Source organism: Halorubellus litoreus (assembly GCF_037081675.1).
GTDB classification, from domain to species: Archaea; Halobacteriota; Halobacteria; order Halobacteriales; family Natrialbaceae; genus Halorubellus; species Halorubellus litoreus.
On record NZ_JAZAQL010000001.1, the window covers coordinates 258336 to 313085 of the forward strand.

A 54750-nucleotide genomic window follows, 5' to 3' on the forward strand; every position below is an offset into this window, starting at 1 on the left:
CGAGGAGTGGGTCGAGGAGCGCGAGGCGGCCGAGGGCGGCCTGGAGCGCGTCGTGGGCGCGCTCCGCGGGCTCGGCGGCGACGACGACCACGAGGGGCTCGACGAGTCCCTGGAGGCGACGGTCCGTGACGCGATCCACGACGGGATGCAGGACGTGCTCGCGGTGCTTCGCATCCTGAACCTCGACCTCCAGGTGGCGAGCGACACGTACGTCGACTCGTACAGTCGCCGCCTGGAGCGCGCCATCGACCGCCAGCAGGCGCTCGCCGCGGAGGTCGAGGAGGCGGTGCAGCCGCCCGTCGAGCAACTTGAGGCGTCGTCGGCGTCGGTCGCTGACAGCGCGACGACCATCCAGGAGCACACGGAGACGCAGGCTGACGGGGTGGCGGACGCGGCGGCGGACCTGGAGGAGGTGAGTGCGGCCGCGGAGGAGGTCGCGTCGGTCGCGGCGGACGTCCGGGAGACGAGCGAGCGCGCGTCCGGCGTCGCCGAGGACGGCGTGGACGCGGCGGCGAGCGCGATGACGGCGCTCGAGGCGGTCGCGGACGCGACGGACCGGCTCCACGACGCCGCGGAGACCGTCGAGTCGCGCGCGGCGGACATCGAGGAGGTCGTCGACCGCGTCGACGGCGTCGTGGACCGGACGGCGGTGCTCGCGACGAACGCGAAGGTGGAGGCCGAGCGCGAGCGCGGGAGCGGGCCGGTCGCGACCATCGCGTCCGAACTGGAGTCGTTCGTCTCGCAGACGCGCGGCGACCTGGCGGACGTCGACGAGGCGGCGACGGCGGTCCGCGAGGAGGCGGCGGCGACCCGTCGCGTGGTCGAGACGGCGAGCGACCAGGTCGACGAGAGCCACGACCAGGTCGCGGCGGCGCTGGATTCGCTCGAGGACGTGGAGGGCGCAGTCGCGGAGTCGGCGTCGGGCATGCAGGAGGTCGCGGCGGCGGCGGACCAGCAGGCGCGGTCGGTGACGGCGGTGTCGGAGACGGTCGAGGACCTCGCGGACGCTGCGGACGCGGTCGCCGCGGAGGCGGCGTCGGTGGCGGCGGCGAGCGAGCAGCAGGCCGAGAGCGCGCGCCACGTCGCGTCGGCTGTCGAGAAGCTGTCGACGGATGCGGTCGGCGAGGAGGAGCGCGTCTACGAGCGCGTCTGACTGGCTGCGTGAAACTGGGTTCGGTGGTGCGTGAAACTGGGTTCGGTGGTGCGTGAAACTGGGTTCGGTGGTGCGTGAAACTGGGTTCGGTGGTTCGTCTGTGGCGGTCAGCGGGCGTCGTCGACGGCGACGTCGACGTCCGCGCCGTCGTCGAGGTCGAGGTCGACGGCGTATCGGTCGAGCGCGAACAGGAGGACGGCGCCGATGGCGGCGACGACCGCGAACTGGACGAGGACGTCGTTCGTCCACGCGAGACCGTCGCGCGTCGACACCTCGTTGACGGGGGCGCGGAGCGCGCCGGCGACGAGCGCGACGAGGAAGGCCATCGTCGTCTGGCGGTCGGCTTCGAGCGCGCGGTCGACGAGGCGAGCGACGGTGAAGAGGCCGACGGCGGCGCCGACGAGGAACACGCCGACGACCGTCCCGAGGTCGACGACGCGCGCGAGCCCGCCGCCGGTGACGAGCGCGAGGAGGGCGTCGGTGAACGTCGACAGCGTCTCCGTGAGGTACGTGTACTGACCGAGGACGACGAGGATGAGTGCGCCCGAGATGCCGGGGAGGATCATCGCGCTGATGGCGACGGTCCCCGCTACGAAGGTGAGGAGGAGGCCCTGTCCGGCGAGCAGTTCGACGTTCCCGGAGAGCGCGAACGCGACGACGAACCCGGCTGCGGCGGCGGTGGCGTGCCGGGTGGTGTCGAGACTGATCTGGCGAGAGAGGACGATCGCGCTCGCGAGGATGAGCCCGAAGAAGAACCCGAAGAGTGCGACGGGGTAGTTGATCTCGGCGAAGTGGACGGCTCGGGAGACGAGGACGAGCGCGCCGGCGATGCCGACGCCGAGCGTCCCGAGGAACAGCGCGTCGGTCTCCTCGACGACCGCCCAGACGCCGCTCGCGTCGAGGGAGACGGTGGCGCGGAGCGCGCGAACGCCGGCGTCGGGCGTCACGTTCGTGATGCCGTCGATGAGTCGGTCGTAGATGCCGGCCAGCAGCGCGATGGTGCCGCCGGAGACGCCGGGAACGGCGTCGGCGGTTCCCATGCAGAGGCCGATGAGGAGCACGCGGATGGAGAGTCCGTCAGCGTCGTCGGTCATTCGAACGGTGGTTACGAGAGCGCGGAGAAACCTCTTGTGGAGTCACCGCACAGTCAACGGCATGGACGACGCGAACGGCGCTGGCAGTACGGCGGACGGCGAGTCGCTCCCCGAGGTCGTCGAGTTGACCAGGGAATTAGTCTCGGTGCCGGTCGCGGACGCGGAGTCGGTCGCGGGCGACCGCGTCGAGGCCTGGCTACGTGAGCACGCACCCGGAACGGTGCTGCGAGACGAGCACGGGAACGTGTTCGCGTGCCGGACGCCCGGTGACGCACCGCATCTCGACGACCTGGTCGACGCGGGCGACGTGACGGCTGGTGACCGGGAGACGCTCGCGTTCGTCGGCCACCACGACGTCGTCGACCCCGCGGACGCGCAGGTCGACGACGACGGGACGATGACGTGCGAGGTCGTGGACGGCGACCGTCGAGTTCGCGGTCGCGGGACGGCGGACATGAAGGGCGCGGTCGCGGCGGCGATGCTCGCGTTCCGCGACGCCGACCTCACGGGCGAGGACGCACCCGACCGCGACCTGGTGTTCGCGTCGTTCGTCGGCGAGGAGGTCGGCGGCGAGGGCTGTCGTGCGGCCATCGCGGACGGGTTCGCGCCGACGTGGTCGGTCGTCGGCGAGGGGTCGACGGGGTACTCCGCGCCGGGCGTGACGGACGTCGCGGTCGCGCACAAGGGCCGGCGGGCAGTGACCGTCGAGGCGACGGGTGCGGCGGCGCACGCGAGCGAGCCGGACGCGGGCGAGAACGCCATCTATCGGGCGACGGACGCGGTCGACGTCCTCCGGGACCTCGCGTGGCCGACCGTCGACGTCGCCGGTGAGACGCTCTCGGGGAGCGTCGTCGTCACGGAGATAGCGGGCGGGAGCGCGTGGAACGTCGTCCCCGATAGTTGCGAGGTGACGGTCGACGAACGCACGGTGCCGGGCGAGCGCGCCGACGTCGGGCGCGTCGAGGCCGTCGACGGCGTCTCCGTGCGCGTCGACCAGGACCTCCCGCCGATGCGGTGTGGCGACGACGCGTTCGCGGACGCCGTGCTCGCGGCCGCCGACGCCGTCCAGGACGACTCCCCCGAGCACGTCTCGAAGCCGCACGCGACCGACGCCGGCTGGCTCGACGACCGCGCCGGCACGGAGTGCGTGGTCTGTGGCGTCGCCGAACCCGGCGAAGCGCACACCGACGGCGAGAGCGCGAGCGTCGCTGTCCTCGAGCGCTGCCGGCGCATCTACGAGCGCGTCGCCGGAACGCGGTTCGCCTAGCGCGACGGTCGCGTCGCCGCGTCCTCGCCGGCCTGTCCCGCGTCCCCGTCCGCGCGGCCGTCCGGGTCGTCGACGATGGCAGGGACGACGTGGAGCGCGGCGGCGACGGCGAGCATCGCGAGACTCATCGCGAGCAGGAACGGCTGTCTCCCGTGGACGCCCAACCAGAGCAGTGCCGCGAGGAAGTAGCCGTGCGTCAGGAACACCGCGAACGACGGGAGCGCCGCTGGCTGGCGGAGCGACGCACCCGAGCGCACGACCGCGACCGCCGCCGCGACCATGCACGCGCCGAGAACGACCGCCTTCCGCACCGTCGATTCGACCGTCACGACGTCCCACGCGAGCATCGCCGCGTAGATGAGCGCGGACGCGGCGACGAGCGTCACCGCTGCCGCGACGGTGCGCGTCCGGACCGCGTCCACGCCCTCGGTCCAATCGGCGTCGCCGGCGCGAGCGAGCGCGACGTCGTACACCGCGACGAACAGGAACCCGACCGCGAACCACCCGAAGAAGTTCCCGAGCGGCACGCCGAAGTACTCGCCGGCGGGCGTCCACGTCCAGAAGCCGACGGGCTGGAAGCGGATGGCGACAGCGTCCAGCGCCAGGTCGACGTGGAGCACGAACAGCGCGACGAACGCCGCACGAGCCGGCGGCGATATCTCCCAGCGTCTCGCGGTCTCGTAGCCCGCGTACAGGACGACGCTCCACCCGAGCCCGATGGCGACTGGGATGCCGAGGACGTCGACGAACCGCGCGGCGGGGTACGTGTAGTCCTCGAACCCGACGACGACGAGTTTCTCCAGGACGAGCCCGTAGACGACCGACGTGGCGAAGAACGGGAGGTCGTTGGTCCGGTACGCGTGCACGCCACAGAGGCTGGCGGTGACGAGCGCGAGCACCTCGAAGCTCGCGTACGGCGAGAGCATACCGGCAACCACGACGGAGTGGTTCATAAGTCACCGGGTCGGCGGCCCCAGTGGCGTCGCCACCGCCGCGACTGGGATGGTCGCTCCGGAAACCATGGTTTCTTGACCTGACGACGGCAACTATTGCCCGATGGCTACAGACGCTTCTGCGGCGACGGAGACGCCGGCGGCGTACGACGAGTTCCGCTCGACGGTCGAACGATACAAGAACCTCGGGTACGCGCAAGGCGTGCTGTCCTGGGACCAGGAGGTCATGATGCCGGAGGCAGGGACGCCCGCTCGCTCCCGGCAGACCGCGGCGCTGTCGGCGGTGAGCCACGAGATACTGACGAGCGACGAGCTCGGCGAGCAGCTCGACGCTCTCGAGGACGTCGACCTGACCGCCGAACAGCAGGCGGTCGTCCGCGAGGTATCGCGGGAACGAGAGCGCGCGACGAGCGTCCCGACCGAGCTCGTCGAGGAGATATCCCAGAAGACGAGCGAAGCGCATCCGACGTGGAAGGAGGCCAAGGAAGCGGACGACTTCTCCACGTTCGCGCCCGCGCTCGAAGAGCTCGTCGAGCTGAAGCGCGAGTACGCCGAGCACATCGCGCCCGACCAGGACCCCTACGAGACGCTGTTCGAGGAGTACGAGCCCTACCTGGGCCTCGACACCGCAGAGCGCGTCCTGGAGCGCCTCAAGGAGGAGCTCCCGCCGCTCATCGAGCAGGTCCGAGAAAGCGACGCCGACCTCGCACTCGATTCGTTCGACGGGACCTTCGACGCCGACGACCAGATGGAGTGGGTGCGCGCGGTGCTCGACGAACTCGGGTACGACTGGGAGCGCGGTCGACTCGACGAGGCACCGCATCCGTTCTCGTCGGGCACGCAGTACGACGCGCGCGTCACCACGCGCTTCGACGAGGAGGACCCGCTCGGCGCGACGTACTCGACCGTCCACGAGTTCGGGCACGCGACGTACACGCTCGGCCTCCCCGACGAGCACTACGGGACGCCGCTCGGCGAGGCGCGTGACCTGACCGTCCACGAGTCCCAGAGTCGCCTCTGGGAGAACCACGTCGGGCGCTCGAAGGCGTTCTGGCAGTACTTCCTCCCCGAACTCAAGGCGCACTTCGACGGCCTGGAGGACGTCACGGTCGAGGACGCCTACGAGGCGGCGAACCAGGTGTACGAGGACAACCTCATCCGCGTCGAGGCGGACGAGCTCACGTACCACATGCACATCGTGGTGCGGTTCGAGATCGAGCGCGACCTCATCAGCGGCGACCTCGACGTCGCGGACGTCCCGGAGGCGTGGAACGACAAGTACGAGCAGTACCTCGGCATCCGCCCCGACACCGACGCCGAAGGGTGCCTGCAGGACATCCACTGGAGTCACGGCAGCTTCGGGTACTTTTCCACGTACTCCCTGGGGAGCGTCCTCGCCAGCCAGCTGTACGCCGCCGCCGAGGACGACGTCGACGACCTGGACGCGAAGCTCCGCGAGGGCGAGTTCGACCCGCTCATGGACTGGCTGAACGAGCACGTCCACGGGCACGGGAAGCGCTACGAGACCGACGACCTCGTCCGCGAGGCGACCGGCGAACCGTACACCGCGGACTACTTCCTCGACTACGTCACCGAGAAGTACGGCGCCCTCTACGACCTCGACTGACGACGCCGCCCGCGCCAGCGGCCTTGTAGGCGCTCACGATTCGTCGCTTCGAAGAAAAAACCGCGAGCGGCGCGCCGGGAACCGCAATCGGGAGTCGACTGCCGTTATTCGAGGTCGAAGCGGTCGTTCGTCATGACCTTGTGCCAGGCGTCGACGAAGTCCTGGACGAGCTTCTCCTCGCCGTCGTCGGCCGCGTAGACCTCTGCGACCGTGCGGAGCCGCGAGTTCGACCCGAAGACGAGGTCGAAGCGCGTCGCCTCGTACTCGAGGTCGCCGGTCTCGCGGTCGTAGCCCTCGAAGACCTCCTTCGCGTCCGAGGTCGGCTCCCACTCGAGGTCCATCCCGAGCAGGGTCTCGAAGAAGTCGTTCGTGAGCGCGCCCGGGTCGTCCGTGAACACGCCGCGGTCGGTGTCGTCGTAGGTCGCGCCGAGCGCGCGCAGGCCGCCGACGAGCACCGTCATCTCGGGCGCGGTGAGGTTCAGGAGCTCCGCCTTGTCCACGAGGACTTCCTCGTGGCGTCGGTCGAGGTCCTCGCCGAGGTAGTTCCGGAACCCGTCGGCCTTCGGTTCCAGCGCCTCGAAGGACTCGACGTCGGTCTGCTCCTGGGAGGCGTCGGTGCGACCCGGTTCGAACGGCACCTCGACGTCGTAGCCGGCGTCAGCGGCCGCCTGCTCGATGGCCGCGTTCCCGCCGAGCACGACGAGGTCGGCGAGCGACACGCGCACGCCGTCCGACCGCGATTCGTTGAACGCCGTCTGGATGCCTTCGAGGGTCTCGAGGGCGCGGTCGAGCGCCGCGGGCTCGTTGACGTCCCAGCTCCGCTGGGGTTCAAGTCGAACGCGAGCGCCGTTCGCGCCACCGCGCTTGTCGCTGTCGCGGTACGTGGACGCCGCCGCCCACGCCGTCTTCACGAGCTCGGTCCGCGTGAGGTCCGACTCGAGGAGGTCCGTCTTCAGTTCCGCGACCGCCTCGTCGTCGACGAGCTCGTAGTCGCGGTCCGGGAGCGGGTCCTGCCAGAGCATCTCCTCGTCCGGAACTTCCGGCCCGAGGAATCGCTCCGGCGGCCCCATGTCGCGGTGCGTGAGTTTGTACCACGCCTTCGCGAACGCCATCCCGAACGCCATCGGGTTGTCCTGGAACTCCTCGAGGATCTCGCGGTAGTCGGGGTCGCGCTTCAGCGCGATGTCCGTCGTCAGCATCATCGGCGACTCCGATTCGTCGCCGTGCGCGGGCTCCGCGGAGTCGCGGAGCTCCTCGTCCACCGGGAGCCACTGCCAGGCGCCGCCCGGGCCCTTCTGGGCCGCCCACTCGTGGTCGAGGAGGTTGTCGATGTACCCGAGGTCCCAGTCGATCGGCGACTGCGTCCACGGCCCCTCGATACCGCTCGTGATGGTGTCCTTGCCCTTCCCGGATTCGTAGTCGCTCTCCCAGCCGAGACCCTGCTGCTCGATGGGTGCGGCCTCGGGCTCCGGCCCGACGTGCTCGTCGGGGTCGGCCGCGCCGTGGACCTTCCCGAACGTGTGCCCGCCAGCGATGAGCGCCGCCGTCTCCTCGTCGTTCATCGCCATCCGACTGAACGACTCGCGGATGTTCTTCGCGGACAGTTCCGGGTCCGGGTTCCCGTCGGGGCCCTCGGGGTTCACGTAGATGAGGCCCATCACGGTCGCACCCAGGTCGCCCGTGATCTGGCCGGGTTCGGGGACGCGCTCGGACGCCTCCATCTCCGTCTCCGGCCCCCAGTCGACGGACTCGTCCGGCGCGAACGCGTCCTCGCGACCGCCAGCGAACCCGAACGTCTTCGCGCCCATCGACTCGATGGCGACGTTCCCCGCGAGGATCATGAGGTCCGCCCACGACAGACTCCGGCCGTACTTCTTCTTCACGGGCCAGAGCAGGCGTCGGGCCTTGTCGAGGTTCGCGTTGTCCGGCCACGAGTTCAGCGGCGGCAGTCGCTGCATGCCCTCGGCCGCGCCACCGCGACCGTCGCTCGTCCGGTATGTCCCGGCGCTATGCCACGCCATCCGGATGAACAGCGGCCCGTAATGACCGTAGTCCGCCGGCCACCAGTCCTGCGAGGTCGTCATGACGTCCTCGATGTCGTCCTTGACGGCGTCGAGGTCGAGCGACTGGAAGGCCTCGGCGTAGTCGAAGTCCTCGCCCATCGGGTCGACGTCGCGCGCGTTCTGGTCGAGGATGTCGACTTCCAACTGCTCGGGCCACCAATCGCGGTTTCTGAATCTCATCGTCTCGACGTTACCGCTTTACCGTATTAACAGTGTTCAACGCGGGCAGGAATCTTCGCGGCAACCGAATCGAGCGCGCGGATTCGGGAACTTTTGTTCCGGAAGCAGGTGTGCGTGGTCGAACCGACGACGTGGATGCGGCGGCGGTCCCGTCGCAACCGCGGGCGGATAAATCCGAGTTCGCGCGTTCGCGAGTTCACGTAGGCTTATCCGAGCGGAGTGCGCAGGGGCGTGACATGACGGAGAACGTCCTCATCTACGGGTCTTACGGGTATACTGGTGCGTTGATCGCGAAGCAGGCGGCGGCGTCGGCGGACCTCGACCCCGTGGTGGCGGGGCGGAACGGGGAGAAGGTCCGCGAGCAGGCCGCGGCGTTGGCGTTGGAGAGCGAGACCTTCAGCGTCGACGACGACGTGGCGAGCGTCGTCGAGGACTTCGACGTGGTATTGAACTGCGCAGGGCCGTTCTCGGCGACGGCGGACCCGATGGTGGACGCGTGCATCGAGACGGAGACGCACTATCTGGACATCACGGGCGAGTGGCAGGTGTTCGACGCGCTCGCGAAGCGAAGCGACGAAGCCGAGGATGCGGGCATCATGCTTCTCCCCGGGACGGGGTTCGACGTGGTGCCGTCGGACTGTCTCGCCGCACACCTCGACGACCGTCTGCCGGACGCGGAGTCGCTCACGCTCGCACTCGGCGGGATGGGGGGGCTCTCGCGCGGGACGGCGATGACGATGGTGGAGAACTTCGGCGACGACGGCGTCGTCCGCGAGAACGGCGAGTTGAAGCGCGTCCCGCAGGCGTTCGACGACCGCGAGTTCGAGTTCTCGCACGGCACCCGGAGCGGGATGACCATCCCGTGGGGGGACGTGGTGACGGCGTACCACTCGACGGGCATCGGGAACGTCCGCGTGTACTCGGAGACGCACCCGGACACCATCGAGCGCATCCGCCAGTTCCGGAAGCTCGCGCCCGTCATCCAGTCCGGGCCCGCGCAGTCGCTCCTGAAGTGGCTCGTCGACCGCCGCATCGACGGCCCGGACGACGAGGCGCTCCGAGAGGGCAGCGGCGAGATCTACGGGGAAGCCGAAAACGCAGACGGCGACACCGTCGTGTCGCGCCTCGAGACCCCGAACGGGTACGCGCTCACTCGCGACACCGCACTGCTGTGCACGCGGAAGGTCCTCGACGGCGACGCCCCCGTCGGCTACCAGACGCCCTCGTCCGCGTACGGGAAGGACCTCGTCCTCGAAGTGGACGGCGTCGAACGAATCGACGTGAACTGACTCGTCCAGCATACGGCGGCCCCCAGGCCGCCGTTTCCGGTATCAGTGGTTCGTCATACGATTTCATCATTCAGCATCGCTCGTGGAACGCAGGTCCAGTATAACGCTTACATGTCTCGCATTTGGATAATCAAAGGAAACAGATGACAGACTCAGCGAACGATTCAGACCCCAAAGCCATCAACGTCGGCCTCCTCTACGTGACTGGCTTCTTCCTCATCTGTACACTTTCCTTGTTCATCTATCACGTCACCACCACGTCCGTGTCAGCGCTCTCCAGTATCTCCCTTCTCTCTAGCTCGAACTGTTCACCCAGCACCGTCTACGCTGGACTCTCCTGTTGGTCGCGCTCAGCGCTCGTGATCGCTGCCGTGACGATCGGACTCCCACTCTTCGCTCTCTGGCATCGCCTCTTCTACGGCCCCATCTATACACTCCTCCAGACCTACGGCATCTTCCCCTGACAGACTCGAATTAACTGGGTCAGTTTCAGGCAGGATTCCGGATACCGAAATCGTGCGACTATCCACTGTTCCTGACTCAGCGAGCAGACGGCGGCCCCCAGGCCGCCGTTTCCGTTCCTGACTCAGCGAGTATACGGCGACCGCCGGGTCGGCGTTTCTTCGCGGTGTCGGGAGCCTGCGTGAACCAGTTGGCGTGTGGTGTATTGTCGTGGGTTCGGTGTGGTGAAGTGGGTGGGTGGTGTGGGGTGTGGGTATGGCGTTGCATCTCTTGCAGTACTCTGACGTTGAGAACGCGTTCGACGACCCGGTGCGGGTGGGGCGGTTGGCTGGTGGGTTGGTGTCGCGTCGGGCGGCGTTGTCGGACGACGGCGAGCCGGTGCTGGTGGTCGGGACGGGAGATTCGTTCGGGCCGGGGTTGTTGGCGTTGTCGACGAAGGGGGAGCACGCGCTGTCGTTCTTCGAGGCGGTGGCGCCGGTGGCGGAGACGCTCGGGAATCACGACTTCGACCACGGGCCGGCGCGCGCTCGCGAGCTGGTGGCGGCGGCGCCCCAGGAGTACGTGGTCGCGAACGCGTTCGACGGGGAGGGGTCGGACGCGCAGCGGTTCGCGGCCGCGGAGACGGTGCCGTGGACGACCGTGGAGGCGGGCGAGTGGACGGTCGGTGTCGTCGGTGTTGCGAGTCCGATGACGGGGACGATGGCGCCCGCAGCGTCTGGACTCGACTTCCGCGAGCCGCTGGCGGCGGCTCGTGCGGGGTTGGCGGCGGTCCGCGAGCGTGGCGTGGACGCGACGGTGGTGCTCGCGCACGTCGGCGAGCCGCTCGGCGCGGAGCTGGCGGCGGAACTGGACGTCGACGCCGTGCTCGACGGGCACACGCACGAGCCGTGCGTGGACGTCGTGGACGGAACCGCGTACGCGCGACCCGGGAACGCCGCTGGGCACTTCGTGCACGCGACCGTCCCGATAGGCGAGGCGGCTGCTGGGCAAGGAAGCGACGTGCCGGAGCCGGAGTTGGTCGCGACCGCGGACCAGCCGGTGCACGAGTCGCTCCGGGAGACGGTCGCGGACGCGTACGCCGACGCGGGCCTGGACGAGGTGGTCGCGACCGTCGACGACCCCATCGATTGCTCGAAACCGGCGACCGACCGGGCGGAGAGCCGCGTCGGGAACCTCGTCACGGACGCGTACCGGTGGGCGGCGGACGCGGACGTCGCCGTGATGACGCCCGGCGGCATCCGGACGCGGGACGCGCTCGCGGGCGAGGTCACGGTCGGCGACCTCGTCGGGCTCGTGCCGTTCGAGGGCGACCTCGTGACGTGCGAGGTCGACGGCGCGACGCTACGGGCGGTGCTCGAGCGGACGACGCTCCACGACGCGTTCGAGGAGCATCGGAAGTTCGGGCACGTCTCTGGTGCGCGCGTCGTCTGGGACGACGTCGAGCGCGAGTTCCGCGCGATACGCGTCGACGGCGAGCCCCTGGAGGACGCGGCGTCGTATCGCGTCGCGGCGACCGAGTACTTCGTCGTCACCGACCACCTCTACCCGGAGCTCGCCCGCGAGCAGGTCGTCGCCGAGCACGGCGTCCAGTACGACGCCATCGTCGCGTACGCTCGCGAGGTCGGCGTCGACCCGTCGCTCGACGGACGGGTCGAACGGCCGACGATGGGCGACGCGGCGCACGTCCCCGTGGAGTAGCGAGCGGCTTAGGGTCGTCCCGGCCCGAACGTGCGGTATGTGGGAACGAACGGCGTGGCGGCGGTGGCGCCGATGGCGGGGATTGCCGCGGTGGCGGCCCGCGCTCGCGGTCGCGCTCGTCGTCGCGGGCGCGTGGCTGGCGGTGGCGTTCGTTCCGCACGCGGTCGGTGGGTTCGGCGACGACCCGGTGGTGACGGACCCGGGGCCGCCGCCGTCCGTGGAGGCATTCCAGGAGGAGCCACGCAAGCGGTACCGGAACCGGGTCGCGAACCGCGTGGTGGCGTTCGCGCCGGTGGTGATTCCCGCCGTCGGGGCGTTCGCGGCGTTCGCGGCTGTCGGTCGGCGAGAGCGGTCGTCGTGGGTGGTGGCTCCCAGTGTGGCGGTCGGTGCGTTCGTCGGTTGCGTCGTCGGGTACGGTGCGTTCGTCGCCGTCGTCGCGCAGGCGTACGCCGCGATTCCGGGCGGGTATCTCGTGGCGTCGTATCCGCCGACGGTATCGGTCGCTGGCGTCCTCGCGAACGCGCTCGGCGTCGGGGTGGCGACGGCTGTCGGGGCGTTCATCGCGGGGGTCGCCGCGACGTCCGACCGCTGGTAGTGCGACGCGAGCGACGGCACGGAGAAAGCTTTTGCCGGGGGCACCGTAGCACTCGGACATGAGCGGACGCGACGACGAGGACCTGTTCGACGTCGACGACCTCCGAGCCGCCAGCGGCCGTGCCGCGCGCGGCCTCCGCGCCCAGCCCGTGGTCGTCGGTGTGGCGCTCGCGGTCGTGGCGGTCGCCGTGGCGCTCGCGCTCGTCCCGCACGCGCTCGGAACGGTCGGTGCGGACGCCGTCGACACCGGCAGTGGGCCGACGCCGGACCCCGAGTCGGCGGACGGAGCCCAACAGCGATACCAGAACTACCTGACGAACCTCACGTTCCTGTTCGCGCCGACGCTCCTGCCGGTGGTCGCCGTGGGCGTCGCGTTCGCGGGCGCGGTCCGCGCTCGCGGCACCCGACTGACCCGGGTCGGGTCGGTCGTCGTCGGGTCGGCGGTCGGTATCCTGGTGGGGTACGTCGCGTTCGTCGGCGTCGGGCACCTCGCGTACAGCGAGGCGGCGGAGGGCTACATCGTCGAGCAGTTCCCCGTGACGCTCCGGTTCGGTGCCATCGCGACGAACGCCCTCGCGCTCGCCGCGGTCACCGCGGTGGGGAGCGCGCTCGCGGGCGTCGCCGGGACGCTCGTCGAACCGGACCCCAGCGGCGGGGTCGCCGGGGACGACGGAATCGACGTCGCCGAGGACGCCGACGTCGCATCCGGTGGCGAGGACGACGGCGACGACGACGACGCGACCGGGGCCAGTCGCGACGACGACGGGAGCCGGGGGCGCGAGCGTCCCGAGCGCGTCCACGCCGACGACGCGACCGCGGACGGGAGCGGGCCGGCGAGCGACTACCGCGACACCGGATCGCAGCGCACCAGCGGGTCGCACACGCCGACGTACGACCCCGACGGACGGAACTGGGACGGGACCGGCGACGACGGCGACTGACCGACGGAGACCGGCGTGCGACGACGGCTATCGAGGGACGCGGAACGCTTTTACCGGTAGCTGTCGCGTTCACTGACATGTCCACAGGGCCGGACGACGAGACGCTGGTCGGCCGCCACGACCTCGTCGGCGACCCACCCGCGGTCGCCACCGCGACGGTTGCCGCCGGCGTCGCAGTCTTCCTCGTACCATTCACGTACGCCGTCGCGTACGCGCCGCCGGTCGAGAGCCCCGGAATCCTCGGTTCGACCGTGCCGAACAGCGACCCCTGGGCGCGCACCCGCTTCTTCATGCACGCGTTCGCCCACGACGGCGTCGAACTGGCAGCACTCTTCCTGCCGGCGTTCGCGCTGGTCGCCGCCGCCCGCGTCCGCGGCAGCGACGGTCGCCGCGAGGCCTTCGCGCTCGCGCTCGCCGCAGGCGGCGCCGTCGCGGTCGGGTACGCGCTCGTCAGCACGGCCGGCATCTCGGCGCTCCCGTCCCTGGACTCCGACGTCATCGCGCTCGGCGGACTTCAGAGCAACCTGCCCGCCGTGGCGACGAACGCGCTCGTGCTCGCGGTCGTCGCCGCCGCCGGCACCGGTCTCGCCCTGGTCGCCGTCGACGCGACGACCGGAGGTGCGTCCCGATGACGGACGACCCGCCGGGCCGATGGCTGGGTCGCGCCATCGAGACGGTCGACGACGTCGTCGCGTGGCGGCTCTCGGCCCGCCTGGTCGCGGCCCTCCTCGTCACGGCGCTCGTCGTCGCCGCACTCCCGCACACGCTCGGCGCGGTCGGCACCGACGCCGTCGGCACGGGCGACGAACCAGCCCAACAGGACGTCGAGGACCCGCGACAGCGCCATCAGAACGTGGTCGCGTCCGACGCCATCCACGTCGGTCCCTGGATGCTGTTGTTCGTCGCACTCGCCGCGAGCTTCGTCGCCGCGACCCGGTCGCGCGAGCCACGTCGGCGACTGGTCGCGTCCGCGTCGCTCGGCGTCGCCGTCGGCACCGTCGTCGGCTACGTCGCGCTCGTCGCCCTCGCGCACCTCGCGTACGCGCCGACGGCGAACGGCTACATCGTCCGGTCCGGCCCGGTCGTCTTCCGGACGTGGGCGACCGCGGGGAACGCGCTCGGCATCGCCGTCCCGGCGACGGTCGGAAGCGCGCTCGTCGCGGCCTCGGGGACCCTCGCCGGACCGACCACGGACGAGCGCGCGGGGACCGACGACCGCTCCGACGAGCACGACCCCGGAGCGGACGCGAGTGCGGCGGACGAGACCGAGGAGACCGACGGCGCGGACCCCTCGACGGACGCCGACCGCCCGGACACGGTCGCGATCGACGGAACCGGCCCGACCGGCGCGCCGGCGTACGACCCGAGCGAGCGCGACTGGGAGGGAACCGAGGACGAGCGCTGAGGGGTCGCGGAGCGGCCGCCGGAAGCCGAGCGAAAGCGACTCCGCGCCCGCAGTCGCGTTGACGCATCCGCCACGTTCAAGCGACCGCCCCGAGGAGAGTCGGACATGACACGCGAAGTCTGGCTGAAGGCCGACGACGAGGTCGGCGACTGGGACGCGCGACGGCGTCGCATCACCGCCGGCCTGGAAGCCGGCGTCGACTGGGTGGTCGTCGACGAAGCGGACGTCGAGCGCGTCCGCGAACTCGGCGAAGTGAACGTCGCGGCGTTCAGCGCCGCGGGCGACAGCACGCTCGTCGACGACGCGGAGGACAACGGCGTCGACCGCATCGAGGACGCGGAGGGAGACGACGACGAGGAGGGCACCGACGAGATCGGCGTCGAGCCAGCAGACGCGTACCTCGTCGGGAAAGGCGGTGAAGGGGACGGCACCGTGTCGCTCCCGCCGGACCTCTCCGGGTCCGCGGACCTGTCGACGGTGCGTCGCGGCGCGGCCGACGGCTCGTACGTCGAGATACGCGGGAAGGAGTACGAGGCGTTCGCCGAAGCCGCCGCCGACGCCGGCGAGTACACCATCGTCGTCGGCGAGGACTGGACGATCATTCCCCTCGAGAACCTCATCGCGCGCATCAGCGACGAGACCACGCTCATCGCAGGCGTCGAAACGGCCGAAGACGCCCGGACCGCGTTCGAGACGCTCGAACTCGGCGCGGACGCGGTCCTCCTGGATTCGGACGACCCGGACGTCATCCGCGAGACCGTCGAGGAGCGCGACGCGACCGAACGCGAGAGCCTCGACCTCTCGTGGGCGGAAGTGACGAGCATCGAGCAGACGGGGAGCGCGGACCGCGTGTGCGTCGACACCGCGTCGCTGATGGACGACGACGAGGGGATGCTCGTCGGGTCGATGAGCCGTGGGCTCGTGTTCGTGCACGCCGAGACCGCGGAGTCGCCGTACGTCGCGAGCCGACCGTTCCGCGTGAACGCCGGCGCGGTGCACGCGTACGTTCGGACGCCCGACGGCGGCACGAAGTACCTGAGTGAACTCGGCTCCGGCGACGAGGTCCAGCTCGTGGACGCGAACGGCGACACGCGCGAAGCGGTCGTCGGCCGCGCGAAGATCGAGCGCCGCCCGATGTTCCGCGTGGAACTCGAACGCGACGGCGACCGCTTCGAGACGCTCCTCCAGAACGCCGAGACCATCAAGGTCCATACGCGCGAGGGCCGGACCGCGGTCACGGACCTCGAACCCGGCGACGAACTGCTCGTCTACTACGAGGACACCGCGCGCCACTTCGGCGAGGCGGTCGACGAACGCATCATCGAGAAGTAGCGAGGCGCCACGCGCCTCGATTCAGCGAGGCGGCGCGGCCGCCGAGCAGGGCGCTCCTACGGAGCGCCGGAAACCGAGCCGGCGCTTGCGCCGGTGAGGAAACGTGGCGCCACGCGCCTCGATTCAGCGAGACGGCGAAGCCGTCGAGCCGGGCGTTCGTCGCCGCCGTCTCGGCGGTCGCCTGGCGGTCCGCTCAGTTGTCCGCTGGTTCCTCGAACTCGTACGTGCACCACTGACAGAAACCGTGCGTGGGTTCGACCTCGCGCCCGCAACGCGGGCACGTCGGGCCCTCGGTGGTCTGCGTTGGCCGCTGGAGTGCCTGCACGTACGCGTCCATCATCGCGCCGAACTGGACGACGGTGATGGCGATGGTCCCCCAGTCGGACATGTTCTGGCTGACGTCCTGGGCGTGCGCGAAGAGGCCGTCGAGCGGGACGTCGGCGGTGAGCGCGGACTCCGGGACGAACACCGCGACTGTAGTGATGAAGAGGCCGACGAAGAAGAGGGCGCGCACCCACCGGCGGATGAGGGCCTGACCGAGCCCCGGGAGGAGCAGCGAGCAGATGCCGACGACGACGGCGCGCACCCGAGTACCGAGCATGCGCCGGCGTTTTCCCGCCGGGGACTTTACCGTTCGGTTTCGCGGACACGGCCGGGTCCGGACGGTCGCCGCGGCCAGAGTCGCCGACAGCGCCGCGTCGCTCTCGTCTCACGGTGCGAGACGCCGCTCGCATCGACGTCCCGCGAACGCCGTGGCGGAGCCGTCAGGAGAGCGATTCGACGAGGTCCGCGAGCGTCGCGAGGTCGTACTGGCCGGGCGCCGTCGCGTCCGCGGCGTCGACGGGTGCGTACCCGATCTTCGAGCCGTAGACGGGAGCCACCGCACGGGTGTGTCGCCCGACCGCGCCCATCGCCATCGTCGCGACCGGCTCGTCGCGCGCCGCGAACTCCCTGGTGACCGCGAGCAGGTCGAGCGCGTCCTTCCGCGTCTCCGCGGTGACCGCGAGCTTCGCGACGTCCCCGTGCGCGAGACCCGACTCCAGGGCGTCCCGCATCGCGTCCCGCGACGGCGTCCGCTCGAAGTCGTGACTGGACGCGACCACCGCGACGTCGTTCGCCGCGGCCTCGGCGAGCACGGTCTCGACGCCCGGCGCGTCCGCGGCCAGGCTCGCCAGCTCGACGTCCACCGCCTCAACGGTGTCGACGCTCGCCGCCGCCGCGAGCGACTCCACTCGGTTCCGGGCCGCTTCCGCCTGCACGGCGTCCTGGTCGCTCGGCGGGACGGCAGGCCCCGCCGCGCCGCCCTCCCACGCCGCACGGTTCGTCGCGATGACGGGGAGGTCGCCGTCGTACTCGGCAAGCGCCGTCACCGACGGCGACACCGCCCCCGGCTCCGCCGCCGCGTCCACCGCATCCATCCGATACTCCACCGCGTCCGCGTACTCCCGCGCTACCGTCGTCGCCGCGTCCGCGAGGTCGTCTGTCGCGGCCGCCAGCACGAACGACTCGAAGTCCATGCCTCGCCTTCGCCGCCACCGGGGAAAAACGTGCGCGAAGCGACAGCGTTTGACTGCGCTCGCCCGACCCCAAACCATCATCACGCAGCGAGCGTCCGGAACCGTTACGGCGCCCGTCGGCGTCCTCGCGACGTGATGCAGTTCCGCCCCGAGACCGCCGCCGACCACGACGCGGTGGGCGCGCTCCACCGTGCCGCGTTCCCGACCGACGACGAAGCCCGACTCGTCGACGCACTCCGCGAGCGCGACGCGTTCGTCCCCGCGCTCTCCATCGTCGCGGCCCCCGGCGACGCGTCCGCCGAGAGCGCCACGCTCGACCGCATCCTCGGACACGTGCTCCTCACCGAGGTCGACGTCGCCGGGACCGACGACGCACTCACGCTCGCGCCCGTCGCCGTCCACCCGGCACGCCAGAACGACGGCATCGGGACCGCGCTCGTCGAACACGCGCTCGACCGCTGCCGCGACCTCGACTACGAGGTCGTCGTCCTCCACGGCGACCCCGCGTACTACTCGCGCTTCGGGTTCGAACCCGCGACGTCGTGGGGGCTCGAGAACCCGTTCGACCTCCCGGACGACGACTTCCAGGTGCTCGCACTCGTCGACGGCATCGAGGACGACGTCGCGGGAGCCGTCGGCTACGACGACGCGTTCGACGCGCTCTGAGAAGGAACCGGTCAGTCTCGCAGTCGACGAGGTCGACCGAAACACCTCGAAACGGCGTCCTGGCGGACGCCGTATGCTCGTGTGGGCAGTAATCACGGAAACGGCGTCCTGGCGGACGCCGTATGCTCGTGTGGGCAGTAATCACGGAAACGGCCGCCTGGCGGCGGCCGGATGCTCGTGCAGGCAGAACGACCGGAAACGGCGTCCGAGAGGACGCCGTATGCTGGTGCGGGCAGTGAATCCAGAAACGGCCGCCTGGCGGCGGCCGTATGCTTGGACAGTCAGTTACGCCAGTCCGAGCGTATCCTCGGCTTCGAGGAGTTCGTGGTAGCGGTTGCGGATCGTGACCTCGCTGATGTCCGCGACCTCGCTGACCGCGGCCTGCGTCGTCTTCTCGTTCGTGAGGAGACTCGCCGCGTAGACGGCGGCGGCGGCGAGCCCGACGGGGGACTTCCCGGAGTGAACGCCCTTCTCCTTCGCGGTCTTCAGGAGCGAGCGAGCGCGGTGCTCGGCCTCGTCGCTGAGTTCCAGGCCGCTCGCGAACCGCGGCACGTAGCTCTCGGGGTCCGCGGGCTTGACCTGCAGCCCGAGTTCGCGGACGACGTACCGGTACGTGCGAGCGACCTCGTTCTTCTCGACGCGCGAGACCTCGCTGATCTCGTCGAGACTGCGCGGGACGCCAGCCTGCCGCGCGGCGGCGTACACGGAGGAGGTCGCGACACCCTCGATGGAGCGACCGGGGAGGAGGTCCTCGTCGAGCGCGCGCCGGTAGATGACCGACGCCGTCTCGCGGACGTTGTCCGGGAGGCCAAGGGCGGAGGCCATCCGGTCGATCTCGCCGAGGGCCTGCTTGAGGTTGCGCTCCTTGCTGTCGCGGGTGCGGAAGCGCTCGTTCCACTTGCGGAGGCGCTGCATCTTCTCGCGCTGGCGGGAGTCCAGCGAGTTGCCGTAGGCGTCCTTGTCGCGCCAGTCGATGTTCGTCGACAGGCCCTTATCGTGCATCGTGTTCGTCGTCGGCGCGCCGACGCGGGACTTCTCGTTCTTCTCCTGGGCGTCGAACGCGCGCCACTCGGGGCCGCGGTCGACCTCGTCGGTGTCGACGACGAGCCCGCACATGTTACAGACGGTCTCCTGACCGTCCTGGACGACGTCACCGTTGCATTCGGGGCAGGTTACCTCGTCGCCCTCCTGTTTCTCGTCCTCTGTGCTCGCGACTCGCGTTCGGGTTCGTGTTCGTGCGTCGGTCATGGTTGGTGCGAAGGCGGGGGCTACCGGGGTGGAGCGGCCGAAGGTGAAAACCCGGGCGCCCGCAGTTCCGTAACACCTTGATGCCACACGCCAGTACAAAAGGGTTTCGGAATTTTGTTCCAGAACCGGAGTAATCACGAACGAGACCGGTGCGTGTGAACGAACAACAAAACAACTAAATACCACGACGTGGTCGCCAGTTCGTCCGTATACGAGCACCGGCGACCGGGAGCGACCCGCGCGAATCCCGCACCCAGCGTCGACCCGCACATGGGTCAGTAACGCCTATACGGGCGGCGGCCCCTCTCATCTCGTATGTTCGTCGGCGTCGGCTCCACGAATCCCGTGAAGCGTTCCGCGACAGAATCCGCCATCGGTGGGATGCCCGGCCTCAACGTCGAGGCCGTCGACGTCGACAGCGGCGTCCCCGAGCAACCACGCGGCCACGCCCAGACGCTCGAAGGCGCCGTCACGCGAGCACGTCGCGCCTACGAGGGCGGCGGGTTCGACCTCGGCGTCGGCATCGAAGGCGGCGTCGCCGACTTCGAGGGCACCGACGGCCTCTACCTCGTGATGTGGGCCGCGGTCACCGACGGCGACCGCGTCGAGACCGCGAGCGGGCCCGCACTCAGACTCCCCGACGACGTCGCCGCCCGCGTCGACGCCGGCGAGGAACTCGGGCCCGTCATGGACGACGTCTACGGCCGCGAGAGCGTCGCCACCCAGGAAGGCGCCGCCGGCGTCCTCACCGGGAACGCCGTCACGCGAACGACAGCGCTCGAGACCGCGGTCGCCGGCGCACTCGGCCCGTTCGTCACCGACGCGTACTGACCCACGCGAGCGGCCGCTCGCCCCCAACCGACCTCGACGCGCCGACGCGCTACTGGTTCACCATCTCCGATTCGGCCGTCTCCGGGGACTCCGCGCTCTCCGCGACCGCCTCCGTGAGCGAGACGTTCAGCACGAGCATCGACCCGAGCCCGCCGAGGACCGTGACCACGTTCTTCACGAAGTGGTCGACGACCGCCACCGCGAGCGCGACCTCGCCCGTGATCGGCGCGGGCGTCAACCCGACGACGAGGAGCGTGAACGCACCCTCGTAGAGCCCGACGCCACCAGGCGTGAGCGGGAGGACCTTCGCGAGGTTCCCGACGCTCACCGCGAAGAACGCGACGCCGAGGAGCGTCGGGAGCGCGAGCACGTCGAACGCGCCGAACGCACGCATCACGACGACCGCCGTCACGACGTCGAGCGACCAGATGACGACCGAGCTCGCCGCGATACTCGCGAACGCCCGCTCGTCGTTCGCGACGCGCTGGATGTCGCCGACGAACTGCTCGAGGACGCCCGCGACCATCGACACGTACGAGTCCGACGACACCCGCGAGAGCGCCGCCTCGATGCGGTTCCCGTCGCTGCGTGCGGACGCGAAGATGGCGAGGACGCTCCCGATGGCGAGCGCGCCGACGACCCCGGCGAGGTACACCGCCGTCCGGCCCGCCTGCCCCGCGTCCCCGGCGCCCGTCCCGCCGTCGCCGACGACGACCGAGAGCAGTTCCGTTGCGTTCCCGGTCGCGACGAGCGCGACGAGGACGCTCCCGGCGAGCATCGTGATGGTGAGGAGGTCGAACACGCGCTCCACGGCGAGCGACGCGAACCCCGACGGATACGGCACCTTCCGACGCGCCTTCACGACGTACGCGCGGACCGCGTCGCCGGCGCGAGCGGGGAACACGAGGTTCCCGGTCTGACTGATGAATATCGCGCCCGTCAGGAACCCGACGTCGCTATCGTACCCAATCTCCGCGAGGATGTCGCGGTACCGGATACCCCGTAGCGGCCAGGAGAGCACGTACACGACCGCGGAGGCGGCGACGAGCGTCGCGTTCGCGTTCGCCATCTTCGCGACGACCTCCGACGGGTCGAGGTACAGCGGCATCAGGAGGACGGCGACGAGCGTCAGGAGCGTGCCGGCGACGATACCGACGCGGCGGTTCACTCGCGGCGACACCGACAACTCCCACCACGTCCGCAGTATCTGGCTGCCCATCCCGAAGACGTCCCGGACGAGGTCGACCTTCGTGTCGCCCTTGGGCTCCCAGTCCACCGCGAACTCCTTGACGCGCAGCCCGCGGCGCTGCGCCTTCACGAGGACTTCGGTGTCCCAGAACCAGTGCTGGTCCTGAACCGCCGGCATGAGCTCCTGGAGCGCGTCCCGGTCGAACGCCTTGAACCCGCACTGGTGGTCGCGCACGTCCGAGCGCAGGAACAGTCGGGCGAGCCCGTTGAATACGCGACTCGGAACGCCGCGTTTCGCGGGTCTGTCTGCTTCGCGACCGCTCATCCAGCGCGAGCCGGTCGCGACGTCGTACCCCTCGGTTCGGATGGACTCGACGAGTTCCTCGAGGTGCCGCATGTCCGTGGCGAGGTCCGTGTCGAAGTACACGAGCGTGTCGCCGTCGGCGGCCTGGAAGGCGCGTTCGAGTGCGCCGCCGCGACCGAGTCGCTCGTCGGAGTGGAAGTGCCGGACGCGGTCGTCCGCGGCCGCCATCTCGTCCGCGATCTCGGGCGTGGCGTCGTCGCAGCCGTCTTCGGCGACGATGACCTCGAAGGCGTCGGCGGGGAGGAACTCGGCGAGCGTTGCGAGCGTCGTCTCCACCGTGTTCCGGATGGTGGATGCTTCGTTGTACGCGGGGAGGACGACGCTCACCTCGACCGACCTGCTGCTCATTGACTACGTCTCCATTCCCCGCCGGTAAGAAGGTTCTCCCAAGTCCTGCGACCTGCCAGCGAATGTCGAATTTCGTCGCGCTGTCACGCCGAGTGCGGTGGCCTGCGTTCACCGACGCCCGTCGACGGGACGCCGCGTCAGGGAGCGGCGAGCGACCGAGGGCACGCCTCGATGATCGACGTCCCGGTAGGGTCGACGAGCGACACCGCGGACGCGTCGGCGATCGCCTCGTCGTCGCGCTGGTACGGAGAGGGGCGTAAATCGAGCGTTACTCGCCGCCGGTCCCGACTCGCACCGACGCGAGCGGCGGGTGCCGTTAACCGGCTGTACCAACCCCGGGGGTCGAGACGCAGCGCCACGCCAGTTGCGCCCCAGGAATCGCAAGCAGGCGCCGGATTAACTCCCCGTACCAAACCCCCTAAGGGTGAACGGCGCTTCGATGGAGGTATGAGCACGAGTGCCGCGGCGACGACCGACCTCTCGGACAAGCAATGCCGGATCCTCGAGTACCTCCGCGAGAAGGCGGAGATGAAGACGTACTTCAAGTCCCGCCTCATCGGGCAGGACCTCGACATGACCGCGAAGGAGGTGGGAACGAACATGACCGCCATCGCCGGCGGTGACTTCGACGTGGACGTCGAGAAGTGGGGGTACTCCTCGTCGACGACGTGGAAGGTGACCGTCTGAGGCGGTCGGTCGTCCGTTCGGGTCGACGACCTCGACCCCTGTCGTCATCGACCTGTCATCCGCTGTGACCTCGTCGGGCCGTGACACCCCGACGGGGTCGTCCGGGCCGCTCGCGCCCGCTTGCGACTCGTTTTCGCCCCTTCATCGGGGTCTTCGCTGTCCTTCGCACTCTCGAGTTCGTATTTCAGCGCACCGAATCGTGCCAAACGTTGCCACGTACCGAACAGTTTATGATGAACGTTGATTATAGATTACTCGTTATGACCGCGACCCTCCGGGTGTACCACAGAGCGTACACGCCCATCTCCAAACCACTCGACGAGATCGTCGCCGCGGCACGCACGCTCGACACGACCGGGAACGTCGACGCCTGCACGTTCACCGAATGGCCAACCACCGTCGCCCTCGACAGCGACTGCGAACCAGTCACCCTCTACGAGACCCTCACCGACTGGGCAGAAACCGAACACGTCGACCCCACCACACCGTTCCGCATCCACACCCGAACCAACCCCGTCACGAACGCCGAACAGCACGTCCTCCACACCCCAGTCGTCTACCTCACGCTCGAACGCGACGGCGAACTCGTCGGCGCCGCCCCCTGCACGCTCGACGACGGCACCCACGTCACCGCCCGGGACTTCCTCGACGCCATCCAGGACGGCGACGACCCACTCGACGGCCGCAGCCTCGACGCCATCGCAGCCTGAATCGAACCACAGCAGTCGCTCACCCGTGTACGAATCACGACAGCCAGCGAGAACCCGCCTCAGCCGTCGAACGTCACCAGGTCCGCCGCGTCGCGCGCCAACTGGACCGCGCGCTCGTCGAAACTGTCCGCGTACCCGACGACGAGCATCAGCACCGTCTCCGGCGCCGCAACAGCGTACCCGTCCTCGCGCGACAACAACCCCGCCGCCTCCAACTCGCCCGCGTACTTGCTGACCGTCGGCCGCGACACCCCGAGCTCGGTCGCCAGGTCCGACGCCGACGCCGACGGGTCCGCGAGCAACGTCACGAGCATCCCGCGCGGCGTCTCCCGACGCAGATACCCGAGTGCCGTCATCTCGAACTCCGAGAACTGCCCACCGGGATACAGGCGTTTGTAATCACCATCCCGGTACACCGTCACTCGCCCCTCGTCGACGAGCTGGCGGACGTGATGCTGGGTCTCGCCCGTCCCCAACTGGAGGTCGTCCCGGACCTTCGAGAAGTGCGCGCCCGGCGTCGTCGACAGGTAGCCCGTGATGGCATCGCGAACGTCGCTCTCCGAGGCGTCCGCCGCCGAATCCGCGTCGGAGAACTTCGCGAGTGGACTGGCCGCCCCGAGCGCAGCGAACCGCTTGAGGGTCGCGCGCTTGCGCTCGTCGACGCCATCCTGATCAGTCATCTATCGGATGCACGTATCACGCCGAAGAATAAAACCGCTTCGCCTGGAGGAGCCGACGGTCGCGCCGACCGCGCCGTCAGTTCGACTTCGAGTCGTCCCCGCCCTCCATCTGCTCGTCGGCGGGATTGAACTCGTCCTCCATCTCCGCGATGACGTCGTCGGGGTCGGAGATCTGCGCGGTGTCCTCGCCCTCCTTGATGGCTTGCGCCTGCTCCTCCATCGCTTCGACGTCGGGCTCGCTCTCCTCCTCGATCTGCCCGAGGATCTCGTCGATGTCGTCGAGTCCGAGGATCTCGCGAGTCTCCTCGTCGAAGTCCTTCGTCTCCAGCTCGCCGTCGCCGGTCTTCACGTCGCTCCCGGTGAGGTGCTTGCCGTAGCGACCGAGCATGCTCGACAGCTCCTGCGGGAGGATGAACGTCGTCGACTCGCTCTGCCCGATGTTCTCCAGGCTCTCGAGGCCCTTGTCGATGATGGCGCGCTCGCCCATCGCCTCCGCGGACTTCGCGCGGAGTACGGTCGAGATCGCGTCACCCTGCGCCTCGAGGATCTGGCTCTGCTTCTCACCTTGCGCGCGGATGATGTTGGACTGCTTCTCACCCTGCGCTTCCTCGATCGCACTGCGCCGTTCACCCTGCGCTTCGAGAATCATCGCACGGCGACGACGCTCGGCGGACGTCTGCTGCTCCATCGCCTGCTGGACGTCCTTCGAGGGGTTGACCTCGCGGACCTCGACGGACTCGACGCGGACACCCCACTCGTCGGTGGGTTCGTCGAGCTCCTTCCGGATGCGCGCGTTGATCTCCTGTCGCTTGTTGAGCGTGTCGTCGAGCTCCATGTCGCCGATGACGGCGCGGAGCGTGGTCTGCGCGAGGTTCGAGACGGCGCGCTTGTAGTCGTCGACCTCGAGGAACGCCTTCTTCGCGTCCATGACCTTGATGTAGACGACGGCGTCCGCGGTCACGGGCGAGTTGTCGCGCGTGATGGCCTCCTGGCGCGGGACGTCGAGCGTCTCCGTCCGCATGTCGAACGTGTACGTCTTCGACACGAACGGCGTGACGAAGTTGACACCCGGGTCCAGGAGCTTCTGGTACTTCCCGAATCGGGTGTACGCTCGCTTCTCGTACGCGTTGACGATCTGGACGGAACTGGCGAGCGCGGCGATCGCGAGGACCAGTACGATGACGACGAGCAGCAGCACTATCGTGCCGCCGACACCCTGCAGTGGTATCAGTACCATAGTTCGACGTTAGATGGACGAGCAAAAAGCCTTCCTGTTTGTTCACTAACTAAACGAGGTTGATACTGGCTACGCGCGCTCCGTCTCTGTCTCCGTCTCGGACTCGTCGCGGTCGCGAGACGACTCCGACCGCGCACCCTCGCTCGACGACGACTCCGGTTCGTCGCTCGCCTCGTCACCCGCTTCCTCACGCGACGTCTCCTCCGATTCGTCGTTCGACCGAGCCGCTTCCTCGCGACCGCGAGCGAGCTCGCGGTCGATGCTGTCCTCCCGGACGACGTCCAGAGACTCCACCGTCAGGACGTTCCCACCGCCGGGATCCGTGACGATGACCTCGGTGCCCTCCTCGATGTCGCCGTGCTCCGAGCGCGCCCGATAGTTCGGGTCGAACCCACCACCCTCCGAGAGCCGCACTGCACCGCCACGCGCCGTGATCTTCTCCGTGACGATTGCCGTGACCCCCGACAGGTCGTCCGAGTCGGTCGTCTGCCCGCGGTCCGGGCCATTGTAGAGGTCCATCTCGCGGAACGCGAAGTACGCGAACACCCCGAACGCGACCGTCATCAAGCTCAGTGCGACGACGCTCGTGAACGCACCACCCAAGAGGATACCGACGAGTCCCGCGAGGAACAGCGCGACGCCGACGACGACGAACTGCGCACCCGGAATCACCGCCTCGGCGAGCATCAGTCCCGCACCCGCGAGTACCAACAAAAGCGGTAATCCCACTCCAAGCAGAGGGTCAGCCATACCCGGACGTTGGCAGGCACGCCGATTAAACCTTGTGCGCTCCCGTGGAACGCGCTCTCGCCGGTCAGACGCTGAGCACGAGCACGGCGACGAGTGCGAGCACCGAAACGACGCCGAGGACGACGAACGCGGCGTGCTCGACGTCCACGCGCTGCGGCTCGATGGGGTCGTCGCCCGACGGATAGTCGGGTTCGTCGTCCTCGAGGTCCGCGAGGTCGTCCGCGACCGCCTCCCGGAGCTCGTCGTCGACGCCGTCGCGCTCGGGCGCGTCCGGCGGCACGGGCTCGTTCAGGTCGCGGGTCGCGTCGACCGACCCGTCGCCGCGCTCCTCCCGGGGGCCACCCCAGGCGTCGGCGTCGCGGTCGGTCGAGGAGGTCTCGTCAGTCATGGTGTACAGTTACGCGCCGAGGTGCAAAAGCCGACGGGTCCACCTGCGCGCCCCCGAGCACTCGATTCGATCCACCCGCACGTCGGTCGCGGCCCGGGCGGTCGTCGCCTTCCGCGTCGGTCAGCTCTCGGGGAGGTCGCGTCGCTCGCGGCGTATCTCGCCCTCGTAGACGACGCCGCGTTCGGCGTCGAGCGTGACCGTCTCGCCCTCGTAGTCGCGGCCGACCGGCGCGCCGCTTATCATCGGGATGCCGACCTCTCGAGCGACCATCGCAGGGTAGCCCGTCATCCCCGAGCGCGCGTCGACGATGCCCGCGAGCTTCGAGACGTCGCCGTCGAACTCGTCGTCGAAGTCCGCGTCGAGCGCGACGATGGCGCCCGCCGGAACGGCCGCGAGGTCGCCGTCGTCGACGTGATGGAGCGGCCCGACGCCGTACCCGGAGACGACGCCGCGACCGGCTGCGAGCGTCTCCGCGGCGATGTGGACCTTCAGGACGTTCGTCGTCCCCATCCCCTCTATCTCGGTCATCATCCCGGAGAGGACGACGACGGTGTCGCCGCTCTCCGCGACGCCGGCGTCGAGCGCCGCCTGCACGGCGTTCTCGATGACGTCGTCCGCGCCCTTCACGCCGAGCGGTGCGTACTCGGCGTGCACGCCCCAGGAGAGCGCGAGCTGGCGTCGGATACCGTCCGTCGTCGTCGCCGCAACGATGGGGACGTTCGGGCGGTACTTCGCGGTCTTCAACGCCGTGTACCCGGACTCGGTTCCGGCGACGATGGCGGTCGCCCCGAGGTCTCGCGCGAGGTAGCGTGCGGACCGCGCGAGCGCGTCGGTCCTGGATTCCTCGGCGCCCGGGACGCGGCGTTCGTTCGTCTCGTCGTACTCCGCGTCGCCCTCGACCTGCCGGATGATGCTGTCCATCGCCGACACCACCTCGACGGGGTGGTCGCCGATGGCGGTCTCCGCGGAGAGCATGACGGCGTCGGTCCCGTCGAGCACGGCGTTCGCGACGTCGCTCGCCTCGGCGCGCGTCGGCCGGCGCTCGTGCACCATCGAGTCCAGCATCTCCGTGGCGGTGATGACGGGCGTCCCCGTGCTCTGGCAGCGGCGGATGATGCGTTTCTGTATCATCGGGACCTCCTCCATCGGGAGTTCCACGCCGAGGTCGCCGCGCGCGACCATGATGCCGTACGCGGTGTCGATTATCTCCTCGAGGTTGTCGACCGCGCCGGCGCGTTCGATCTTCGCGACGATGGGGATGTCCGCGCCGAACTCCTCTAGGACCTGCGAGACCTCGAGGACGTCCGCGGCGTCGCGGACGAACGACGCGGCGACGAAGTCGACGTCGTGCTCGGCCGCCAGTCGGAGGTCCTCGCGGTCCTTCTCGGTGACGACGTCGAGGTCGAGGTCGACGCCGGGCGTGTTCACGCCCTTCCGGCCCGCGAGCTCGCCGCCGTCGTCGACGTGCGCGTGCACGCCGTCGGCGTCGACTCCCGTGACGGTCGTCTCGATGCGGCCGTCGTCGAGGAGTACCTTGTCGCCGACCGCCAGCCCGTCGAGGTCGTAGGAGAGGCCGACGACGTCGGGCGTGGCGGTGTCGCCTTCGACGAACGTGACGTCGCTGCCGTCCTCGATGTGGATGGGGTCGTCCAGTGGCGCGGTCCGTACTTCCGGGCCCTGCATGTCGACCATCGTCGCGAGCGGGACGTCGGTCTCCTCGTCGACCGACCGGACCGTCTCGACGATGTCCGCGCGCGACTCCAGCGTGCCGTGACTGGAGTTGACGCGCGCGACCGACATGCCGGCCTCGCAGAGGTCGCGTATCGTCCGCCGGTCGGCCGACGCCGGGCCGAGCGTGCAGACGATCTTGGCTCTTCGCATACCTGCCGATTCTGTGGCGCCGTCCAAAAGCCTTCGCGATTAACTAAGTTTCGAGTAGTCTCGTTCGCGGTCGCCCGAACCCGGGGCCTCGTAAGGCTCCAGCCCCCTGCTTCGAGCATGACGCGTTCACCGACCGTCCTCGTCGTCGGCGGCGGCGCGACCGGCGCCGGCGTCGCACGCGACCTCGCACGCCGCGGTATCGACGTCGCGCTCGTCGATCGCGGTGGCCTCGGGAGTGGGACGTCCGGCCGTTCGCACGGCCTCCTGCACAGCGGCGCGCGGTACGCCGAATCCGACCCGGTCGGCGCCGAGGAGTGTATCGAGGAGAACCACGTCATCCGCGAGATAGCGGGCGAGTGCGTGCGCGACACCGGTGGACTGTTCGTCGAGCTCGCCGCCGACGACCCCGCGTACTTCGACGCGAAGCGCGCGGCCTGCGAGGACGTCGGCATCCCCACGACCGTCCTCGACGCGGCGGCGGTCCGCGAGCGCGTACCCGACATCGCCCCGGACGTCGAGCGCGCGATGGCGGTCCCCGACGGCGTCGTCTATCCCTCGCGGCTCGTCGCGGCGAACGCCGCGGCCGTCGAGGCGAACGGCGGCACCGTCCACCCGCACGCGCCTCTGGAAGCCCTCACCGTCGAGGACGGTCGCGTCCTCGCGGCGACCATCGGCGGGCGCGTGGACGCGACGTTCGAGCCGGCGTTCGTCGTGAACGCCGCCGGCGCGTGGGCGGGCGACGTCGCCGCGATGGCCGGCGTCGACGTCGAGATGGCGCCCGCGCGCGGTGCGATGGTCGCCGTCGACCACGGCGCGCTCGGCCCCGTCCTGAACCGCTGCCGGGAACCCGAAGACGGCGACATCGTGCTCCCGCACGCCGACGAGGTCGTGCTCGGGACGACGAGCGTCCCCGTCGACGACCCCGACGAGTACGAGCGCGCCGACTGGGAGCGAGCGCGCTGCGTCGAGGAGTGCGCGGCGATGCTACCGGCCGTCGCCGACGCCGAGGTGACTCGCACCTGGTGGGGCGTCCGCCCGCTGTACGCGCCCGACGAGGCCGACACCGACCGACGCGGCATCTCGAGGGGGTTCTTCGCGCTCGACCACGCCGACGACGGCGTCGCGAACCTCGCGAGCGTCGTCGGCGGGAAGCTCACGACGTACCGGCGGATGGCCGAAGCGACCGCGGACCTCGTCGCCGACCACCTCGGCGTCGACGAGCCGTCGACGACCGCCGACGCCACGCTCCCCGGCGCGGACGACCCCGACCGCCTGGACGCGTTCGCCGACCGGTACGACGCCCGGAACCCGTCGGACGCGAACCTTTACGACGCCGCTCGCTGACGGCGACGGCGGACCGCGCGACCGTTCGGCGCTACTCGCGTACCACGAGGACGTCCACGGGCGACTCGTGGACGACGCGGTCGCTCGTGCTCCCGAGGAGCCGGGACCCGAGCCCGGACTGTCCGCTCGCGCCGACCACAGCGACGTCCGCGTCCACCTCCTCGCCGTACGACACGATGACCTCGTACGGCAGTCCTTCGACGACCGCGCGCTCGTGGTCGACGCCCGCCTCCTCGGCGACCGCCTCCGCGTCGTCGAGCGCGGCAGTCGCCATCGTCTGCAGGCTCTCGGTCAACTCCTCGGCGACGGTCCCGACGCCCGACGCCGCCATCGACACGCCGACGTCGACGACGTACAGGCAGTGCACGGTCGCGTCCGTCGCCGCCGCCAGCGACACCGCTCGCTCGACCGCTTCATGGCCGCCATCGCTCCCGTCGGTCGCCACGAGTACGACGTCGTACATGCCTCGACAGACGACGACGAGCCGCAAAAAACCAGGGTCGAACTATCGAACGGGCGCCCCGAATCCGTCCAGGCGACTCGTGGGACTACCGGACCTTCGTACCCGGCTCGCTGTCGCCGTGGGTCGTGAGGAGGTCCGCGTCCTCGCCCGCGGCGAGCACCATCCCGTTGGATTCGACGCCGAACAGCTCGTTCTTCTCCATGTTCGCCACGACCACGACCTTCGTGCCCGGGAGCTCGTCGAGGTCGTGGAGTTGCTTGATGCCCGCGACGACGGTGCGCGTCTCCGCGCCCAGGTCGACGTCGAGCTTCGCGAGCTTGTCCGCGCCCTCGATGCCCTCGGCGGCCTCGACGCGCCCGACGCGCAAGTCCATCGTCTGGAAGTCGTCGAAACTGATGCGGTCCTCGCTGAGAGGTTCGATGTCGTCGCTCACGCTCTCACTGTCGTCCTCGGCGGAGTCGTCGCTTTCGGTCTCGGTCGCGGCAGCGTCCCCCGCGTCGTCGGTGTCGTCGCCGTCGTGCCCGTCCGCTTCGGCGTCCGCGACCTTCTCCGCGAGTTTCGCCTCGAGCTCCTCGACGCGCTCGTCCTCGACCTGCTCGAAGAGCTCGTCGGGCTCGCCGAACGCCCCCGGTGACTCGTGGGCGGCGTCGAGCGTGACCGCGTGGACGTCCGCGTCCGCGCCGAGCTGGGAGAACGCGCGCTCGGCCTTCTCGGGCATGAACGGCTCCATGAGGACCGCGACCGCCTTCGCGACCTGCACGCAGTCCCGGATGACCTTCGCTTGCTCGTCGCCGCCGTCCTCGAGCTTCCAGGGTTCGTGCCCCTGGATGTACTCGTTCCCGAACCGCGCCAGGCGGACGCCCGCCTCGCTCGCCCCGCGGAGGTCGTACTCGTTCACCGCCACCTGGAACTCCTCGACGGCCTCGTCGATGCGCGCCGCGACGTCGTCGCTGACGTCGACAGCGGGCGTGCCGTCGAAGTTCCGCGCGGCGAACAGCAGGCTCCGATAGAAGAAGTTCCCGACCGTCCCGACGAGCTCGCCGTTCACGCGCTCGGCGAACCGCTCCCAGGAGAAGTCGAGGTCCTGCTGGAACCCGCCCATCGTCGTCAGATAGTACCGCAGGAGGTCCGGGTGGAAGCCCTCGTCGAGGTACTCGTGGGCCCAGATTGCGCGATTCCGGCTCGTCGACAGGCCCTTCCCGTTGATGGTGACGAACCCGGTCGCACACACTGCTCGGGGAGCCGTATAGCCCGCGACCTCGAGCATCGCCGGCCAGAAGATGGTGTGATGCTGGATGATGTCCCGGCCGATGACGTGGATGATCTCGCCGTTCCCCGCCGCTCCAGCGCCAGCGTCCGGTTCCCCGTCCTCGCCCTCGGCTTGGGGCTTCCAGACCTGCTCCCAGTCGTACGCGTCCGCGCCGACGCGCTCCGTGTACTGCTTCGTCGACGAGATGTACTCGATGGGGGCGTCCACCCACACGTACAGCACGAGTTCGTCCTCCGCGCCCGGGTAGTCGATACCCCAGTCCATGTCGCGCGTGATACACCAGTCCTGGAGACCGTTCTCGATCCACTCGCGGGGCTGGTTGCGGGCGTTACTCGTGCCTTCGAGGCCGTCGAGGAACTCGGTGAGGTACTCGGAGAGTTCGCTCACCGCGAAGAACTTGTGCTCGCGGTCGCGGTACTCTGCCGCGTTCCCCGTGATGGTGCTCTGGGGGTTCTCTATCTCGCCGGGCTCGAGGTGGCGGCCGCAGCCGTCGTCGCACTCGTCACCGCGCGCGGTCTCCCCGCAGTACGGGCACGTCCCGCGGACGTACCGGTCCGGGAGCGGCTGGTCCTCCTCGGGGTCCCACGCGACCTTGATCTCCTTCTCGTAGACGTACCCCTCGTCCTCCAGCGTCGCGACGATGTCCCGCGTCAGCTCGGTGTTCGTCGCGTCGTGCGTGTGCCCGTAGTTGTCGAAGTCGACGTTGAACTTCGGGAACGTCTCCTCGTACTGCTCGTGGTACGCCATCGCGAAGTCCTCGGGGTCGACGCCGTCCTGTTCGGCGCCCACCGCGATGGGCGTCCCGTGCATGTCGCTCCCGCAGACGTACGCGGTCTGCTGGCCGAGCTTGCGGAGCGCTCGATTATACGCGTCCGCGGCTGTGTACCCTCGGAGGTGACCGATGTGGAGGTCGCCGTTCGCGTACGGCAACCCGCACGTCACCACCGCGGGCTCGTCTGTCGGATACTCGTCGCTGCTCATGCCTGTTCCTCCGGTCGGTGCGGGCCTAAAACCCGCCGGTTCGTGCCTGGATCCATGATCCCTGGTCGCGACTGCACGTCGCTGGTCGCGGCTGATCGCTGGCGACGCGAGCGGGCCGCAGCTGCTCACTGGCGATGCGAGAACGGGAGACCGGGTTTCGCGGCCGCGGTCGCGGCCCCCATGACGGGGCGTCGCGGCCGTCCCCACCGGGCGCTATCGGTGCGAGCGCATACGGCGATTCGTGGGGACGACGACCTGCACGCTCGCTCGTAACGTGGTCGCGAACAAAAGCGATGCGGTGGCGTGCGACCGGCTACCACGCCGAGGCGCGGTGCGCGGTCGCGTCGCGGGACTACTTGATGCTGATGCCGCCGAACGCGACCGCGCCCGTCACGACGAGGTCGGGCGTCTCCCCGTCCTTCGCGAGCGGTGCGCGCGGCCGTTCGTCGGTGACCGCACCGAACAGCGGGAGGGCGTCCACCTCGACGACCCAGTCCTCGGGGACGTACACCTCGGCGCCGCCGAACACGACGAGCGCGTCCACCTCGCTCGGCTTCGCGCTCGCGGCGTCCCGGAGGTCGAGTTCCGCGCCGCCGAACGCGACCGCGAGGTCCGCGGACCGGAACAGTTCGCCGACCGGCCGGCGTTCGACGCCACCGAAGACCGCGACGAGGTCGAGGTCCTCCTTCAACACGGTCGGATCGGACCGACGCGACCGCGAGAGGAGGATGGTGAGCCCGGCGACCACGACGAGCACGGGCCAGTACGTCTCCGCGAACGCGTCCGTGACGACGTCGAGGACGAGCAACTGGACGCTCCCCGCGACGAGTATCAGGAGGACGGGCCCGGTGAGGTTCCGGAACCCGCTCTGGACGACGGCGTAGACGCCGACGAGGACGAACAGCGACGGCACGAACTGCACGAGCGACTCGGTCTCGAACATCCCTGTGGTCCCGAGGAGCAGGAGGACACCGAGGACGACGACGACGCCACCGAGGACTGACCGGTTGGTTACGCGGAGGTTCATGCTAGATATACGACGACAACGAATATAAAGCGCGCTCGCGGTCACCAGCCCGCGAGAATCGATACCCGGCAGCCACTCGAGCGCACGAAGAACCGACGAGCGGACCGGGCGAACTGCAGTCGGACGACGCGCCGACCGTCAGATGACCGCGAGAATCGCTTCCGCACCGGCCGCCCACAGCACCAGGCGGCCGGCGCTACCGACGAACGTCGCGAGCGCGAACTTCACGTAATCCTCCTCGAGCACCGAGAACGCGTAGATGGAGAGCGTGTCCGGGAACCCCGGCACGCACAGCGCCATCGCCAGTCCGACGTACCCGTACTTGCGGGCGATCTCGACGGTCTTGTTCTCGCTCCACTCCACGACGTCGAACCGCGACCGACGGAGGAACGAGATGATCGGCCCCGACTCCTTGGCCTCCTGCCCGAGGTGGAACGCGAACACGCTCCCGGCGGCCTTCCCGAGCCCGCTCACGAGGATGATCGCGGAGAGCTCGCCCCAGTACCCGACGCCGAGCTGGAGCGGTGCCGCGAGCACGACCTCGCTCGGCAGCGGAAGGACGAACGCGATGAGGAAGGAGTACACCGCGATGATACCGAGACCCGCCCAGCCCGTCGCCGTCTCCACGAGCACCTTCAGCCAGTGGAAGTCGAGCAAGCCACCCGAACCGTCTCCGTCCGAGTTCGAGCCTGCGGTCGTCGCGTTCGTCGCGTTCGTCGTCCCCTCCTGACCACCCAGGGACCCGAACGCGTCCGACCCGACCGACCCGACCGCGTCCACGCCGGGCGAACCCCCCGCGTTCGCTGCCGTCTCGGCCAGCGCCTCGACGCCCGTGCCCGCGGCGCTCGCCGGCAGCGACGCTATCGACGGAATCGCATGGAGGGTGCGAGCGGCGTGAATCGACGCGTCGGCGACTGCAAGCGCGGGGTCTACCACGACTTGTCTCGACCGTCAGCCGGCACGAAACCTAAGCCTTGTCCTCTGGACCGACGACCCCCGAACGCCGACGACCGCCGGTCGCCGAGACACCGGACGCCGTCGGTCTCAGCCGCCGTCCGCTGCGACCGTCGCCGTCACCGTCTCGACGTCCGCGACGAACGACTCCAGCATCTCGCGCGTGACGTGGGGCATGCAGACGACGCGGAGTTCGTCGTTCCCCGTCCGGGAGAGCCGCCAGCCGGCGTCCCGGAGCGATTCGAACGCGACGTCGTCGATGCTCGCGGCGACGAGCGGAAGTTCCGGCTCGACGACGTCGAGGCCGGCGTCCGCGAGCGCGTCCGCGAGCCAGTCGGCGTTCGCCTGCTGGCGCTCGTACTCCTCGCGGTAGCCGTCCGGCCAGAGTTCCGTCATCGCCGCGTGCGCGCTCGCCACGCCAGCACCGGAGCGCGTGCCAGTGAGCGTCGCCTGCGACGTCGACTCCAGGTACGGCGTATCTACCGCGAGCGCGTCGAACAGCGCCGGGTCGCGAGCGAGCAACCCGCCAGCCGGAATCGCCGCCTGCCCCATCTTGTGCGGGTCGATCGTCATCGTGTCCAGGGACGCGTCCGCGAAACTCCACTCGTGCCCCGAGAACGGCAGTACGAACCCGCCCCAGGCAGCGTCGACGTGCATGAGTGCGCCGTACTCCGACGCGACCGCCGCCAGTTCCGGGATGGGGTCGACGCGCCCGTACTCAGTCGACCCCGCAACGCCGACGACGAGCACGGTATCCTCGTCGCAGAACCGCTCGACAGCACCGACGTTCGCGCGTCGGTCGTCCCGTAGCGGCGTCACGCGTAACTCGACGCCGAGGACGTCAGCCGCCTTCTTGAACGAGAAGTGCGCGCTCTCGGGCACGACCACGTTCGGCGTGTGCGTCACGCAGCGGTTCCGCGCCATCCGCACCGCCTGGATGTTCGCCTCCGTCCCGCCGGACGCGACGTACCCCGCGGGGTCGTCGACGCCGGCGACCTCGCCCAGCATCGCAACGACCTCGTCCTCGAGGTCGGAGACGGTCTGGTACGTCGCCGGGTCACCGGGATTCGTCGCCAGGAACTCGCCGGCGGCCTCGCGAGCGACCGGGTGCGGTTCCGTACACATCGACGAGAGCACCCGGTCGAAGTCCTGTGGCTGGCCGCGCATACCAACACGTTCGTCGTGGAGAGTTTATCAGTTTTGTTTCGGGAACTCTCGACCACGAGCGCCGGACTCCACCCGGAAGGCACCGAGCGCTAGAAGCACAATATCGCGAGAAGGGATCATCCGCATTCGGGCGTTTGAGCCGGTGAGTCGAGGGTCTATGCGATTGGGGCGCCCGTGTCCCCGACGATACCGGGTTCACCGACCGGCGCGACCACGCCGGTGCTCGCGTTCGCCGTCGGTCCGACTCCCGTCCGCATCACGACCTCGCCGTTCGAGCCGTACATCGCGAGGTTGATCGCGCCGCCGATACCGGTCTCCGGCTTCGGAACGGGCTCGAAAGAGACGTTGAGTTGTCGACCGCCGGCCGCGGTGACGTAGATGGTCTCGCCCGCACTGAAGTTCGCCGGGAGCGTCGTGTACGCGACACCACGACCGACCTGCGGCGTGATGACGACCTGCGTCCCGGCCGCGACCGTGTCACCGCCCTCGTGCGTGATCTTCAGCACGCTCCCGTTGTACTCGTAGTCGAAGTCGACGGTCGTCGCCTGCTGTCGGGCGGTCGACACCCACGCTGGCGTGGACGCGTCGACGCCGCCGACCTTCGCGAGCTCGAACTCGAACTCGGTGGTCGCGTTCCCGTACTGGGCCTCCTGGACCGCGGCGACGGAGAGCTCGTAGAGGCGACCGTCCGGGTTCACGACGAACCGACCGTCGAAGGACGTGATGGCCTGCGCGCCCTGGACGCTGGACGGACCGGACGCGACGTACTCGATGCGCGTCTCGCCGTCGACCTGATAGGTCCGGTTGACGGTGAAGTTCCCGAGGCGGACGTACTGGACGAGTTGCTCGGTGTAGTTCAGCGACTGGATGCTTCCGTCGACGCGGTAGTCGCTGTAGACGGTCCGCGTGTCGTTCGCGGTCTCCGTGAGCACCCACGTGTCGTTGACGAACGCGCGCGTCGTCGAGTTCCCGCGACTCGTTCGCGTATCGTACTCGTAGATGGTGTCGCCGTTCTCGGCGACGCGCTGCACGCCGTCGCGCTGGAGCGACAGCAGTCCAGAGGAGTTCTGCGCGGTCTCGACGCGGTAGCTCGTCCCCGAGAGGGATCCGAAGTGCGCCGACAGCAGTCGGGTGCCGTTGACGCCGTTCCCGGTCATCCACGGGGCCGTGTCGATGCCTTCGAGCGGGTTCCCGTCGCTGCCGTCACCGCCGTCGGTCCCGGTGGTCGTCCCCGGGTCGGTCGTCCCGTTCGCCGTCGGCGCCGTCGACGTGGTCTGCCCGCCGCTGCATCCGGCGAGCGCGACCATCGCGACGACCGCGACGACGAGGAGGGTTCTCGATGTGTCCATGTATCGTCTGCACCCGTCCGCGCCTAAGTATCTCTTGGTTCGAGGGACGCTTCTCGCGGACGGTACCGCGGGTGATTCGAGCGGCGAAGTCGTGCGTCGAGCTGTGAGGTGCGACGTCGTGGTCGCGTCGTCGACCGGCCGGACGGTCGAACGACCGGTGAACTGAATTGATACAAGCGAGTACGGTATCGGAAGGATGGAGGCGTTCGAGCGCGCGAAGCGAGGGTTCGAGGCCGTGGAGTCGCGAGTGAACGACAGGCTTCCGGGGTGCCTGAAGGTCGGGTTCCTGACGCTCTACCTGTATTCGGACCGCGGGAACGGGGTCGTGGACGCGGTCGCCGACCGCGGGCCGTGGCGACGCTGGCACGACGTCGGCGTCGCGATACTCGCGGTCGTGATGGCGAGCGGGCTCGCGGCCGTCGGCTGGGTCGCGGTTGCGGTGGCGACGCGGGACGTCGAGGCGACGGCGGCGAATCAGGCGAACAACGTCCTCGCGATCCCGGGCGTGAACGACTTCATGCCGCTCGCGGCGACCGGGTACGTCGTGCTCGCGCTGCTGGTCGCGACCGTCGTCCACGAGGGCGGGCACGCCATCGGGTTCCGTATCGAGGGCGTCGACCTCGACGAGCTCGGCGTCGCACTCCTGTTCGGCGTGCTCCCCATCGCGGCGTACGCCAAGCCCGCCGAATCGCTCGACGCCGTCCCGGCACGCGGCCGGCTGCGAGTGTTCGCCGCGGGCGTCGCGAACAACGTCGCCGTCACCGCGCTCGTCGGCGTCGGCTTCCTCGTCGTCGGCGTCGGCGCCGTCACCGACGCGTACCTCGCGTACTTCGGGTGGCTGTACACGACCGCGGCCGCGCCGACGGCGGCCGACGTCGCGGGACTCGGCGTCGCCGTGAACGCGCTCTTCTGGACGGGGTTCCTGAACGCGAACCTCGCCGTCCTGAACGCGCTCCCCATCTGGCCGTTCGACGGCGGGAAGGCGACGCGCGTCGTCCTCGAACTCGCCGGTGACGCCGTCGGCATCCGCGACACTCGCGCCGTCTGGGTGGCCGCGAGCGCGCTCACCGCGGGTATCGTCGCGTTCGTCGTCGTCGGCCCGACCGTGCTCTGAGAGCGACTCGCCCGCTCGTTGCCGAATCGCGCCACCGGCGTCGACGGGAGAAGAACCGGTCTGCGGTCAGCGGACGTCGTCGAGGATGAGCTTCTGCTCGACGCGCTTGACCTCGTGCTGGACGTCCCGGACCGCGTCGATGTTCGCGGAGATGCTCGACACGCCCTCGTTCACGAGGAACTGCACCATCTCCGGTTTCGAACCGGCCTGCCCGCAGATGGAGGTCTTGACGTCGTGCTCGCGGCACGTCTCTATCGTCGACCCGATGAGCTCCAGGACCGCGGGGTGGAGTTCGTCGAAGCGACTGGCGACGCGACCGTTGTTCCGGTCGACCGCGAGCGTGTACTGCGTGAGGTCGTTCGTCCCGAAGCTCGCGAAGTCGATGCCCTGTTCGGCCATCTCCTCGACGCACAGCGCGGAACTCGGCGTCTCGATCATCACGCCCCACTTGCGCTTCGCGGGGTCGATACCGGCTTCGACCATGAGCTGTTTCGCGCGAACGACGTCCTCGGCGTCGTTCACCAGCGGGAGCATGAGTTCGACGTTGTCGTACCCCATCGACCAGAGCCGCCGGAACGCTTCGAGCTCGTGCTTGAACGTCTCCGGGTTCTCGATGCTCCGCCGGATGCCGCGGTAGCCGAGCATCGGGTTGTGCTCTTCGGGTTCGTCACCGCCGCCCTGGAGTTGGCGGAACTCGTCGGTCGGCGCGTCCAGGGTGCGGACGCGGACCGGCCGCGGGTAGAACTCCTCGGCGACGCGCTGGATGCCGTCGATGATCTCGTCGACGTACGCTTCGACGCCGTGATCGGCCACGTATCGCTCAGGCGTCTTGTTCGTCGACATGATCATGTGCTCCATGCGGAGGAGGCCGACGCCGTCCGCGCCCGTCGCGGCGGCGCGCTCCGCCGCTTCCGGGATCGAGACGTTCACCTTCACTTCGGTCGCGGTCATCGGCTTCACGGGCGACTGCGGGCGGACCTCCTCGACGGGTTCGCGCTGCTCGTCGTCGGTCTCGACCGCGCCGGCGCGGATGGTGCCCTTGTCGCCGTCGATGGTGACGACCTGGCCGTCGGTCAGCGTCGTCGACGCGTCGCCCGCGCCGACGACCGCGGGAACGCCGAGTTCGCGCGAGACGATGGCGGCGTGACTCGTCATCCCGCCCTCGTCGGTGACGATACCGGCGGCGCGCTTCATCGCGGGCACCATGTCCGGCGTCGTCATCTCCGTGACGATGATGTCGCCTTCCTCGACCTTGTCGAGCTGGTCGAGCTTCTTCACGATGCGCGCCGCACCGCTCGCGATACCGGGACTGGAGCCGAGGCCGGAGACGAGGACGTCCCCTTTCCCGCCGTCGGTCGTCGTCCCGCTCGTGGTGCCGTCGTCGTTACTCACGCCGACGTCCGCGTCGACGCGCGTGTCGCCAGCGTCCTCCGTCTCCTCGGCGATGGTCGTGATGGGGCGGGACTGCAGCATGTAGACGTCGTCCCCGACGATCGCCCATTCGACGTCCTGTGGCGTGTCGTAGTGCGATTCGACGGTCTCGCCGAGGTCGCGGAGCGCGTCGAGTTCCTCGTCGGTGAGGACGCGCCGTTCGCGGTCGCCCTCGGGGACCTCGCGTTCGACGGTCTCGCCGGTCGCCTCGTCCTTCTCCATCATCACCTTCTTGTCCGCGACCGTCACCTCCTCGACGGTCCCGGTCTGGCGGTCCAGGACGTAGTTGTCCGGTGACACGGACCCGGAGACGACCGCTTCGCCGAGCCCCCACGCGGACTCGACGATCATCTTCGGTTCGCCCGTCGAGGGATGGCTGGTGAACATCACGCCGGACTTCTCCGCGTCGACCATCTGCTGGACGACGACGGCGATGTTGACGTCCGAGTGCTCGAACCCCTGCTGTTTCCGGTAGTAGATCGCGCGTTGCGTGAACAGGCTCGCCCAGCACTCTCGCACCCGCTCCAGGAGGTCCTCGGCGGTGATGTTGAGGAACGTCTCCTGTTGGCCCGCGAACGACGCGTCCGGGAGGTCCTCCGCGGTCGCGGACGAGCGGACGGCGACGAACTCCTCGCCGTCGCCGAGGTCGGCGTACGCGCCGAGGATCTCCTCGCGGAGCTCGTCGGGGAACGGCGAGTTCAGGATGAGTTCGCTCGCGCGCTCCTGGGCGGCGGCGAGTGCTTTGGTGTCGTCGACGTCGACGTCCACCGCTTCGAAGAGGTCCTCGGCGATGCCGGCCTCCTCGATGAACCGTCGGTACGTGCCCGCGGTCACGACGAACCCTGGAGGGACGGGGAGTCCGGCGCCGGTCAGTTCACCGAGTGAGGCGCCTTTCCCGCCGACGCGTTCGAGGTCGCTGGCTCTGATGTCGTCCAGCCACAGTACTGCCATCTGTGTCCGGTCCTGCGCCGGAGACGACCAAGAAGGTTCCGACACCAGCGAATGTAATTTCACTCGCGGACGCGTTAATGCGCGCCAGCGGCGGCGCGAGACGGCCGGTAAGTTCGCTGTCACCTCGGGCCCCAGAGTTAATACGACTGTCCCGCGAGCGTTCTCGCATGGACGCAAAGCAGACCGTCAAGTACGTCGCGTTCCATCAGGTGCTCGCGACGCTCGCGGCCGTGGTGGGCCTGGGAATCGTCGGCGTCGGTGCGTGGCTCGGATTCGGCGACGCGGCCCAGATAGTGTTGAGCGACGCCCCGCAGAACTGGGGTGATGCGGTGGCGGCGGCGAACCCGACGACGTTCGTCGCGCTCGCGGTCGTCGGCGTGATAGTCTGGCAGGTCGGGAAGACCGTCGCGCTCGTCGTGACCATCGGGAAGGTCGCCGACGCCGTCGGTGGTGGCGGCGGTGGCGCGGACGCGGAGGCCGTGAAGCGCGCGGTGTTGAGCGACGTCGACGACCGCATCTCGAGCGTCGAGTCGGACGTGAAACGTCACGAGCAGGCGCTCTCGGACGCCGAGCGTGCGTCGAGCGGCGCAGGCGCGGGTCGGGCGTCGGGCCAGAGCGCGTCCGCGAGTGGCGAGAGCGGCGGCCGACGGTCGCGCCGTCGCGGGTCGAAGAGCGAGGACGCGAGCACGGGCGACGGCGCGAGTTCGTCGGGCGGAGCGTCCACGGACGCGGCTGGCGGCCGGGAGTCGAACCGGAAGAGCAACCGGCGCGCGTCCCGGTCGAGCGAGAGCGGGTCGACCGACGGCGGCGACGGCAGCGCGAACTGACCGCGGTGGGCGCCGCCGTGGCGCTCGGTTAGACGCCAGGCGGTCATTCTCGCGGGGGTCGAGCGTTCGAGGAGTTTACGCTTCGAGGATGTCGTCGGTCTCGTACTCTGGGACGCGAAGGTCGCCGTCGAGTGCGACGGTCGCCTCCCCGCCGACGCGGACCTCGCCGCCGTCGACGCGGACGCGGACCGTCCCCGGCCGGTCCAGGTAGTGACCTTGCTCGCAGACGAGTTCGTCCGGGAAGTCCGTGAACGCGCCAGCCTGCCGGAGGTACGCGCCAACGGCGCCGCTCGCCGTACCGGTGACGGGGTCCTCGCTGATACCGAGGCTCGGACAGAACGCGCGAGCGTGCAGCGTGCTGTCGGCGTCGAGCGCGTCGAACGTGAACAGGTACACGCCCGCGGCGTCGTACTCGTCCGCGAGCGCTTCGACCGCGTCGTCGTCCGGCGTGGCGTCGCCGACGTGCTCGAGGAAGTTCACGGGAATCACGAGGAACGGGAGGCCCGTCGACGCGACCGCGGCGGAGAGGTCCGCGCCGACGTCCTGGAACGCGGCCGGGTCCACGCCGAGTGCCTCGCCGACGCGCTCGTAGTCGACGTCCACGGGCTGGACCGACGAGGTGTCCTGGGTCATCCACACCATTCCGTCGTCGGTGACGTCGACGTCGAGCACGCCGACGTTCGTCTCGACGGTGTGCGTGCCCGCGTCGAGTTCGTCGTCCTCGCGGAGGAACCCGTGCGCGGCGATGGTCGCGTGCCCGCAGAGGTCGACCTCCTGCGTCGGCGAGTAGTACGTCAGTCGACGGTCCGCGTCGTCGCTCCCCGCGAGGAACGCGGTCTCGCTCACCGAGAGTTCGCGCGCCACCGCCTGCATCTGTTCGGCGTCGAGGTCGTCGGCGTCCGGGACGACGCCGGCGGCGTTCCCCGCGAGCGGTTCGGTCGTGAACGCGTCGACGAGCGCCACCCGTCGCGTGTCGTGATCGGGCGTGTCGTGGTCGGTCACGACTACGCGGAGGGACGGCCGCCTCAAGAAGCTACAGGTCCGCGGGCCACGCGGCGAGGTCGTCACAGTCGACCGGTCCACGCGGCGAGGTCGTCACAGTCGACCGGTCCACGCGGCGAGGTCGTCGACGAGCGCTTCGAGGACGTTCCCGGGCTGGAGGTACTCGCTCGGCGTCGACGGCCCCTCGCCCGGCAGGAACAGGTGGTTCGCGGTCGCGTACGTCCGGAACGTCGCGTTCCCGGCGTCCGCGAGTGCGTCCGCCCACGGCTGGCGTTCGCGCTCGACCGGGACCTGGTAGTCCCGGCCGGCGAACGCGAGGAATCGCGGGACGTCGAGGTCGGCGGCGACGGCGGTCTGGTCGTACGCGGCGAGCTGCCGCCAGAAGTTCGCGTGGTACCCGAGGACGACCTCGTCGTCGCCGAGGTCGCCCGCCTGGATGCGGTCGACCGCGGCGTCGACCGCCTCGATGCGGTCGCGTTCGGCGTCGCTCACCGCGCCGTCGACGTTCGCGAGGTACTCGATCTGCACCTCGATGAGCGCCGCGAGCGACCCGGCCGGGCCGGCGAGCGACGCCATCCCCGCGGTCTCCGCCGCAGTCGCGATGCGGGGCGCAGCCATCCCGCCGAGGCTGTGCCCGACGACCGCGACCGGCCCGACCGCGTCCTCGCCGCGGAGGACGTCGACCGCGGCGACGGCGTCGTCGACCGTGAGGTCGTCGAGGTCGAGGCCGTCCGAGCGAGCGACGTCGCACGCGAACGTCCGCTTGTCGTACCGGAGAACGGCGACGCCACGGGACGCGAGCCCCCACGCGAGGTCCTGGAACGGCCGGTTCGGGCCGAACGACTGGTTCCGGTCGTTCGGCCCGGAGCCGTGAACGAGCACGACGCCGGGGACGGTCTCGCCGTCGTCGACCGCGGCGTCCGGGAGCGAGAGCGTCGCATCGAGGTCGCACGCGGGCGACGGCACGGTGCGCTCGCGTTCGACGAACGCCTCGCTGTCGACGTACGCGGGCGGTTCGTACGCGGCGTCGGTCGGCCGGAAGTTCAGGCCGGCGAGGTCGCGGCCGGTGAACGTCACGACGACGAGGAGGACGCCGCGCTCGAACGTCGCGCGCAACGCCACGAACGGGTACCCCTGGCTCGACCCCTGCTGGGCGACTGTCGCCCCGCGGTACGCGCCGAGGTCGCCCGCGAACTGTCGCCACGGGTCCGCGATGGCGCTCGCGGACACCTGGCCCTCGAACTGGTCGGCGAACCGGCCGACGACCGCGTGGAACTCGCCGCCGGCGAGTTCTTCGGTCACGCGTTTCGCGATGGCGACGCGCTCCGCGTCCGTCACCGGCTCCGCGGTCGTCTCCTCCGCGGTCGGTTCGGTCGCGGTCGCTGCCTCGGTCGTCGCGACGGTGGTTGGGGCCGTCGTCGCGTCGGTGCTCGTCTCGGTCGGCTGGCCGTCGCCGGCGCAGCCGGCGAGCGCAGTCGCTGCGACGCTGGCAGCGCCAGCGAGCACGCGCCGCCGCGGGAGGTCGGACGGGGACATACACGGGAGTTCGTCGAATCGCCGCTTTGCGTTTTCGGTGCCGGCGGTCGCCGCCGTCGCTCGACGGGCGTCGAACCCGCAGCGTGGTTGCGCGAGGAGTGAACGCTATACGGGTCGCGCTCGTAGCACGACCCGAACTCCCGATGGACCTCGCTCGCGTTCGCGCGTTCGACCCGATAACGGTCACCGACCAGCCGCGGGACGCTGGCGTCCTCATCCCGGTCGTCGAGCGCGCCGACGGCGACTACCTCCTGTTCACGAAGCGCAGCGACGAGCTCGGCAAGCACCCCGGCCAGATGAGCTTCCCCGGCGGCGGCCGCGAGCCCGAGGACGAGGACATCGAGGCGACCGCGCTCCGCGAGGCGTTCGAGGAGATCGGGCTCGCGCCCGAGGAGACCGAGGTCGTCGCGCGCATCGATGACATCCGCACCATCACCGAGTACGCGGTGACGCCCGTGGTCGCACGCATCCCCGACCGGACGTACCGGCCGGACGAGCGCGAGGTCGCCGAGGTCGTCGTCGTCGCCGTCGACGACTTGCTGGACCCGGAGAACTACGAGGTCGAGCGCCGCGACCACCCGGAGTACGGCGAGGTCGTCGTCCACTACTTCCACGTCGACGACTACACCATCTGGGGCGCGACCGCGCGCATCCTCGTGCAGTTCCTCGAACTCACGACGGACTGGCGCGCGCCCGACAAGATGGACCGCGAGAACCGGTTGGCGTAGGAACGCGAGACCACAAGAACCGGCTCGCGTAGGCGCCATCCGGAACCGCTCGTGCGGCCGGTGGTCAGAAGACGACGCGTTCGAGCGCGCGCCGGACGAACCCGGGACGGCGCTCCGAGCGCGGGAACACCGTCACCGTCGTGCAGTTCGTCGCGGGGACCGCCGGCCGGTCCTCGAACAGCGCCGCACGGACCCGGTGGTCGGCGCCGCGACGGACGACGACGTCGCCCTGGGGCAGTTGCCCGCCGTCCGGCCGGTACGTCCCGGGCGACACCGACGCGGGGAGCATCGACGATAGCTCGGACTCGTACGCGACGCCGGCGCCCGCGCCGTCCTCGGTCGCCGCCGTCTCGCCGGTCGGCCGCCACAGCGAGAGCCGGGCGTCGTTCGCGACCGCGACCGCGTTCCCGACGGTCACCGCGGTGGGCTCGTACGGGCCGCCCTCGCCGACGACGACGACGTCCGCGGGGCGGTCGTACCCGAGGTTGTCGACGAGCAGGACGTCGCAGCCCGCGTGCCGGACGACCCAGTCGACGGGGTCGCCGAGGAGTCGCGACCGGAGCCGGAGCGGCTCGTGCTCGGCGAGGATCGAGTCCACGCCGCGCTTCGCGGCGAAGTTCACGATGGCGTGCTTCGTGTCGTGACTCACGATCTCGTCGGCCTCCACGTCGACGTCGAGTTCCGCGCCGAGCGCGTCGACGCGCGCCTCGAACGACCGGTCCTCGGTGGACTGGACGGTCGCGTGCTCGGTGAGCGGCGCCTGGTCGGGGATCTCCTGGAACCGGACCGCGACGACGCGACCGTCGTCCTCGCGGACGAGGTCCGCGGCGAGCGAGAGCAGTGCGCGCTCTCGGTCCGCACCGACGGGCTTCGTGAACGCGACGAGGACGTCGCTGGCCTCGCCTTCGGTCGCGGCGACGTCCGTCAGCGCGTGCTCGCCGAGTTGCTGCCGGACCGCCTTCCGCGCCTCGCCCTCGCGGGAGACGCGCGGCCGGACGTACACGAGGTACCAGCCGACGCTCCCGACGACGATGACGACCGCGCCGACGAGCGCTATCGTCCCCATCTGCGTGAGCAGCAGTGCGCCCGTGACCACGCCGAACACCTGCATCCACGGGTACAGCGGCGACTCGAACTCGGGCTCGTACGCGGTCGAGCCGTTCCGGAACGCGAGGACGGCGAGGTTCACGAGCGCGAACACCATGATCTGGAACGCGCTCGCGAGCTTCGCGATCTCGAGGATGGGGACGAACGCGATGAGCGCGAGCAGGACGGCACCCGTGACGGTGATGGACGTGACGGGCGTCCCGAACCGCTCGCTGATGGCTGAGAGCGAGGGCGGCGCGAGCGAGTCGCGACTCATCGCGAACGGGTAGCGCGACGACGAGAGGATACCGGCGTTCGCCGTGGAGACGAGCGCGAGGACGGCCGCGACGACGACCGCGAGCACGCCGACGTTCCCGAGGGTCTGCTCGGCGGCGACCGCGACGGGCGTGAGCGACCCGGCGACGCTCCCCGGGTCGGTGACGCCGACGAGGACGGCGACGATGCCGACGTACAGGAGCGTCGTGAACGCGAGCGACCCGAGGATGCCCAGCGGGATGTTGCGCCCGGGGTTCTCGACCTCCTCGGCGACGCTCGCTACCTTCGTCACGCCCGCGTACGAGACGAACACGAGGCCGGTCGCGGCGAGCAGACCGCCGATACCGTCACCCCAGAAGTTCGCGTAGTTCCCCGCCTGCACGCTCGGCGCGCTCCCGGCGGCGAACCAGCCGAGCGCGGCGAGCATCACGACGACGATGACGGTCTGGAGGCGGCCGGTCTGCTTCGCGCCGACGACGTTCACGAGCACGAGCACTGCCGCGAGCGCGAGCGCCACGGGCTTGAGCGGCAGGTCGAACAGCAGCAGCAGGTACGGGACGCCGCCGACGAGCGCGAGCGCGCCCTTGAACGACAGCGAGAACCACGTCCCGACGCCCGCGATGGTGCCCAGCAGCGGCCCCATGCCGCGCTCGATGTAGATGTACGTGCCGCCGGCTTCCGGCATCGCGGTCGCCATCTCGGACTTCGAGAGCGCCGCCGGGATGACGAGCAGGCCGGCGAGCAGGTACGCGACGATGACGGCCGGCCCGGCTATCTCGAGCGCGAGCGCCGGCAGGATGAAGATGCCGCTCCCGATCATCGCGCCGATACTGATGGCGAGCACCGAGGGGAGCCCGAGGTCGCGTTCGAGGCCCTTCATGCGGTCCTCGCGACGGCGTCCGCGACGGCGGTCGTGACGCAGACGGGTTCGTGGCCCGCCGCGGCCATCGACGTCACTCGCTCCGGGTGGTGAGTCAGGACGACGACGCGCTCGACGTCGAAGTGCGCGCGCACCTGCTGGGCGACGAGCAGGTTGCGGGCGTCGGACCCGGTGGCGACGACGACGGCGTCGGCGTCGGTCAATTCGGCGGTCGAGAGCGTCGCGGCGTCCGCTGGGTCGCCGCGAACGCTACTGCCGTCGGTCGTGACCGCGGCCTCGTCGACGCGAGCGACGACCTGGCCGTCGGTCCGTAGCCGGTCGGCGATGGCGTCCCCGACGTGACCGCCGCCGAGAACGTGGTGGTCTGGATGCGGTTCCTCCTGTCTGACCCCGTTGAACGGGAGCGTGGGTCGTTCGAGTGACATCGTTGCTGTGGTCGCTCCCGAGGGGAACCGCGAGCGCCACCAGTCACTATCGGACGAGAGAGCATAAACCCGCGCATTTTTCTGAAAGACCGAGAATAAAGTCCGTTATAATCCTTATTCCGGAGTTAATTAAGAGCATAATACCAAGTCTTCAATTTCGCTGTGGCGCGACGGTGCGCCTTCGTTTCGTTCCTCGAACGCAGGACTATCCGGGTTACACCCTACGGACCGACCACGAGAACAGGCTGGCGTCGTCGCCTCGCACGCTCGGTCGCGTCGTCGCTTCAGATACTCGTTCGCGGGACGCTCCCGAACGCCGGCGTCCGCACGCACTCGAATCCCCCTCCGCGTCGCACTCCCTCGCGTCTCGTTCCCCCGAATCGCGCTGGCGGTCGCATCGGTCGCCCGATGCCAGGAGCGGGCGGCAGCGACCGTCAGATGGACTGACTCACAGAGACTTCGACCGAAAGCTTCGCGGCCGGGTCAGGTCATCACCCCAGCGACTGCCGGTAGTTCGCCGGTGGTCGGCCCCACCGAGCGCGTCGTCGCGGCCAGGTCCGTGCCGGCGTCGACCCCGTCGAAGGGCGTCGACGACTCGCCTGTCGTCCGTGTCATGCGTTCACATCACTTGCGAGACGAACGGATAAGTTTGGTGGACAAACACCCCACCAGTCCTAGAAGCTCGTTAAACACTAGTCGTGTTGAACGAATACGGTAAACGTACGACCAACCAATCCGGGTTTCTCCGTCTGGAACGGGCGTTCGTCAGTCGAGGCAGTGCGCGACGACGCGGAGCATCCGGTCGCCGTGGACCTCGTCGGCGAACAGCGGCACGCGCTTGACGTCGTGGCCGCGGAAGACGTCCTGGGCGCGAGCGAGCGCGCCCTGCTGGACCGACCACCGCTGCTGGCAGAACTCGCAGTCGTCGAGGTCCGGCGTGACGAACTCGGTCGCGTCCACGTCGTCCGTGACGTCCGCGAGGTCCTCCATCACCTTGTTCACGACGACGGTGTCGTTCGGAATCGAGTAGTCCTCGAGCTGGCGGATGAGCCGCTCGCTCTCGATGACGCTCATCTCCTCGGGGATCATGACGACGCGGAAGTCGGTCTGGGCGGGGTCCTGGAGGACCGCACGGAGCTCCTCGATGCGGTCCGCGAGCTCGCGGAGGTCGCCCATCGCCGCCTCGCTCTCGTCGTCGTCCCCGAACATCCCCATCATGCCGTCCATGAGCCCGCTGAGGCGTTCGCGGAGCGAGAGCATCCGGCCGACCATCGAGTCCATGACCTCCGGGAGTTCGAGCAGGCGGAGCGTGTGTCCAGTCGGTGCGGTGTCGACGACGACGCGCTCGAACCGCGGGTCGTCGATGTACTCCAGGAGCAGTTGCAGTGCCGCCGCCTCGTCCGCGCCCGGCATCGCGCCACCCATCAGCGACCCCATCGGGTCGTCGCCACCGAGCAGTTCGCCGAGACCACCCATCGGGCCGGCGCCGCCGCTCGCGTCCCCGAACGGGCCCCCCGCGTTCGCACCGCCGGCGCCGCCGGTGCCCGCGCCACCTGCGCCCGTCCCGGCGTCGTCACCGAACGGGTCCGACCCGCCGTCGCCGCCCGCGAACCCGAGCGCGTCCACGCCCTCCTCCGCGGCGACCTCCGGGTCTATCTCCGCGCCCCACAGCGGGACGTCCTCGCGGACGCGCCCGGGCTTGGCGGGGACGTCCACGCCGAGCGTGTCCGACAGCGAGTGCGCGGGGTCAGTGGAGACGACGAGCGTCTTCGTGCCGTCGCTCGCGCTCGCGAGCGCCGTCGCCGCCGCCATCGTCGTCTTCCCGACACCGCCCTTCCCGCCGTACAGGACGTACTCGGGCGCGTCCACGCCGTCGAGCGCGACGTCCTCGGTCGTGCGCGTCCCCGGTTCGTTCCCTGCGTCGTCGACGACGTCCACGTCGATGCTCGACGACCCGTCACCGTCCTCGTCCTCGACCTCGTCGACCGGCGAGACGTCGATGTCACTCATACAGGCGGGTTGGCCGCTCGCACTTGTGTACTTCCCGGTCCGGACCGAGCACGGATACCCCTCGAGGGCGTGCAGGCACCCCAAGGCCCTTTAGGTCGGTGGACGCACCCGTGGAACGAATGTCGCGCGTCCCCCGCCGCCGTCTCCTCGCCCGCGCCGCCGCCGGCACCGCCGCCGCCCTGGGCGTTGCCGGAACCACGACCGCCCTCATCGACGACGACCGCACCCCTGCCGAGCAGTTCAACGCCGCCATCGAACCGTGCCCGGGCGACGCCGAGAAAGCCGACCCGTACTTCGTCGTCCGCGGCTCCGGCCCGATGGACGGGATGGTCCTCCAGAGCGACGACGTCGTCGCCATCGGGGACTCCCTCACGGTCTCGCTCGTGAACGAGTCAACCGAATCCAGAACCACTGGCCTACGGTGGAAGCGCGACATCCACCATCGCGTCGGCGACCGCTGGCATACCGTTCTCGGCAACGAGTGGGGTGGTTACGGCGGCCCGCAACCCGGCCACGAACACGCCCCTGGCGAGGGCTTCCGGTGGACGTTCCCGTTCGACCGCGAGGGCATCGAGACGTCGCTCCTCGGCGATAGCGTGCGGGTCTGCGGCCCCGTCGAACCCGGCCGCTACCGCTTCGTCTTCTGGGGTATCAACCCGGTGGACGCCAGCTCGAACGGGGTCGAGCACGACCTCGTCATCGGCACCGAGTTCGACGTCGTCGAGCCACCAGACGCCAGTCGATAGCCGCCCGTGACCGTCGGTGGCGGCCGACAGCAGCCAGTGGCGGTCGGTAGAGGAGGTAAGCGAGTGTTTCGGACCGGCTGGCAGTCTGAGCGGTGGAGCGAAGCGACGTGTGGTCGTCGCTACGTCCGTTGGCGGTACGCGAGCGTTCACCGAGGTTACGGACGATTAACGAAGAGGGTCGAGTGCGTGGGCTCCGAGCAGTCTCGACCATGTCACGAGGAGATTCGGGAACGGACGACGGCGGGTCGCGAACGACCAGCAAACGCGGGGTGTCGAGGCGTCGACTGCTGCAGGTCGCCGGCACGAGCGTCGGAGCAGCGAGCGTCGTCGCGAGTTCCTCCGGGAGCGCGCGACGGGATGCAGCCGGGACGACTGCGCCGACCGCCAGCGACTCGACGGCTCCGCGCTCGCTCGACGTGGACTGTCCGGACGCGACGGTCGAACCGAGCGTCACGCACTACGACCACTCGCTCCACGACGTCTGCAGCGACGGACACCCGGAGACGCGGAAGCTCCAGTATCGCGTTCGGACGGCGCTCGAATCCCAGTATCCGACGGTCGGCGCGCTCATCGACGACGGCTTCGTCCCGTACTTCGACTTCTTCGTCGAGGACGTCGTCTACTCGCACTGGCTGAAGCCCGCGTACGTCGCCGACGACGGTGTCGTCGACCCGTCCCGTCCCGAATCCGTGCTCGTCGACCACGAGTACTGGCGGCCGATGGGCGTGATGTTCGTCGCGACACCCGACGGCGAGCGCCTCGACCCGCCGCCGTCGACGTACGAGACCAGCGACGGTTCGTGCACGCCGTGGCACGCGCACGTCGGCGTCCCCGGCCGGTACGCGTGGGCGAAGTTCCGCGCGGCGGACGGCCTGGCGTTCGAGTGGCCGTGTCGCACGCCCTGGATGCTGCACGTCTGGAGTTACGCCGACGAAGCCGTGTACGGGCACGGCGCGCCAGCCGACCGCGGCGGCGCGCCCGCCGAACCCGCCGGGTTCGAGACCGACGCGGACCCGGAGACGGACCGACTGGCGCCCGAGCACCTCCCGGACGCGCTCCGCGAACGCTGCCGCGAACGCTGGGGCGGCGTCGCGGAGAAGTGGGGCGACACCTGGGCGGACGCCTGGGACGATGCGACCGAGGACGACGACGATGCCGGTGACGACAGCGGCTGGGGCTGGGAGTGGAACGTTGACGACTGGTAGCTCCAACGCCCCTGCGCTCGCGGTGAAACGGGAACCGAACGAACTGCGAGGGGCGTCGACGCCGTCTATCAGTACGCGTCGGCGCCCATCCCGAGCATGGGGGTGTCGGGGCTTCCGGTCCCCTCGAAGCCGGGCGCGGACTGTCGGCCGCGGTCCTCGTGGAGGACGACGAGCCCGCCGCCGATGTCGCTCGCGACCGTGAACCCGCGCTCGGCGACGGCGCCCCAGAACGACGTGTCCTCGGTCCGGTAGCGCATGCGGGTCTCCGGGTTCGTCGGGTCGCTGACGTCGTGGACGGTCACGCCGCCGTCGTACCAGGACGCGTGGACGCGGTTCGCCGTGACGTCGAAGTTGTGGGACGTCCGGAACGCGTCGACGCTCGGCGGCCGGATCTCGCCGACCTGACGCGGGTCGTCGCCGTCCGAGACGTCGAAGATGCGGATGCCGCCGTAGTCCTCGTCCTCGGGGTTCGTCACGACGTTGCCGGGGAACGTCTCGGCCCCGACGTACACGAGGTCGCCGTCAGGGGACGGCTGGACGTAGTGCGCGTTCCCCGGTCGCGTGAGGTAGCCGGCGCCGTCGAACCCGGGGTCGTCCGCGTCGGGGGCGTTCCCGAACTGAGCGAGCAACTCGGGGTCGCTGGGGTCGCTGACGTCGGCGACGACGACGCCCGCGTCCCAGAACGCCTGGTAGAGGACGTCGTCCTGCACGTAGACGTCGTGGCAGGCGGCCTGTCCGCCGAGCGCGAACGCCGGGAAGTCGTCCTTCAGTCGGTACTCGCCGACGACCGCGGCGTCGGTCGGGTCGCTCACGTCGACGATGGTCGTCCGCGACTCGCTGAACGCGGCGTCGCCGGACTCGTTGACCGTGAGGTATGCGTACCCGTCGTCGAGGAAACAGTTGTGGATGTGGTGCCCGACGTCCACGAACGCCAGTTCGGTCGGGTCGGTGGGGTCGCTCACGTCGACGAGCGTGATGCCGGGACCGCCGTTGCTCGCGAGCGCGGCCAGGTCGCCGTCGACCTTCACGTCGAGAATGCCGCCCGCGGGGGCGGACGCGGTCATGCCGCCGACGACCGCCGGTCGGTTCGGGTTGTGCCAGTCGACGACTGCGAGCCCGTCGCCGACGGCGACGTACGCGAGCGTTCCCTGCGTACTGACCTCGAGGGCACCAGGGACGGCCGCTTCGGAGAACAGGCGGAGCGTGTCGTCTCGCCGCCCGTTCCCCGGCGGGTCCGCGGACGCGGTGCTGCCGAGGGCGGTAGCGGCGAGCAATCCGCTCGTTTTGATTGCAGTACGGCGCGTGAGGCGTGCGTGGTCTGTCATGGCGTATTCTGGAGCGTCGATCGAAACACGATGCGGCCACTATCGGTGATGGGTATCGGTATCCGTCCGATGGGTCGACCGCGTCGCTCGTAAGCATTCGGTTGTCATATAAAGCAGCGTGATACGTTCGACGGTTCGTCCGGCTGTGGGCACTTGACGGCCGGGGATGCTCGGGCTCTCAGTTACTCTCCCGCCGCGGCCACGAACGACGTGCGGCCAGCCAGCAGGGACTCAATCGAAGTAGGCGGCGAGCCGGTCGGCCGCTTCCTCGACGCGGGGCGTGACGAGCGCGAACCGGAGCCAGTCGTCGTACGCGGTCCCGAACGCCTCGCCGGGCATCCCGGCGACGCCGGCCTCGTCGACGAGGCGCTCGACGTTCCCCAGGGTTCCCGGGAACCCATCGAAGCGCGCGAGGACGTAGAACGCGCCGTCGGGGACCGTGTACTCGGCGCCCGCGTCGTCGAGGGCGCTCGTGAACGCGTCGACGCGCTCGCGGAGCAACTCGCGGTTCGCCTCGTGGTACGCGGGGTCGGTCTCGCGGAGCGCGCGGTACGCGGCGTGCTGGCCGGGGCGCGTGGTCGCGACGTTCACGAGCATGTGTCGGCTCTTCGCGTCCTCGACGAGGTCGTGCGGGAACACCGCGTACCCGACGCGGAGCCCGGTCGCGGCGAACGTCTTCGAGAACGAGTTCGTCACGACGCGGTGGTCGCTGTCGACGGAGAGCGCGCTCACGAACGACCCCGAGAGGTCGTAGTGGTCGTACACCTCGTCGCTCACCAGGATGGCGTCGTGTGCTTCCGCGATTGCAGCGAGTTCCTCGACGGTCTCGCGCGGATAGACTGCGCCCGTCGGGTTGTTCGGCGAGTTCACGACGATGGCCGCGAGGTCGTCGCTCGCCGCCTCGCGGACGCGCTCGGGGTCGAGCTGGCCGTCTGCTTCCGCGGGCACGAAGGTCTGCTCGCCGCCGAGCATCGTCGTCTTCCCCGGATAGTACGGGTAGACGGGGTCGGTGAGTATCACCTCTCCGCCGGGTTGGCGTTCGAGCGCTCGCGCCATCGCCAGGTAGTTCGCCTCGCCGCCGCCGTTCGTCACGACGACCTGCCCGGGGTCGACGCCGCGCCTGTCCGCGATCTCCTCGCGGAGGTGCGCGAGGCCCTCGCTCGGCGCGTACTGGAACCGGTCAGCGTCGAAGTCCGCGTACTCGCGGAGGCCGTCGCGGAGCGCCTCAGGCGGCTCCCAGTCGGGGTTCCCGCTCACCATGTCCACGACGTCGCGGTCGGCGTCACTCGCGTACGACATGACGTGGAAGAAAAGCGGCGTCTCGTACTCCATACGTCGACTCCGCGCGCCCGCCGCCTGTAGCTTTCGGCGCCAGCAAGCGCCCGCCGCGAGCGCCAGGACCCCTCGTCGCCGTCTCCCGTGGGTCCGCGCTCGCTCGCGGTGCGAGCGTTCAAATCCCTCCCGAGCGAACGCGGACGCATGAACGAGGACGACGATGGAGGGACGGCGTCGGCAGAGTATCCACGGTCCCAGCGCGTCGGCACGGCGTTACGCGAGCGCGACGCGACGGTCGCGGTCGCGGAGTCCTGCACGGGCGGCCTCGTCGGCGCGCGCGTGACCGCGGTTCCGGGGGCGTCCGATTACTTCGAGCAGGGCGTCGTCGCGTACGCGTACGGCGCGAAGGAGCAACGCCTCGGCGTCAGCCGGGAGGCGCTCGACGAGCACGGCGCGGTGAGCGCGCCCGTCGCCCGGGAGATGGCTCAGGGCGTCCGCGACACCGCCGACGCGACGTGGGGCGTCGCCACCACCGGCGTCGCCGGCCCGAGCGGCGGCACCCCCGAGACGCCAGTGGGCACCGTCTACGTCGGCGTCGCGTACGCCGCGCCGTGGGGGAGCGGCGAGTCGTTCGCGACCGCCGACCGCTACCAGTTCGACGGCGACCGCACCACAGTCCGCGAGCGAACCGTCGACGCCGCCCTCGACGCGCTCCTGGACGCCGTCACCGCCACCGAAGACTGACCGATATCCGACCGCGTCGGTCGCAGGCAGCGTCAGACGCACGTCGGACTCCGACGGCACCGAGGACGTACACTTAAGCCA

49 protein-coding genes (1 of these 49 cut by a window edge) are annotated in these 54750 nt (G+C 69.8%); 22 read left to right on the forward strand and 27 right to left on the reverse strand.

From position 1 onward, the window contains the following. Window positions 1–1153: the 3' portion of a protoglobin domain-containing protein gene (locus tag VYJ16_RS01350; RefSeq protein WP_379761974.1), read on the forward strand. It extends 476 nt beyond the left edge of the window; the window shows 1153 of its 1629 coding nt (coding positions 477–1629); its start codon lies beyond the left edge, outside the window; the stop codon is at window positions 1151–1153. Between the two features lie 107 nt (window positions 1154–1260). On the opposite strand, the gene VYJ16_RS01355 is transcribed toward VYJ16_RS01350, so the two are convergent. Further along, on the reverse strand, window positions 1261–2247 hold the full coding sequence (locus VYJ16_RS01355) for a DUF368 domain-containing protein (protein WP_336348529.1): 987 nt from the start codon (window positions 2245–2247) through the stop codon (window positions 1261–1263). Window positions 2248–2308: 61 nt separating this feature from the next. On the opposite strand from VYJ16_RS01355, the gene VYJ16_RS01360 reads away from it, so the two are divergent. Next, window positions 2309–3514 (forward strand): M20 family metallopeptidase, encoded by a 1206-nt coding sequence (locus tag VYJ16_RS01360; RefSeq protein ID WP_336348530.1) that lies wholly within the window; start codon window positions 2309–2311, stop codon window positions 3512–3514. On the opposite strand, the gene VYJ16_RS01365 is transcribed toward VYJ16_RS01360, so the two are convergent. Then, window positions 3511–4440, reverse strand: a complete 930-nt coding sequence (locus VYJ16_RS01365; RefSeq protein ID WP_336348531.1) for a carotenoid biosynthesis protein — start codon at window positions 4438–4440, stop codon at window positions 3511–3513. The genes VYJ16_RS01360 and VYJ16_RS01365 overlap by 4 nt on opposite strands. A 130-nt stretch (window positions 4441–4570) precedes the next feature. Here VYJ16_RS01365 and VYJ16_RS01370 point away from each other — a divergent pair, with 130 nt between their 5' ends. Then, entirely contained in the window at window positions 4571–6094 is a 1524-nt protein-coding gene (locus VYJ16_RS01370) for a carboxypeptidase M32 (protein WP_336348532.1), read from the forward strand. Window positions 6095–6198: 104 nt separating this feature from the next. Here the strand turns inward: VYJ16_RS01370 and katG are convergent, their stop codons facing one another. Then, entirely contained in the window at window positions 6199–8337 is a 2139-nt protein-coding gene (katG, locus tag VYJ16_RS01375; protein WP_336348533.1) for a catalase/peroxidase HPI, read from the reverse strand. A 236-nt stretch (window positions 8338–8573) separates the two neighbouring features. On the opposite strand from katG, the gene VYJ16_RS01380 reads away from it, so the two are divergent. The 8 genes from VYJ16_RS01380 to VYJ16_RS01415 all read left to right on the forward strand — a co-directional run bounded on the left by VYJ16_RS01380 (window position 8574) and on the right by VYJ16_RS01415 (window position 16058). Continuing rightward, window positions 8574–9626 (forward strand): saccharopine dehydrogenase family protein, encoded by a 1053-nt coding sequence (locus VYJ16_RS01380; protein WP_336348534.1) that lies wholly within the window; start codon window positions 8574–8576, stop codon window positions 9624–9626. A 143-nt stretch (window positions 9627–9769) separates the two neighbouring features. Beyond that, on the forward strand, window positions 9770–10090 hold the full coding sequence (locus VYJ16_RS01385; protein ID WP_336348535.1) for a hypothetical protein: 321 nt from the start codon (window positions 9770–9772) through the stop codon (window positions 10088–10090). Window positions 10091–10343: 253 nt separating this feature from the next. Continuing rightward, on the forward strand, window positions 10344–11786 hold the full coding sequence (locus VYJ16_RS01390; protein WP_336348536.1) for a bifunctional metallophosphatase/5'-nucleotidase: 1443 nt from the start codon (window positions 10344–10346) through the stop codon (window positions 11784–11786). A 37-nt stretch (window positions 11787–11823) separates the two neighbouring features. Beyond that, complete coding sequence (locus VYJ16_RS01395; protein WP_336348537.1) at window positions 11824–12381, forward strand: hypothetical protein; 558 nt, start codon at window positions 11824–11826, stop codon at window positions 12379–12381. A 58-nt stretch (window positions 12382–12439) separates the two neighbouring features. Beyond that, window positions 12440–13321 (forward strand): hypothetical protein, encoded by an 882-nt coding sequence (locus tag VYJ16_RS01400; RefSeq protein WP_336348538.1) that lies wholly within the window; start codon window positions 12440–12442, stop codon window positions 13319–13321. 77 nt (window positions 13322–13398) lie between these two features. After that, window positions 13399–13953, forward strand: a complete 555-nt coding sequence (locus tag VYJ16_RS01405; RefSeq protein WP_336348539.1) for a hypothetical protein — start codon at window positions 13399–13401, stop codon at window positions 13951–13953. Then, window positions 13950–14726, forward strand: coding sequence for an MFS transporter (locus tag VYJ16_RS01410; protein ID WP_336348540.1), 777 nt, complete (start codon window positions 13950–13952; stop codon window positions 14724–14726). Before VYJ16_RS01405 ends, VYJ16_RS01410 begins: the two co-directional genes overlap by 4 nt. Window positions 14727–14831: 105 nt before the next feature. Further along, a complete protein-coding gene (locus VYJ16_RS01415; protein ID WP_336348541.1) occupies window positions 14832–16058 on the forward strand; it encodes a 3-dehydroquinate synthase II in 1227 nt (408 codons plus the stop codon). Between the two features lie 193 nt (window positions 16059–16251). Here VYJ16_RS01415 and VYJ16_RS01420 read toward each other — a convergent pair whose 3' ends face one another. After that, complete coding sequence (locus tag VYJ16_RS01420) at window positions 16252–16659, reverse strand: DUF7575 domain-containing protein (RefSeq protein WP_336348542.1); 408 nt, start codon at window positions 16657–16659, stop codon at window positions 16252–16254. A 163-nt stretch (window positions 16660–16822) separates the two neighbouring features. Continuing rightward, entirely contained in the window at window positions 16823–17575 is a 753-nt protein-coding gene (locus VYJ16_RS01425; RefSeq protein ID WP_336348543.1) for a type I 3-dehydroquinate dehydratase, read from the reverse strand. Between the two features lie 135 nt (window positions 17576–17710). On the opposite strand from VYJ16_RS01425, the gene VYJ16_RS01430 reads away from it, so the two are divergent. Then, complete coding sequence (locus VYJ16_RS01430; RefSeq protein ID WP_336348544.1) at window positions 17711–18241, forward strand: GNAT family N-acetyltransferase; 531 nt, start codon at window positions 17711–17713, stop codon at window positions 18239–18241. Between the two features lie 285 nt (window positions 18242–18526). On the opposite strand, the gene VYJ16_RS01435 is transcribed toward VYJ16_RS01430, so the two are convergent. Then, complete coding sequence (locus VYJ16_RS01435; RefSeq protein ID WP_336348545.1) at window positions 18527–19489, reverse strand: transcription initiation factor IIB; 963 nt, start codon at window positions 19487–19489, stop codon at window positions 18527–18529. Window positions 19490–19804: 315 nt separating this feature from the next. Here VYJ16_RS01435 and yjjX point away from each other — a divergent pair, with 315 nt between their 5' ends. Continuing rightward, complete coding sequence (gene yjjX / locus VYJ16_RS01440) at window positions 19805–20320, forward strand: inosine/xanthosine triphosphatase (protein ID WP_336348546.1); 516 nt, start codon at window positions 19805–19807, stop codon at window positions 20318–20320. A gap of 49 nt (window positions 20321–20369) precedes the next feature. Here yjjX and VYJ16_RS01445 read toward each other — a convergent pair whose 3' ends face one another. After that, window positions 20370–22220: a flippase-like domain-containing protein gene (locus tag VYJ16_RS01445; protein ID WP_336348547.1), complete on the reverse strand. Its 1851-nt coding sequence runs from the start codon at window positions 22218–22220 to the stop codon at window positions 20370–20372. A 447-nt stretch (window positions 22221–22667) separates the two neighbouring features. On the opposite strand from VYJ16_RS01445, the gene VYJ16_RS01450 reads away from it, so the two are divergent. Beyond that, window positions 22668–22907 (forward strand): DUF7123 family protein, encoded by a 240-nt coding sequence (locus VYJ16_RS01450; RefSeq protein WP_227131592.1) that lies wholly within the window; start codon window positions 22668–22670, stop codon window positions 22905–22907. Between the two features lie 260 nt (window positions 22908–23167). Next, window positions 23168–23617, forward strand: coding sequence for an HTH domain-containing protein (locus tag VYJ16_RS01455; protein ID WP_336348548.1), 450 nt, complete (start codon window positions 23168–23170; stop codon window positions 23615–23617). 59 nt (window positions 23618–23676) lie between these two features. Here the strand turns inward: VYJ16_RS01455 and VYJ16_RS01460 are convergent, their stop codons facing one another. The 5 genes from VYJ16_RS01460 to pyk all read right to left on the reverse strand — a co-directional run bounded on the left by VYJ16_RS01460 (window position 23677) and on the right by pyk (window position 28553). After that, a complete protein-coding gene (locus VYJ16_RS01460; RefSeq protein ID WP_336348549.1) occupies window positions 23677–24297 on the reverse strand; it encodes a winged helix-turn-helix transcriptional regulator in 621 nt (206 codons plus the stop codon). 76 nt (window positions 24298–24373) lie between these two features. Continuing rightward, window positions 24374–25534: an SPFH domain-containing protein gene (locus VYJ16_RS01465; protein ID WP_336348550.1), complete on the reverse strand. Its 1161-nt coding sequence runs from the start codon at window positions 25532–25534 to the stop codon at window positions 24374–24376. A gap of 69 nt (window positions 25535–25603) precedes the next feature. Next, window positions 25604–26284, reverse strand: a complete 681-nt coding sequence (locus VYJ16_RS01470; protein ID WP_336348551.1) for an NfeD family protein — start codon at window positions 26282–26284, stop codon at window positions 25604–25606. A 64-nt stretch (window positions 26285–26348) separates the two neighbouring features. Further along, a complete protein-coding gene (locus VYJ16_RS01475) occupies window positions 26349–26672 on the reverse strand; it encodes a DUF7312 domain-containing protein (protein ID WP_336348552.1) in 324 nt (107 codons plus the stop codon). Window positions 26673–26792: 120 nt separating this feature from the next. Further along, window positions 26793–28553, reverse strand: coding sequence for a pyruvate kinase (pyk, locus tag VYJ16_RS01480; protein ID WP_336348553.1), 1761 nt, complete (start codon window positions 28551–28553; stop codon window positions 26793–26795). A gap of 117 nt (window positions 28554–28670) precedes the next feature. Here pyk and VYJ16_RS01485 point away from each other — a divergent pair, with 117 nt between their 5' ends. Then, window positions 28671–29897 (forward strand): FAD-dependent oxidoreductase, encoded by a 1227-nt coding sequence (locus tag VYJ16_RS01485; protein ID WP_336348554.1) that lies wholly within the window; start codon window positions 28671–28673, stop codon window positions 29895–29897. Between the two features lie 31 nt (window positions 29898–29928). Here the strand turns inward: VYJ16_RS01485 and VYJ16_RS01490 are convergent, their stop codons facing one another. The 6 genes from VYJ16_RS01490 to VYJ16_RS01515 form a co-directional block, all read right to left on the reverse strand. Further along, the gene (locus tag VYJ16_RS01490) at window positions 29929–30360 is read right to left on the reverse strand and encodes a universal stress protein (RefSeq protein WP_336348555.1); all 432 of its coding nucleotides are present in this window, start codon (window positions 30358–30360) and stop codon (window positions 29929–29931) included. Window positions 30361–30445: 85 nt separating this feature from the next. Next, the gene (metG, locus tag VYJ16_RS01495) at window positions 30446–32611 is read right to left on the reverse strand and encodes a methionine--tRNA ligase (protein ID WP_336348556.1); all 2166 of its coding nucleotides are present in this window, start codon (window positions 32609–32611) and stop codon (window positions 30446–30448) included. 352 nt (window positions 32612–32963) lie between these two features. Further along, window positions 32964–33638, reverse strand: coding sequence for a LiaF transmembrane domain-containing protein (locus VYJ16_RS01500; RefSeq protein ID WP_336348557.1), 675 nt, complete (start codon window positions 33636–33638; stop codon window positions 32964–32966). Window positions 33639–33776: 138 nt separating this feature from the next. Then, window positions 33777–34295, reverse strand: coding sequence for a YqaA family protein (locus tag VYJ16_RS01505; protein WP_336349651.1), 519 nt, complete (start codon window positions 34293–34295; stop codon window positions 33777–33779). Window positions 34296–34682: 387 nt separating this feature from the next. Further along, window positions 34683–35759 (reverse strand): tyrosine decarboxylase MfnA, encoded by a 1077-nt coding sequence (gene mfnA, locus VYJ16_RS01510; RefSeq protein WP_336348558.1) that lies wholly within the window; start codon window positions 35757–35759, stop codon window positions 34683–34685. A gap of 155 nt (window positions 35760–35914) precedes the next feature. Further along, window positions 35915–37108 (reverse strand): DUF7537 family lipoprotein, encoded by a 1194-nt coding sequence (locus VYJ16_RS01515; protein ID WP_336348559.1) that lies wholly within the window; start codon window positions 37106–37108, stop codon window positions 35915–35917. Window positions 37109–37304: 196 nt separating this feature from the next. Here VYJ16_RS01515 and VYJ16_RS01520 point away from each other — a divergent pair, with 196 nt between their 5' ends. Next, window positions 37305–38222, forward strand: a complete 918-nt coding sequence (locus tag VYJ16_RS01520) for a site-2 protease family protein (RefSeq protein WP_336348560.1) — start codon at window positions 37305–37307, stop codon at window positions 38220–38222. A gap of 66 nt (window positions 38223–38288) precedes the next feature. On the opposite strand, the gene ppsA is transcribed toward VYJ16_RS01520, so the two are convergent. Then, entirely contained in the window at window positions 38289–40604 is a 2316-nt protein-coding gene (ppsA, locus tag VYJ16_RS01525; RefSeq protein ID WP_336348561.1) for a phosphoenolpyruvate synthase, read from the reverse strand. A gap of 167 nt (window positions 40605–40771) precedes the next feature. Between ppsA and VYJ16_RS01530 the strand changes: the two genes are divergently transcribed. Next, the gene (locus tag VYJ16_RS01530) at window positions 40772–41431 is read left to right on the forward strand and encodes a hypothetical protein (protein ID WP_336348562.1); all 660 of its coding nucleotides are present in this window, start codon (window positions 40772–40774) and stop codon (window positions 41429–41431) included. Window positions 41432–41506: 75 nt separating this feature from the next. On the opposite strand, the gene VYJ16_RS01535 is transcribed toward VYJ16_RS01530, so the two are convergent. Next, window positions 41507–42433, reverse strand: coding sequence for a PhzF family phenazine biosynthesis protein (locus VYJ16_RS01535; protein WP_336348563.1), 927 nt, complete (start codon window positions 42431–42433; stop codon window positions 41507–41509). Window positions 42434–42526: 93 nt separating this feature from the next. Further along, window positions 42527–43969, reverse strand: a complete 1443-nt coding sequence (locus tag VYJ16_RS01540; protein WP_336348564.1) for an alpha/beta hydrolase — start codon at window positions 43967–43969, stop codon at window positions 42527–42529. 143 nt (window positions 43970–44112) lie between these two features. Between VYJ16_RS01540 and VYJ16_RS01545 the strand changes: the two genes are divergently transcribed. Beyond that, complete coding sequence (locus tag VYJ16_RS01545; RefSeq protein ID WP_336349652.1) at window positions 44113–44697, forward strand: NUDIX hydrolase; 585 nt, start codon at window positions 44113–44115, stop codon at window positions 44695–44697. A gap of 64 nt (window positions 44698–44761) precedes the next feature. Here the strand turns inward: VYJ16_RS01545 and VYJ16_RS01550 are convergent, their stop codons facing one another. The 4 genes from VYJ16_RS01550 to VYJ16_RS01565 form a co-directional block, all read right to left on the reverse strand. Next, window positions 44762–46939: an amino acid permease gene (locus VYJ16_RS01550; protein WP_336348565.1), complete on the reverse strand. Its 2178-nt coding sequence runs from the start codon at window positions 46937–46939 to the stop codon at window positions 44762–44764. Beyond that, on the reverse strand, window positions 46936–47364 hold the full coding sequence (locus tag VYJ16_RS01555) for an NAD(P)-binding protein (protein ID WP_336348566.1): 429 nt from the start codon (window positions 47362–47364) through the stop codon (window positions 46936–46938). The genes VYJ16_RS01550 and VYJ16_RS01555 overlap by 4 nt, the downstream gene beginning before the upstream one ends. 483 nt (window positions 47365–47847) lie before the next feature. After that, window positions 47848–47979, reverse strand: a complete 132-nt coding sequence (locus VYJ16_RS01560; protein WP_336348567.1) for a hypothetical protein — start codon at window positions 47977–47979, stop codon at window positions 47848–47850. 150 nt (window positions 47980–48129) lie between these two features. Continuing rightward, complete coding sequence (locus tag VYJ16_RS01565) at window positions 48130–49374, reverse strand: ArsA family ATPase (protein WP_336348568.1); 1245 nt, start codon at window positions 49372–49374, stop codon at window positions 48130–48132. Between the two features lie 119 nt (window positions 49375–49493). On the opposite strand from VYJ16_RS01565, the gene VYJ16_RS01570 reads away from it, so the two are divergent. Both VYJ16_RS01570 and VYJ16_RS01575 read left to right on the forward strand, forming a co-directional pair. Continuing rightward, window positions 49494–50120 carry a hypothetical protein gene (locus VYJ16_RS01570; RefSeq protein ID WP_336348569.1) on the forward strand — a complete coding sequence of 209 codons (627 nt, stop codon included), beginning with the start codon at window positions 49494–49496 and terminating at the stop codon, window positions 50118–50120. A 209-nt stretch (window positions 50121–50329) separates the two neighbouring features. Further along, window positions 50330–51325 (forward strand): hypothetical protein, encoded by a 996-nt coding sequence (locus tag VYJ16_RS01575; RefSeq protein ID WP_336348570.1) that lies wholly within the window; start codon window positions 50330–50332, stop codon window positions 51323–51325. A 68-nt stretch (window positions 51326–51393) separates the two neighbouring features. Here the strand turns inward: VYJ16_RS01575 and VYJ16_RS01580 are convergent, their stop codons facing one another. Both VYJ16_RS01580 and VYJ16_RS01585 read right to left on the reverse strand, forming a co-directional pair. Next, window positions 51394–52650 carry an LVIVD repeat-containing protein gene (locus tag VYJ16_RS01580; RefSeq protein WP_336348571.1) on the reverse strand — a complete coding sequence of 419 codons (1257 nt, stop codon included), beginning with the start codon at window positions 52648–52650 and terminating at the stop codon, window positions 51394–51396. A gap of 231 nt (window positions 52651–52881) precedes the next feature. Then, a complete protein-coding gene (locus tag VYJ16_RS01585; RefSeq protein ID WP_336348572.1) occupies window positions 52882–53982 on the reverse strand; it encodes a pyridoxal phosphate-dependent aminotransferase in 1101 nt (366 codons plus the stop codon). Between the two features lie 147 nt (window positions 53983–54129). Between VYJ16_RS01585 and VYJ16_RS01590 the strand changes: the two genes are divergently transcribed. Beyond that, on the forward strand, window positions 54130–54669 hold the full coding sequence (locus VYJ16_RS01590) for a CinA family protein (RefSeq protein ID WP_336348573.1): 540 nt from the start codon (window positions 54130–54132) through the stop codon (window positions 54667–54669). The last annotated feature ends 81 nt before the right edge of the window (window positions 54670–54750 follow it).

What these genes read in the sequence shown, in the direction of transcription:
- VYJ16_RS01355 (WP_336348529.1), bottom strand. Translation starts at nt 2,247, where the DNA reads ATGACCGACGACGCTGACGGACTCTCCATCCGCGTGCTCCTCATCGGC.
- VYJ16_RS01360 (WP_336348530.1), top strand. Translation starts at nt 2,309, where the DNA reads ATGGACGACGCGAACGGCGCTGGCAGTACGGCGGACGGCGAGTCGCTC.
- VYJ16_RS01365 (WP_336348531.1), bottom strand. Translation starts at nt 4,440, where the DNA reads ATGCTCTCGCCGTACGCGAGCTTCGAGGTGCTCGCGCTCGTCACCGCC.
- VYJ16_RS01370 (WP_336348532.1), top strand. Translation starts at nt 4,571, where the DNA reads ATGGCTACAGACGCTTCTGCGGCGACGGAGACGCCGGCGGCGTACGAC.
- katG (WP_336348533.1), bottom strand. Translation starts at nt 8,337, where the DNA reads ATGAGATTCAGAAACCGCGATTGGTGGCCCGAGCAGTTGGAAGTCGAC.
- VYJ16_RS01380 (WP_336348534.1), top strand. Translation starts at nt 8,574, where the DNA reads ATGACGGAGAACGTCCTCATCTACGGGTCTTACGGGTATACTGGTGCG.
- VYJ16_RS01385 (WP_336348535.1), top strand. Translation starts at nt 9,770, where the DNA reads ATGACAGACTCAGCGAACGATTCAGACCCCAAAGCCATCAACGTCGGC.
- VYJ16_RS01390 (WP_336348536.1), top strand. Translation starts at nt 10,344, where the DNA reads ATGGCGTTGCATCTCTTGCAGTACTCTGACGTTGAGAACGCGTTCGAC.
- VYJ16_RS01395 (WP_336348537.1), top strand. Translation starts at nt 11,824, where the DNA reads ATGTGGGAACGAACGGCGTGGCGGCGGTGGCGCCGATGGCGGGGATTG.
- VYJ16_RS01400 (WP_336348538.1), top strand. Translation starts at nt 12,440, where the DNA reads ATGAGCGGACGCGACGACGAGGACCTGTTCGACGTCGACGACCTCCGA.
- VYJ16_RS01405 (WP_336348539.1), top strand. Translation starts at nt 13,399, where the DNA reads ATGTCCACAGGGCCGGACGACGAGACGCTGGTCGGCCGCCACGACCTC.
- VYJ16_RS01410 (WP_336348540.1), top strand. Translation starts at nt 13,950, where the DNA reads ATGACGGACGACCCGCCGGGCCGATGGCTGGGTCGCGCCATCGAGACG.
- VYJ16_RS01415 (WP_336348541.1), top strand. Translation starts at nt 14,832, where the DNA reads ATGACACGCGAAGTCTGGCTGAAGGCCGACGACGAGGTCGGCGACTGG.
- VYJ16_RS01420 (WP_336348542.1), bottom strand. Translation starts at nt 16,659, where the DNA reads ATGCTCGGTACTCGGGTGCGCGCCGTCGTCGTCGGCATCTGCTCGCTG.
- VYJ16_RS01425 (WP_336348543.1), bottom strand. Translation starts at nt 17,575, where the DNA reads ATGGACTTCGAGTCGTTCGTGCTGGCGGCCGCGACAGACGACCTCGCG.
- VYJ16_RS01430 (WP_336348544.1), top strand. Translation starts at nt 17,711, where the DNA reads ATGCAGTTCCGCCCCGAGACCGCCGCCGACCACGACGCGGTGGGCGCG.
- VYJ16_RS01435 (WP_336348545.1), bottom strand. Translation starts at nt 19,489, where the DNA reads ATGACCGACGCACGAACACGAACCCGAACGCGAGTCGCGAGCACAGAG.
- yjjX (WP_336348546.1), top strand. Translation starts at nt 19,805, where the DNA reads ATGTTCGTCGGCGTCGGCTCCACGAATCCCGTGAAGCGTTCCGCGACA.
- VYJ16_RS01445 (WP_336348547.1), bottom strand. Translation starts at nt 22,220, where the DNA reads ATGAGCAGCAGGTCGGTCGAGGTGAGCGTCGTCCTCCCCGCGTACAAC.
- VYJ16_RS01450 (WP_227131592.1), top strand. Translation starts at nt 22,668, where the DNA reads ATGAGCACGAGTGCCGCGGCGACGACCGACCTCTCGGACAAGCAATGC.
- VYJ16_RS01455 (WP_336348548.1), top strand. Translation starts at nt 23,168, where the DNA reads ATGACCGCGACCCTCCGGGTGTACCACAGAGCGTACACGCCCATCTCC.
- VYJ16_RS01460 (WP_336348549.1), bottom strand. Translation starts at nt 24,297, where the DNA reads ATGACTGATCAGGATGGCGTCGACGAGCGCAAGCGCGCGACCCTCAAG.
- VYJ16_RS01465 (WP_336348550.1), bottom strand. Translation starts at nt 25,534, where the DNA reads ATGGTACTGATACCACTGCAGGGTGTCGGCGGCACGATAGTGCTGCTG.
- VYJ16_RS01470 (WP_336348551.1), bottom strand. Translation starts at nt 26,284, where the DNA reads ATGGCTGACCCTCTGCTTGGAGTGGGATTACCGCTTTTGTTGGTACTC.
- VYJ16_RS01475 (WP_336348552.1), bottom strand. Translation starts at nt 26,672, where the DNA reads ATGACTGACGAGACCTCCTCGACCGACCGCGACGCCGACGCCTGGGGT.
- pyk (WP_336348553.1), bottom strand. Translation starts at nt 28,553, where the DNA reads ATGCGAAGAGCCAAGATCGTCTGCACGCTCGGCCCGGCGTCGGCCGAC.
- VYJ16_RS01485 (WP_336348554.1), top strand. Translation starts at nt 28,671, where the DNA reads ATGACGCGTTCACCGACCGTCCTCGTCGTCGGCGGCGGCGCGACCGGC.
- VYJ16_RS01490 (WP_336348555.1), bottom strand. Translation starts at nt 30,360, where the DNA reads ATGTACGACGTCGTACTCGTGGCGACCGACGGGAGCGATGGCGGCCAT.
- metG (WP_336348556.1), bottom strand. Translation starts at nt 32,611, where the DNA reads ATGAGCAGCGACGAGTATCCGACAGACGAGCCCGCGGTGGTGACGTGC.
- VYJ16_RS01500 (WP_336348557.1), bottom strand. Translation starts at nt 33,638, where the DNA reads ATGAACCTCCGCGTAACCAACCGGTCAGTCCTCGGTGGCGTCGTCGTC.
- mfnA (WP_336348558.1), bottom strand. Translation starts at nt 35,759, where the DNA reads ATGCGCGGCCAGCCACAGGACTTCGACCGGGTGCTCTCGTCGATGTGT.
- VYJ16_RS01515 (WP_336348559.1), bottom strand. Translation starts at nt 37,108, where the DNA reads ATGGACACATCGAGAACCCTCCTCGTCGTCGCGGTCGTCGCGATGGTC.
- VYJ16_RS01520 (WP_336348560.1), top strand. Translation starts at nt 37,305, where the DNA reads ATGGAGGCGTTCGAGCGCGCGAAGCGAGGGTTCGAGGCCGTGGAGTCG.
- ppsA (WP_336348561.1), bottom strand. Translation starts at nt 40,604, where the DNA reads ATGGCAGTACTGTGGCTGGACGACATCAGAGCCAGCGACCTCGAACGC.
- VYJ16_RS01530 (WP_336348562.1), top strand. Translation starts at nt 40,772, where the DNA reads ATGGACGCAAAGCAGACCGTCAAGTACGTCGCGTTCCATCAGGTGCTC.
- VYJ16_RS01540 (WP_336348564.1), bottom strand. Translation starts at nt 43,969, where the DNA reads ATGTCCCCGTCCGACCTCCCGCGGCGGCGCGTGCTCGCTGGCGCTGCC.
- VYJ16_RS01545 (WP_336349652.1), top strand. Translation starts at nt 44,113, where the DNA reads ATGGACCTCGCTCGCGTTCGCGCGTTCGACCCGATAACGGTCACCGAC.
- VYJ16_RS01550 (WP_336348565.1), bottom strand. Translation starts at nt 46,939, where the DNA reads ATGAAGGGCCTCGAACGCGACCTCGGGCTCCCCTCGGTGCTCGCCATC.
- VYJ16_RS01555 (WP_336348566.1), bottom strand. Translation starts at nt 47,364, where the DNA reads ATGTCACTCGAACGACCCACGCTCCCGTTCAACGGGGTCAGACAGGAG.
- VYJ16_RS01560 (WP_336348567.1), bottom strand. Translation starts at nt 47,979, where the DNA reads ATGACACGGACGACAGGCGAGTCGTCGACGCCCTTCGACGGGGTCGAC.
- VYJ16_RS01565 (WP_336348568.1), bottom strand. Translation starts at nt 49,374, where the DNA reads ATGAGTGACATCGACGTCTCGCCGGTCGACGAGGTCGAGGACGAGGAC.
- VYJ16_RS01570 (WP_336348569.1), top strand. Translation starts at nt 49,494, where the DNA reads ATGTCGCGCGTCCCCCGCCGCCGTCTCCTCGCCCGCGCCGCCGCCGGC.
- VYJ16_RS01575 (WP_336348570.1), top strand. Translation starts at nt 50,330, where the DNA reads ATGTCACGAGGAGATTCGGGAACGGACGACGGCGGGTCGCGAACGACC.
- VYJ16_RS01580 (WP_336348571.1), bottom strand. Translation starts at nt 52,650, where the DNA reads ATGACAGACCACGCACGCCTCACGCGCCGTACTGCAATCAAAACGAGC.
- VYJ16_RS01585 (WP_336348572.1), bottom strand. Translation starts at nt 53,982, where the DNA reads ATGGAGTACGAGACGCCGCTTTTCTTCCACGTCATGTCGTACGCGAGT.
- VYJ16_RS01590 (WP_336348573.1), top strand. Translation starts at nt 54,130, where the DNA reads ATGAACGAGGACGACGATGGAGGGACGGCGTCGGCAGAGTATCCACGG.